This is a genomic window from Rubellimicrobium roseum, assembly GCF_006152145.1.
Lineage (GTDB): Bacteria > Pseudomonadota > Alphaproteobacteria > Rhodobacterales > Rhodobacteraceae > Rubellimicrobium > Rubellimicrobium roseum.
Genome location: NZ_VDFV01000023.1, coordinates 1 through 51124 on the forward strand (window position 1 = coordinate 1; position 51124 = coordinate 51124).

At 71.2% G+C, this 51124-nt stretch carries 53 protein-coding genes and 2 pseudogenes; 30 read left to right on the forward strand and 25 right to left on the reverse strand.

The genetic code is table 11. The features are described from left to right. Positions 1–266: 266 nt before the first annotated feature. Positions 267–554, reverse strand: coding sequence for a hypothetical protein (locus FHG71_RS14225; protein WP_139082361.1), 288 nt, complete (start codon positions 552–554; stop codon positions 267–269). Between the two features lie 395 nt (positions 555–949). Between FHG71_RS14225 and FHG71_RS14230 the strand changes: the two genes are divergently transcribed. Then, positions 950–1822, forward strand: a complete 873-nt coding sequence (locus FHG71_RS14230; RefSeq protein ID WP_139082362.1) for a hypothetical protein — start codon at positions 950–952, stop codon at positions 1820–1822. Between the two features lie 1583 nt (positions 1823–3405). On the opposite strand, the pseudogene FHG71_RS24870 reads toward FHG71_RS14230, so the two are convergent. Next, positions 3406–4026: pseudogene (locus tag FHG71_RS24870) on the reverse strand (MobA/MobL family protein); the annotation flags it as partial. A gap of 219 nt (positions 4027–4245) precedes the next feature. Between FHG71_RS24870 and FHG71_RS14240 the strand changes: the two are divergent. Continuing rightward, positions 4246–4686, forward strand: a complete 441-nt coding sequence (locus tag FHG71_RS14240; RefSeq protein ID WP_139082364.1) for a hypothetical protein — start codon at positions 4246–4248, stop codon at positions 4684–4686. A 578-nt stretch (positions 4687–5264) separates the two neighbouring features. Further along, a complete protein-coding gene (locus FHG71_RS14245) occupies positions 5265–6008 on the forward strand; it encodes a carboxylesterase family protein (protein WP_176559430.1) in 744 nt (247 codons plus the stop codon). Here the strand turns inward: FHG71_RS14245 and FHG71_RS14250 are convergent. From FHG71_RS14250 to FHG71_RS14265, 4 genes and pseudogenes are all read right to left on the reverse strand, one after another. Continuing rightward, positions 5968–6381 (reverse strand): annotated as a pseudogene (locus tag FHG71_RS14250) (ATP-binding domain-containing protein); the annotation flags it as partial. The gene FHG71_RS14245 and the pseudogene FHG71_RS14250 sit on opposite strands and share 41 nt — an antisense overlap. Before the next feature lie 673 nt (positions 6382–7054). Further along, positions 7055–8188: a mechanosensitive ion channel family protein gene (locus tag FHG71_RS14255; protein ID WP_139082366.1), complete on the reverse strand. Its 1134-nt coding sequence runs from the start codon at positions 8186–8188 to the stop codon at positions 7055–7057. A gap of 451 nt (positions 8189–8639) precedes the next feature. After that, positions 8640–9014 carry a bactofilin family protein gene (locus tag FHG71_RS14260; RefSeq protein ID WP_176559431.1) on the reverse strand — a complete coding sequence of 125 codons (375 nt, stop codon included), beginning with the start codon at positions 9012–9014 and terminating at the stop codon, positions 8640–8642. Between the two features lie 100 nt (positions 9015–9114). Further along, on the reverse strand, positions 9115–9924 hold the full coding sequence (locus FHG71_RS14265) for a division plane positioning ATPase MipZ (protein ID WP_139082368.1): 810 nt from the start codon (positions 9922–9924) through the stop codon (positions 9115–9117). Positions 9925–10242: 318 nt separating this feature from the next. Between FHG71_RS14265 and FHG71_RS14270 the strand changes: the two genes are divergently transcribed. Further along, positions 10243–11574: a DEAD/DEAH box helicase gene (locus FHG71_RS14270; protein ID WP_139082369.1), complete on the forward strand. Its 1332-nt coding sequence runs from the start codon at positions 10243–10245 to the stop codon at positions 11572–11574. Positions 11575–11671: 97 nt separating this feature from the next. Here FHG71_RS14270 and FHG71_RS14275 read toward each other — a convergent pair whose 3' ends face one another. The 12 genes from FHG71_RS14275 to FHG71_RS14330 form a co-directional block, all read right to left on the reverse strand. Then, complete coding sequence (locus FHG71_RS14275) at positions 11672–13810, reverse strand: putative bifunctional diguanylate cyclase/phosphodiesterase (RefSeq protein ID WP_176559432.1); 2139 nt, start codon at positions 13808–13810, stop codon at positions 11672–11674. A gap of 180 nt (positions 13811–13990) precedes the next feature. Continuing rightward, positions 13991–14212, reverse strand: a complete 222-nt coding sequence (gene rpmE, locus FHG71_RS14280; RefSeq protein WP_139082371.1) for a 50S ribosomal protein L31 — start codon at positions 14210–14212, stop codon at positions 13991–13993. Next, positions 14209–14589, reverse strand: coding sequence for a 50S ribosomal protein L19 (gene rplS, locus FHG71_RS14285; RefSeq protein ID WP_139082372.1), 381 nt, complete (start codon positions 14587–14589; stop codon positions 14209–14211). Before rplS ends, rpmE begins: the two co-directional genes overlap by 4 nt. A 52-nt stretch (positions 14590–14641) precedes the next feature. Beyond that, a complete protein-coding gene (trmD, locus tag FHG71_RS14290; RefSeq protein ID WP_139082373.1) occupies positions 14642–15472 on the reverse strand; it encodes a tRNA (guanosine(37)-N1)-methyltransferase TrmD in 831 nt (276 codons plus the stop codon). 275 nt (positions 15473–15747) lie between these two features. Further along, the gene (locus FHG71_RS14295) at positions 15748–16362 is read right to left on the reverse strand and encodes a hypothetical protein (RefSeq protein ID WP_139082374.1); all 615 of its coding nucleotides are present in this window, start codon (positions 16360–16362) and stop codon (positions 15748–15750) included. 67 nt (positions 16363–16429) lie between these two features. Continuing rightward, entirely contained in the window at positions 16430–16933 is a 504-nt protein-coding gene (gene rimM / locus FHG71_RS14300) for a ribosome maturation factor RimM (RefSeq protein ID WP_139082375.1), read from the reverse strand. Positions 16934–16942: 9 nt separating this feature from the next. Beyond that, positions 16943–17290 (reverse strand): 30S ribosomal protein S16, encoded by a 348-nt coding sequence (gene rpsP / locus FHG71_RS14305; RefSeq protein WP_139082376.1) that lies wholly within the window; start codon positions 17288–17290, stop codon positions 16943–16945. Between the two features lie 22 nt (positions 17291–17312). Next, positions 17313–17615, reverse strand: a complete 303-nt coding sequence (locus tag FHG71_RS14310) for a chorismate mutase (RefSeq protein ID WP_425467362.1) — start codon at positions 17613–17615, stop codon at positions 17313–17315. Then, complete coding sequence (locus tag FHG71_RS14315; protein WP_139082377.1) at positions 17612–18202, reverse strand: GNAT family N-acetyltransferase; 591 nt, start codon at positions 18200–18202, stop codon at positions 17612–17614. The genes FHG71_RS14310 and FHG71_RS14315 overlap by 4 nt, the downstream gene beginning before the upstream one ends. Next, a complete protein-coding gene (locus FHG71_RS14320) occupies positions 18199–18723 on the reverse strand; it encodes a GNAT family N-acetyltransferase (RefSeq protein WP_139082378.1) in 525 nt (174 codons plus the stop codon). The genes FHG71_RS14315 and FHG71_RS14320 overlap by 4 nt, the downstream gene beginning before the upstream one ends. Then, positions 18720–20228 (reverse strand): signal recognition particle protein, encoded by a 1509-nt coding sequence (gene ffh / locus FHG71_RS14325; RefSeq protein WP_139082379.1) that lies wholly within the window; start codon positions 20226–20228, stop codon positions 18720–18722. Before ffh ends, FHG71_RS14320 begins: the two co-directional genes overlap by 4 nt. 217 nt (positions 20229–20445) lie before the next feature. Beyond that, the gene (locus tag FHG71_RS14330; protein ID WP_139082380.1) at positions 20446–21558 is read right to left on the reverse strand and encodes an L-dopachrome tautomerase-related protein; all 1113 of its coding nucleotides are present in this window, start codon (positions 21556–21558) and stop codon (positions 20446–20448) included. Positions 21559–21669: 111 nt separating this feature from the next. Between FHG71_RS14330 and FHG71_RS14335 the strand changes: the two genes are divergently transcribed. Next, positions 21670–22551, forward strand: a complete 882-nt coding sequence (locus tag FHG71_RS14335; RefSeq protein ID WP_139082381.1) for a LysR family transcriptional regulator — start codon at positions 21670–21672, stop codon at positions 22549–22551. Between the two features lie 81 nt (positions 22552–22632). Next, the gene (locus tag FHG71_RS14340; RefSeq protein WP_139082382.1) at positions 22633–23481 is read left to right on the forward strand and encodes a DMT family transporter; all 849 of its coding nucleotides are present in this window, start codon (positions 22633–22635) and stop codon (positions 23479–23481) included. On the opposite strand, the gene FHG71_RS14345 is transcribed toward FHG71_RS14340, so the two are convergent. Next, positions 23478–23819: an ArsR/SmtB family transcription factor gene (locus FHG71_RS14345; RefSeq protein ID WP_139082383.1), complete on the reverse strand. Its 342-nt coding sequence runs from the start codon at positions 23817–23819 to the stop codon at positions 23478–23480. The genes FHG71_RS14340 and FHG71_RS14345 overlap by 4 nt on opposite strands. Before the next feature lie 205 nt (positions 23820–24024). Here FHG71_RS14345 and FHG71_RS14350 point away from each other — a divergent pair, with 205 nt between their 5' ends. From FHG71_RS14350 to FHG71_RS14370, 5 genes are all read left to right on the forward strand, one after another. Continuing rightward, on the forward strand, positions 24025–24378 hold the full coding sequence (locus tag FHG71_RS14350; RefSeq protein ID WP_139082384.1) for an AtpZ/AtpI family protein: 354 nt from the start codon (positions 24025–24027) through the stop codon (positions 24376–24378). Beyond that, the gene (locus FHG71_RS14355; protein WP_139082385.1) at positions 24359–25123 is read left to right on the forward strand and encodes a F0F1 ATP synthase subunit A; all 765 of its coding nucleotides are present in this window, start codon (positions 24359–24361) and stop codon (positions 25121–25123) included. The genes FHG71_RS14350 and FHG71_RS14355 overlap by 20 nt, the downstream gene beginning before the upstream one ends. 38 nt (positions 25124–25161) lie before the next feature. Next, positions 25162–25395, forward strand: a complete 234-nt coding sequence (locus FHG71_RS14360) for a F0F1 ATP synthase subunit C (protein ID WP_139082386.1) — start codon at positions 25162–25164, stop codon at positions 25393–25395. A 74-nt stretch (positions 25396–25469) separates the two neighbouring features. Next, positions 25470–26048, forward strand: coding sequence for a F0F1 ATP synthase subunit B' (locus FHG71_RS14365; protein WP_139082387.1), 579 nt, complete (start codon positions 25470–25472; stop codon positions 26046–26048). Between the two features lie 2 nt (positions 26049–26050). Continuing rightward, the gene (locus FHG71_RS14370; RefSeq protein ID WP_139082388.1) at positions 26051–26611 is read left to right on the forward strand and encodes a F0F1 ATP synthase subunit B; all 561 of its coding nucleotides are present in this window, start codon (positions 26051–26053) and stop codon (positions 26609–26611) included. A 74-nt stretch (positions 26612–26685) separates the two neighbouring features. On the opposite strand, the gene FHG71_RS14375 is transcribed toward FHG71_RS14370, so the two are convergent. Beyond that, positions 26686–27339: a YiaD family glycine zipper/OmpA-like lipoprotein gene (locus tag FHG71_RS14375; RefSeq protein ID WP_139082389.1), complete on the reverse strand. Its 654-nt coding sequence runs from the start codon at positions 27337–27339 to the stop codon at positions 26686–26688. A 108-nt stretch (positions 27340–27447) separates the two neighbouring features. Next, positions 27448–28296, reverse strand: coding sequence for a methylated-DNA--[protein]-cysteine S-methyltransferase (locus tag FHG71_RS14380; RefSeq protein ID WP_139082390.1), 849 nt, complete (start codon positions 28294–28296; stop codon positions 27448–27450). A gap of 99 nt (positions 28297–28395) precedes the next feature. On the opposite strand from FHG71_RS14380, the gene nth reads away from it, so the two are divergent. The 10 genes from nth (at position 28396) to FHG71_RS14430 (ending at position 38672) form a co-directional block, all read left to right on the forward strand. Then, positions 28396–29043: an endonuclease III gene (nth, locus tag FHG71_RS14385; RefSeq protein ID WP_139082391.1), complete on the forward strand. Its 648-nt coding sequence runs from the start codon at positions 28396–28398 to the stop codon at positions 29041–29043. Next, positions 29040–30026: an adenosine kinase gene (locus FHG71_RS14390; RefSeq protein WP_139082392.1), complete on the forward strand. Its 987-nt coding sequence runs from the start codon at positions 29040–29042 to the stop codon at positions 30024–30026. The genes nth and FHG71_RS14390 overlap by 4 nt, the downstream gene beginning before the upstream one ends. A gap of 78 nt (positions 30027–30104) precedes the next feature. After that, positions 30105–31109 (forward strand): SIS domain-containing protein, encoded by a 1005-nt coding sequence (locus tag FHG71_RS14395; RefSeq protein ID WP_246045461.1) that lies wholly within the window; start codon positions 30105–30107, stop codon positions 31107–31109. Next, positions 31106–32197 (forward strand): SIS domain-containing protein, encoded by a 1092-nt coding sequence (locus tag FHG71_RS14400; RefSeq protein WP_139082393.1) that lies wholly within the window; start codon positions 31106–31108, stop codon positions 32195–32197. The genes FHG71_RS14395 and FHG71_RS14400 overlap by 4 nt, the downstream gene beginning before the upstream one ends. Further along, positions 32194–33438: a class II D-tagatose-bisphosphate aldolase non-catalytic subunit gene (locus FHG71_RS14405; protein ID WP_139082394.1), complete on the forward strand. Its 1245-nt coding sequence runs from the start codon at positions 32194–32196 to the stop codon at positions 33436–33438. Before FHG71_RS14400 ends, FHG71_RS14405 begins: the two co-directional genes overlap by 4 nt. Then, complete coding sequence (locus FHG71_RS14410; RefSeq protein WP_139082395.1) at positions 33435–34544, forward strand: N-acetylglucosamine-6-phosphate deacetylase; 1110 nt, start codon at positions 33435–33437, stop codon at positions 34542–34544. Before FHG71_RS14405 ends, FHG71_RS14410 begins: the two co-directional genes overlap by 4 nt. A 187-nt stretch (positions 34545–34731) precedes the next feature. Beyond that, a complete protein-coding gene (locus tag FHG71_RS14415) occupies positions 34732–35727 on the forward strand; it encodes a sensor histidine kinase (protein ID WP_139082396.1) in 996 nt (331 codons plus the stop codon). A gap of 93 nt (positions 35728–35820) precedes the next feature. Beyond that, entirely contained in the window at positions 35821–37041 is a 1221-nt protein-coding gene (locus FHG71_RS14420) for an NAD-dependent epimerase/dehydratase family protein (RefSeq protein WP_139082397.1), read from the forward strand. After that, positions 37038–37838, forward strand: coding sequence for a glycosyltransferase (locus tag FHG71_RS14425; protein WP_176559433.1), 801 nt, complete (start codon positions 37038–37040; stop codon positions 37836–37838). Before FHG71_RS14420 ends, FHG71_RS14425 begins: the two co-directional genes overlap by 4 nt. A 12-nt stretch (positions 37839–37850) precedes the next feature. Next, positions 37851–38672: an NAD-dependent epimerase/dehydratase family protein gene (locus tag FHG71_RS14430; RefSeq protein WP_139082399.1), complete on the forward strand. Its 822-nt coding sequence runs from the start codon at positions 37851–37853 to the stop codon at positions 38670–38672. A gap of 276 nt (positions 38673–38948) precedes the next feature. Here the strand turns inward: FHG71_RS14430 and FHG71_RS14435 are convergent, their stop codons facing one another. Genes FHG71_RS14435 through FHG71_RS14450 form a run of 4 tightly spaced genes read right to left on the reverse strand, consistent with a single transcriptional unit; the run spans position 38949 to position 43045 of the window. Further along, positions 38949–39953: a YcjF family protein gene (locus FHG71_RS14435; protein WP_139082400.1), complete on the reverse strand. Its 1005-nt coding sequence runs from the start codon at positions 39951–39953 to the stop codon at positions 38949–38951. A 22-nt stretch (positions 39954–39975) separates the two neighbouring features. Continuing rightward, positions 39976–41388, reverse strand: coding sequence for a YcjX family GTP-binding protein (locus tag FHG71_RS14440; RefSeq protein WP_139082401.1), 1413 nt, complete (start codon positions 41386–41388; stop codon positions 39976–39978). Positions 41389–41447: 59 nt separating this feature from the next. Then, positions 41448–42371, reverse strand: coding sequence for a tyrosine recombinase XerC (locus tag FHG71_RS14445; protein ID WP_425467363.1), 924 nt, complete (start codon positions 42369–42371; stop codon positions 41448–41450). After that, positions 42359–43045, reverse strand: a complete 687-nt coding sequence (locus FHG71_RS14450; RefSeq protein WP_139082403.1) for a DUF484 family protein — start codon at positions 43043–43045, stop codon at positions 42359–42361. The genes FHG71_RS14445 and FHG71_RS14450 overlap by 13 nt, the downstream gene beginning before the upstream one ends. 326 nt (positions 43046–43371) lie before the next feature. Here FHG71_RS14450 and FHG71_RS14455 point away from each other — a divergent pair, with 326 nt between their 5' ends. The 9 genes from FHG71_RS14455 (at position 43372) to ybgC (ending at position 50931) form a co-directional block, all read left to right on the forward strand. Next, on the forward strand, positions 43372–45576 hold the full coding sequence (locus tag FHG71_RS14455) for a primosomal protein N' (protein ID WP_139082414.1): 2205 nt from the start codon (positions 43372–43374) through the stop codon (positions 45574–45576). Positions 45577–45583: 7 nt separating this feature from the next. Beyond that, positions 45584–45772, forward strand: a complete 189-nt coding sequence (locus FHG71_RS14460; protein WP_139082404.1) for a hypothetical protein — start codon at positions 45584–45586, stop codon at positions 45770–45772. Positions 45773–45837: 65 nt separating this feature from the next. After that, positions 45838–46491 (forward strand): peptide-methionine (S)-S-oxide reductase MsrA, encoded by a 654-nt coding sequence (msrA, locus tag FHG71_RS14465; protein ID WP_139082405.1) that lies wholly within the window; start codon positions 45838–45840, stop codon positions 46489–46491. Positions 46492–46560: 69 nt separating this feature from the next. Continuing rightward, a complete protein-coding gene (locus FHG71_RS14470; protein ID WP_139082406.1) occupies positions 46561–47436 on the forward strand; it encodes a 50S ribosomal protein L11 methyltransferase in 876 nt (291 codons plus the stop codon). 117 nt (positions 47437–47553) lie between these two features. Continuing rightward, complete coding sequence (locus FHG71_RS14475; protein WP_139082407.1) at positions 47554–47871, forward strand: hypothetical protein; 318 nt, start codon at positions 47554–47556, stop codon at positions 47869–47871. A 111-nt stretch (positions 47872–47982) separates the two neighbouring features. Next, a complete protein-coding gene (gene ruvC, locus FHG71_RS14480) occupies positions 47983–48558 on the forward strand; it encodes a crossover junction endodeoxyribonuclease RuvC (RefSeq protein ID WP_139082408.1) in 576 nt (191 codons plus the stop codon). After that, positions 48555–49265 carry a Holliday junction branch migration protein RuvA gene (gene ruvA, locus FHG71_RS14485; protein ID WP_139082409.1) on the forward strand — a complete coding sequence of 237 codons (711 nt, stop codon included), beginning with the start codon at positions 48555–48557 and terminating at the stop codon, positions 49263–49265. Before ruvC ends, ruvA begins: the two co-directional genes overlap by 4 nt. A 45-nt stretch (positions 49266–49310) precedes the next feature. Continuing rightward, positions 49311–50336 (forward strand): Holliday junction branch migration DNA helicase RuvB, encoded by a 1026-nt coding sequence (ruvB, locus tag FHG71_RS14490; RefSeq protein ID WP_139082410.1) that lies wholly within the window; start codon positions 49311–49313, stop codon positions 50334–50336. A 205-nt stretch (positions 50337–50541) separates the two neighbouring features. After that, positions 50542–50931 (forward strand): tol-pal system-associated acyl-CoA thioesterase, encoded by a 390-nt coding sequence (gene ybgC, locus FHG71_RS14495; protein WP_139082411.1) that lies wholly within the window; start codon positions 50542–50544, stop codon positions 50929–50931. The last annotated feature ends 193 nt before the right edge of the window (positions 50932–51124 follow it).

Below are 51124 nucleotides of genomic sequence, written 5' to 3' on the forward strand. Positions count from 1 at the left end.
GCGCCAAAGGGGTCCCGTTTGGACGCCGATCACCCCGGAAGCGGGGTCCTTATTCCATGCTGATCAACAGCCTCGCGCGAGGGGTGACGACAGCACGGCGGTTTGCCTTGCCCGGAGCCTGGACTTGCCCAGTGCCTGCGCCGCCGGTGTGGTCTGGCTGTCAACGGACGCCGGCGAGGATCTAGCGGGTCGCGACCGGGGATCTTGACCAAGACGAGCCCGCTGCCGTGGGTGTCCGCGGCGGCGGGCCCTTGCCGTAGCATCCTCTACTCTTCCAAGTGATCGATGAGGTCGAGCAGGTCCGCGTACGTGCAACGTCCCTTGGAGGTTGCCGGGATCAGGCGGGACGCGACCCAATCGGTCGAGCCGTCATTGTTCTCGCGCCAGATCTTGACGTTCGCCATATAGCGCTGCCGAGGTCCGTAGACCGTGTGGCGGTCAAATGCGGCCTCGATGTAGTAGCCTGCGACCTGCGGGTTGCGGCGGGAGGCGTCGAACGTCGCCGGGCCAAGACGGGGCAAGGCAACTCCGGCCTTGCGCTCCAAATCGTACATGGGTTCCTCTCTGGGTTTATCCTGAGGAGCACCACGCTCCTCGCCTTGTAGATTGTGCCGTTCGAGACGGACCGGAAATGATCCGTCGGAAATGGCTGGGAGCCATGCCATGGCTCCTGTCGCGGACCTACGACACCGGGACTGATCAGCCCTGGGCGACGTCTGGTATCCCGATTAGATGAGCTTCCGTCTGGTCAACCGGTTCAACCGGAGAGGCCCAACCTGACCTTCGCGAGGGCAGAGACGGCGCATGTATCTATCCTTGCCGAGCATGAACGTATGCTCGGTTGCCATGCCACGGGGATCACGGAGGCGTGAGAGTTTTCTTCGCCCGGAGGTTTCCGAGCCGGCGCGAACGATCCGACCTTCTGTGGGTCCCAACTTGGAGGATCCTCATGCTGATCGCTCAGCACCCTGTTCCCATCAGCCTCAACTGGCATGCCCGGTCAGCCGGCGACCGGTTCCGACTGGAGGCGGGCGCGCTGTCCCTCGACGCCCTCTTGGACCACGGCCGTGTGGCCGATGGCGCGCTGCTCACGGCCGCCCACGGCCGCTTCCTGTTCGACGGCGCCGGCGCGTTCGTCGGGCTCGACGCCGCTCTCGGACCTCTGCCGGACACCTCGGCCGCGTCCGGTCTCGACGCACCCTTCGCCATCGAGCTGAAGGTCTCGAAGAGCCGCGACAAGGACGCGCGCCACTGGAGTCTGCAGGCCTGGATGACGTGGTCGCGGCTGCAGATCCGCGATGGCGCGGACCGCGAGGTCCGCCAGCTCGCCGACCTCGAGGATGCGGAGCTCGGCGACCTTCTCAGCAGGACCAAGCACGGCCACGAGTACTACGAGTACCACAACCTGGATGTCTGGCTCGTCCACGAAGCGGCTCTCGACGAGCAGAAGCGGCGCGTCGAAGAAACGGCCCATTCCTACGCGCGGGCCAAGGCCAACGCGCGGCGCAAGAAGGAGGGCCTGTTCCTGGGGGAGCTGCGCCTCGCACAGGCGTGGCGGGAGATCGCGGAGCACCTGCGGCGCCTCCCGTACGGCTGCGACGTGCTGGACCTGACGGAGGACGAGACGACGATCGCGGCCTTCCGGGAATGGTCGCGCCAGCAGGTGGACAGCGTCGTCGATATCCTGGCCGCCCAGAACAGGCATCGCCTGGCCTGTGGCATGGCTCCGCACGGCGTCGAGCTGCGCGGGGATCAGGGGCCCATTGGGGGCTGGCTCCGCGAGGGCGACAAGGCGGCTTCGGCGCGTAGTGCTGCGGTCTGAGGTGGCCTCGAGAGCCGATGTCATCCGCCCGCCCGGCTCCGCACTAAGTCGGGGGGTGGCCGGCGCACCACGCGGATCGGGTGGTCCTTAGCGTCGGGTCCCGTCGCTTCCTTCGGCGCGATCCAGATCTCGGGGTCGACTCCCTGGTCCCACTCGCCCCCGGGCTAGGGGAGAGGCGCCCCGGCTTGCAGCGCCGCGATGATCTCCTCCATGGGATCGGGCGTGCGGATCCCGACCCGCGACATGCCTAGAGACGGCGCCGGAGCTCCGGTCGGCGGGTGCTCCGTGGACGCCGCTCTCGAGGGCTTGGGCGCGGGGCGGCTGAGGGTGGATGGCATCGCGGGGCGCGGACCCACGTCCGGAGCCCTCGACGCCGAGGCCGCCTCCCGCGCGCGCGGCGCCGCGGCGGGCCGCGAGGTGGGCGAGGGGGCCGGAGGGCCCGAGCGGATCGCGGTGGTGCCGGTTCCCCCGCCAGGAGCGGTGATCGACTGGGCGGGAGGCGTGGCGGGTGAGCGAGGCGGGGTCGGTGAGGCGGCGGCCGGGGCGGTGCCGCCGGGTCCGCCCGCCAGCACAATCGTGGGCGCCGATCCGGGACGGGGAGACCCGGACGGCAGGGATCTTGAGGCTTCCGGCGGTCGATCGGCCGGCGGGGTGGTTGCTGGAACCGGGGATCCCACACTCCGGGAGGTCACTAAGGATATCGGCAAGGCAAGTGCCGTCCGCCCGGGCGCGGTCGCGATCCTCGTCCCGTGCAGGGTACGGTCCGGCGAGGGTGTCCACCCAGGGAGCACCGCCGCGGTCGGCGTTGGGCCGGTCCGAGGCGCCCGAACGGACAGAGGTGAGTTGGCCAATGGGTCAGCCTGGTGCCAGGTGGCGTTAGGCGCTCCGGGCGAGTCGGATAGAATGATCCCGGACGAGGAGGTCGGGCCCTCGGACCCGGACGCTGAGGGCGGGGTCGTCGCGGCCGTGACGGTGATCCCAGACTCCACCAGCCTGGAGGCGACGTAATCGGAAGGTCCGGCAGCTACGATTGTCTCGGATGACGTCGCAGGCTGGGCGCTCGTCCCGGAGCCGGGGCTCGAGCCGGGTGCGGCGGCGACATACGGCCGTTCTCTCGTCGGCGTGCGGGGTCCCACATCCGAGGGCGTCGCAGGGCTGTCCTGCGCCCGATCCGGCCGGGTCGTTTCGGTCGCGGCGGAGGTCTCGCCCTGATCGTTCTCCTCCCGCGCTCCGGACTTGGTCGTGGCCTCAGCCTCCGCCCTCGCCGCGGCCCGCCGGCGCGCCGCCTCGCGCAGTTTGGCAATGCGGGCCGAGGCGCCCTTCGCGCGGAGCTCGGCGCGCCGCCAGGCGCGGATCTCGGGCCAGAGCTCCCGGACCTCGTCGTTGTGCTCGCGCGGGGCCTTCCGCCGCCGTGCGATTGGCGCCTGGAGCTCGCCGTGCTCCCGCTCGTCCTGACGGGCCTGGGCGGCGCGGGAAGGATGGACCTTCGGCTGGGCGATGAGCCCCTCCGGCGCGTCGCCCGCGGCGGCCTGACGCGCGTATGAGCGCAGGTCGACCCGGTCCTCTTCCGCTGCTCCGTGGCGGGCCAGCTCCCTGTTGACCCGCTTCTGCCACTCGACGCGACACGCCTCGATTTCCAAAGGGCCGTTCATGACGCAGTCGAGAAGGCGCGTCTTCGCTCCAAGCATCCGGCTCACCGGATCCCATTCCCGCGTGGTACCCAGGATATGGACGTGGTGGTTGCGCGGGTCGCCACGATCCTTGCGCTTGCTGCGCTTCGGGGCGGGCTCTGGGAAGCACTCGGCTGCGATCTCGGCCTCGAATCCGCCGGCCCATGGGTGGTGGATAGCTGCGGTCGAGACGATCCCGTAACGGTCCCGCAGCCACAAGCAGAACCCTCAAACGAGCCGCACCTGGACATGCAGGAGCAGTTCGCAAGGCAGGGCGATCAGCCACTCGCGCGCTACCCTAGAGTTGGTCCTGGTCTCGGCCGCCTCGGCGGCCTGCCAGAGCTCCTCGACCGAGCCGTCGAAGCCGATAGTCTCGACGCTCAGCACGTCGCGCTTCTTCCGGTAGTCGTGCCAGCGCCCGGTCCGCTCGTCGAAGAGGCGCGCGGCGGTCCGGTAGGCCGCCGCCGCGATAGCGGAATGCCCGCGCCCGCGGCTCATGTTGCGGATCTCGAAGTGGCACGCCTTGTGGCTCATGGACGGGGAGGTGGGGCCTGGCCCCACCTCTCGCGACAGACCGGCCCGCGGCAGGCGCGCGGCAAACAGAGTTTGCGTAACCGCGCCCCTTCGGCTCCGCCTCGGGTGGGGGTGGCCCGGCCCAAGGGCTCCGCGAACCCTCTTGGACCTGACCGGGAGCGGGATCGTCGCTCAGGCCCCACGTACTCCTCACATAAGGATCACCGGGGAGATAGGCACATGCCCAGAAGCAAGGCGCAGCAGCTGGCGGCCGCGAAGGCCCGCTACGACCGGCTCAGAGCCGAGGCGGAGCGGATCCGCAAGGGCGACGACACGCACCGGAAAGTGGTCTACGGCTCGGCCCTGCTCCTGGCCCTAGATGAGATGTCACCCGACCTGAAGGCGGAGGTCCTCGAGCACGTCCACCGCCACATCACGCGACCCGCCACGCGCGCCCGGTTCGGCATCCCGCCGCTGACGAATGGCGAGGTCGCGGATCCGACATCCGAGGGCCCGGCCGGGGCTCTCCAGCCCGAACCGCGACAGGTCCAGGCGGAGAGGCGCTCTGACTCTCCCGGCACGGCCAGAGCGGAGCCCCCGAGGCCGACCGAGCCCGCAACGGTTGTGACCGGGCGACACTCTAGGACCGACGCGGGTCAAGCCGACTTGCCGTTCGAGTAAAGGTGCCCACGCATCGTCCTCTCCGGAACCGTCTGGCTCTCCCCGGGGCCGATGGCCCTGACGGACCGGTCGCGCATCATCAAGTCCCGCAAGTCGACGGGCGAGGAAGGGCAGGTCTCGGACATCCACCTGAGCTGCACGCGGCACTAACGAAGCGCATCGTCAGCCAGCCGATCCGGCTAACGGAAGGTAATGCAGAATTCATGGTCAGATCGCTTTGGGGCCGGCGCGGATGCATCCATCTACTCTGCACGACGGGCGGGCAGGAGCCCACCCGGCGGGGTTCTCCTCAGGAGGTGAAGCCGAGACCGTCCCCCGCAGGGGATCGGGACAGCCCAGCTCGGACGAGCATGGATGGCCTGGGCCGGAAGACCCGCCGAAAGAGACTGTTCCCCGAAGGGGGTTGGGATTGCCGATCCTGCAAGGGCAGGCATGACCTGGGCCAGACGACCGGCCCAAAGAAACCGTCCCCCTCAGGGGGTTGGGACAGCCCGGCTCGCAAGAGCACGGATGGCCCGAGCCGACCCGGTCGGCTCAAAGAGACCGTTCCCCAGAGGGGAACTCGCGGGCGGGGCCGGATGCGGTCTCGCCCGCATGTACTCGACATGGCCTATGGCGGCACCGTCCCGCTCCCCGCCCACGACACGACCTTCCTGCCCGATGTCCCACGCGGCTCGATTGCGGCGGGGACCTTCGCGCCGGTGCCGGTGCTGATGGGCGCGACCCGCGACGAGGGGCGCTTCTTCAGCGAGAGCCTGGACCAGGCCGGGTACGAGGGCTGGGTCCGTTCCATCTTCGGTGAGCGGGCCGACAAGGTCCTGGAGCTCTACCCCTGGCCGTCTGAGGCCGACGAGTTCGCGGGCGACTATCTCTCCGCCGCGATCCTGACCGACTCCGGGCAGATCTACGGGATCGGCGGCTTCCCCAACCTCCAGCTCACCCGCGACCTCGCTGCCCATGTTCCGACCTACGCCTACGAGTTCGCGCACCGCGAGGGCCCGGGACCCATGGCCGGCTACGGCACTTACGTCTGGGGTGCTGCGCACACGGCGGAGCTTCCCTACCTCTTCCCGAGCTTCGACATGGGCACGCCCATTGCGCCCAGCTTCGACGAGGGCGAGCAGGCGCTCGCGGCCGAGATGAAGGTCCGCTGGGGGGCCTTCGTGAAGGGCGGAACGCTGGACGCGGCGGGGCTGGCGCCCTGGCCCGCGTTCAACGAAGGCGGGCAGGTCGCGTCGCTGCGGGCGGGCGGTGCCTCGGTCGCGGTGCCGGTCGCGGACGTCAAGAGCGAGCACAACTGCGCCTTCTGGGACGGGCTCTGAACCTCACTCCTCCGCCTTGCAGTTCCAGCGCCGAGGCCGGGGCCTTGAGGTCCTCGATGCCGAGGGGCTCCTGCGGGCGGGCGAGGCGGTTGGCGACGACCCAGCGGAGCTCGGTCTGGGCGCGGGTGATGGCCACGTAGGCGAGGCGCTTCCACAGATGCGTCCCGGCCTCCACGCGGCCCATGCGGGCGGCGACGAAGATGTCGGGGGCGAAGACCTGCACGGTGTCCCACTGGGACCCCTGCGCCTTGTGGATCGTGACGGCCGCGCCGTGGAGGAAGGTCGCGCCCATCTAGGCGGCGAAGGGGATGAAAGGCTCTTCCTCGCCCTCCTTCTCGATCTTGACGATGAAGCCGGCGGAGACCTGCGGCTCCAAACGTTCAAGAAGGACGGACCTGCCAGGGTGGGCTGGTCTCATGTCTTGTAGCCTAATTCCGGGGTCTGGCAGGACCAGCGTTGGACCGTCCAGCCCGGATGCTCGTTCTGTCTTCCCAAGCCCGAAACGCCTGATCAGTCGAAGGCTTCCCAATCGATCGATTTGTTTGGCGGATTGAGGGGGGGGGCAACAGCGTGAGCCCACCCTTTGCGGCTGCTCTCCTTTCGGTCCTTGCAGGACGAATTGGAGTAGTTGACCGCTCTCAGCCAATGGTCTGATCCGGTCCCGCGAGCTGTTCGGCTAGACAGCGGAGGGCTGTGTGAAACTTGCTCCTGTCTTGCAATCAGAACGTATGCTATTGATGCGAATGAGGCTCCATGTGAGACGTCTTGCATCTCAAGGCATTGATTTTATTGGACAAGTCGCCTCCTCCCCAGCGCGCCAGAGTTTCCTGACAGACAAAGCGGCTGACGAAGGAAGGGCACATAAGGGCGCCCTAATACGCTTGATGTGACGCGGGTCGATGGCGTCGAGCTCGGGACCGCTGCTCCACCCTGACCGTTTGTGCGGCGCCATGCCTCCGGGCCGAAGGGTGCGTCCTTCATCTCGCGTCCCTCTCCGGCCTCGCTCGGGCGCTGCGGCCTATCCCGGTGGGCGCGACGGGGAGCCCTCACAGGCGGCCCACGCCCTCGCGCATGCGGCGCAGCGGACCGGCCTGGGGCTTTGAGCGGCCCTCGTCCGTCCCGATCTCGGCGCGGGTGCGGGGCAGGGCGTCCGGGATCTCGCGCTGAAGCCAGTCGATGAGCTTCTCGCGCATCTCGCAGCGCAGGTCGAAGGTGCGCGCCGCGTTGCGGGCCGACACGAGGATGCGCAGCTCCATCTCGCCTTGCCGGAAGTCGGTGACCGCGACGTTGATCACCTGCCCGTCCCATAGCGATGACGCCCGCGCGATCTCCTCGGCCTTGCCGCGGATCGTGGCCACCGGGGCCGTGTAGTCGAGATAGATCAGCACCGTCCCGATGAGCGAGGCGGACTCGCGGGTCCAGTTCTGGAACGGATTGTCGATGAAATAGGCCAGCGGCACGATCAAGCGGCGCCAGTCCCACAGGCGAACCACCACATAGGTCGACGTGATCTCCTCGACCTGGCCCCACTCGCCCTCCACCAGCAGGGCGTCGTCGATCCGGATGGGCTGGGTGATGGCGAGCTGGATGCCGGCGATGAGGTTCTTGAGCACTGGCTGCAGGGCTAGGCCCACCACCAGGCCCGCGGCCCCGGCCGAGGCCAGGAGGCTGATGCCGTATTGCCGGATGCTCTCGAAGGTCATGAGGACGGCGGCGAGCCCGACCGTGTAGATCAGGATGTCGGCCACGCGCAGCAGGATCCGGGACTGCGTCACGTGCTTGCGGGCGAGCAGGTTGTCCTCGGCATCGAGCTTGAACCGGCGCAAGTAGATCGTGCGCCAGATGTGCAGCACGATGCGGGCGAACCAGGTGACGATGACGATGAGACAGATCACCAGGATGTGGAGGACGAGCTCCTCGGCCCGGGCCGGCACGGGAGCCACGATGACGGCGAAGACGAGGCAGCCGGCCAGCACCGCGAGCCGGCTCGGCCGGCGGGTGCGCGCCACCGTGGAGCGCCAGAACAGGTCCTTGCCCGCCACGACGCGCGTCAGGAAGCGGAACAGGACCCGGTGCGCCAGAAGGCCGAAGAGATAGGCCGCGGCGAAGACGAACAGGGTCATGCCCCAGTCCGGCAACCAGGTCAGGTGATGTCGTGCGCTCTCGATCAGGTCGTTCATCAGGCTCGTCTGTCTCGAGTAAGGATGACGGCAGGATGCGTCCCCGCGGCACAGGTCGCTCCCGCACGGATCGGGCAGGCCTTGACCGGCCGGGTGCCGGCTTGCGGGGCAGGGGGATCGGACACGCCGCCGACCGTCTTGGGCCCCGAGGATAGGAGCAAGGCCCGGTATGTCGAGGCGCCAGGGCCAGAAAGGGCGACCAACGCCGAGGCTTCAGCGCATCAGGGTGCTCGCCGGCCCGGCCTCGACCGGGCTCGGGAGGGCTTCAGGCCCGGCTCGTCCGGGCGGCCTGTCGAAGTCTGATGAGGGAATGGCGAACCCGGCGGGCCCGGGACCGTCGGCACGGACGCGCCCTTGGGCCGTCGCTTGCGGAGCCGGGGCACGCGGCTTGGCCGAAAGCGCGGCCATGCTCCGGGCCGGGTCTTGGCGATCGCGGCTCCTGCGACGCCGGTCAGCCGCCCGTCTTGGCCCGTTCGCAGGAGGCGGTGATCTCGGAGCCGCTCTCGACGCTGAGCGAATCGTAACGGATCGTCCCCGACAGGCGGGCCGTCGCGTGCACCCGCACCGCGCCGCCGGAGATGTGGCCGCTGAAGGTGCCCTTCACCCCCACGGCCGCCGCCTGCACCTCGCCGTTGACCATGCCGCGCTCCTCGATGACCACCGAGTCGGCGATCACCCGTCCCTCCACCTGCCCCTGGATCTCCAGAAGGCCCGGGGCGCTGATGTCGCCCACGATTCGCGTGCCCGCGACGAGATGGGATCGGCCCCCGTGGGACCCGTAGGGCGCGCTCGGCGGAAGGGCGGCCGGGCCGCTGGTGATGGCCATGATTTCTGTCTCCCCTGGGGCCCGGCGGCCCGTCCGGCACATCAAGCCCCAGAGGGGCGCGCAAGACAAGTGTCCTGGGCCCCAAGGCCCCGATCCTGCGTCAGAATCGCACCTCCACGCCGGGCAGGCCCAGGGCGCGGACCAGCTCGCGCAACTCCTGCCGGGCGGCGATGTTCGACATCGACAGGCTCGACACGCCCAGGTCCTTGAGATCGAGCAGCGTGAGCCCCCGCGGAAACAGCTCGCGGAACACCACCCGCTCGGAGAAGCCCGGTCCCACGCGGAACCCGATCCGCTTGGCCAGCCGTCCGACGGCGGCCTCCATCCGCTGCTTGTTCAGCATGGCCTGGCTGCCCAGTCGGTTGCGCAGCACCACCCAGTCGATCGGCGCGAGCCCTGCCTGCGCGCGAAGCTGCCGCGCGCTCCAGACCATCTCGGCGTAGACCGAGGGGCCGAGGATGCGCTCCCCGTCCGTGTCGATCCGCGCGAGCAGGTCGAAATCCACGAAGCTGTCGTTGAGCGGCGTCACCAGCGTGTCGGCCAGAGAATGCGCCACCTGCGCGAGCCGCGTGTGCGAGCCGGGGCAGTCGATGACGATGAACTCGGACTCGGCCTCCAGCGCCGCCACCGCCCGCGACAGCCGCAGGTCCTGCGGATTCTCGCCCGAGGGCACCTCCGCCTCGTCGATCTCGGGCAGGGGCAGGTCGCGGGGGGTCGGCAGGTCGAGCCCTTCCTTGGCCAAAAAGCGCTGCCGGTTCTCGATGTAGCGCCCCAAAGAGCGCTGCCGCAGGTCGAGGTCGATGCAGCCCACCCGATGTCCCATCCGCGCCAGGGCCGAGGCCACGTGCATGGCGACGGTGGACTTGCCCGCGCCGCCCTTCTCGTTGCCCACGACGATGATGTGCGCCACCTGGGCCCCCGTTTCCGCAACCGCTGGCGGTATAACGGGCCGATGAGGCGAGCGAAAGGCGAGGGTCCTTGACTTCGGGGCGGGCGCGGCCCACATCCTCCTTACCGTCGGCCCTGCCGCGTGAGCAGGGTGCCCGTCCATGGGTGCAAGGCCGGCGGGACCTCAGGTTCCCACCTTCACGCAGGGGAAGCCGCGCCGCGACGGTCCAGGGGCAATGCCGCCCGGGGTCAGCTCGCCGGTTGCCACCCCTCGCCGCCCGTGCCTCGTCAGGCCGGGACCGGGGACATTCGGGCCCTCGCGGCCCCCCAAAGGACGCACATGCAATTCGACTCGCTGGGCCTGTCGCCTCGCCTGATCAACGCCCTGAACGAACAGGGCATCACCGACCCCACCCCGATCCAGACCCAGGCCATCCCGCACGCCATGGCGGGCCGGGACGTGATGGGCCTCGCCCAGACCGGCTCGGGCAAGACGGCGGCCTTCGGCCTGCCCATGCTCGACGCCCTCATGAAGAACGGCCGCAAGGCCGAGCCCAAGACGCCCCGCGCCCTCATCCTCGCGCCGACGCGGGAACTCGCCCGCCAGATCCACGACACGTTGGCGACCTTCGCGCAGGGTTCGGCCCTCAAGCTTGCCCTCATCACCGGCGGCGTGGGCTTCACGCCGCAGATCGAGCGCATGAGCCGCGGCGTCGCCATTCTCGTGGCCACCCCCGGCCGCCTCGTGGACCTGCTCGACCGCCGCGCCGTGGACCTGTCCAAGACCGAGTTCCTGGTCCTCGACGAGGCCGACCAGATGCTCGACCTGGGCTTCATCCACAGCCTGCGCCGCATCGCCGGGCTCCTGCCCAAGCAGCGGCAGACGATGCTCTTCTCGGCCACCATGCCCAAGCTCATGGAGGAGATCGCCGGGGCCTTCCTGACCGATCCCGTGCGCGTGCAGGTGAACCCGCCGGGGCAGGCCGTGGCCAAGATCGAGCAGAAGCTCCACTTCGTCGCCAAGGCGGCCAAGACGGATCTCCTGATCGAGCTTCTCGACGCCCACCGCGACGAGCTTGCCATCGTCTTCGGCCGCACCAAGCACGGCTCCGAGAAGCTGGCGCGCCAGCTCGAGAACGCGGGCTACGCCGTGGCCGCCATCCACGGCAACAAGAGCCAGGGCCAGCGCGACCGCGCCATCGCCGCCTTCCGCGAAGGCGCGGTGCGCGTGCTCGTGGCGACCGACGTCGCCGCGCGGGGCATCGACATCCCGGGCATCCGGCACGTCTACAACTACGACCTGCCCAACGTGCCCGAGAACTACGTCCACCGCATCGGCCGCACCGCGCGCGCCGGGGCGGACGGCACCGCCATTGCCTTCTGCGCGCCCGACGAGATGGGCGAGCTCAAGGACATCGAGAAGGCCATGAAGGCCAAGATCCCCGTCGCCTCGGGCGCGCCCTGGGAAGTCGTGCCTGACGCGGCCGCCAGGTCCGGCGCGCGGCCCGGCTCCAAGCCCCGGCAGGGGCAGGGCCGTCCGAACGGTCAGGGTCAGGGGCGCCCCGGCGGCCAGCCTTCGCGCCGTCCGGCGCAGGCCAACGCCGCGGCCAAGCCCGGCGCCGGCAGCGCCAAGCCGCGCCGCCCCGGTCCCCGCAAGCCGCGGGCGGCCTGAGGCCCGCTCCTCCGCAAGGGCGCGCACAAGCCCGCCCTTGCGCCGACGGTTCCTTCGGTCGATGACCGTCGGGAGATTGACCTGGGCTCAGGCCGGCTCAGGCCGGCTCCGCCTCGTGCCGTTGATCCAGCCAGCGCTCGGCCAGCCGGCCGAGGTTCATCGGACGGTCGATGTGGTAGCCCTGCACGAGGTCGCAGCCGAGATCGCGCACCAGCGCCAGCTCCTCGTCGGTCTCGATGCCCTCGCAGACCACCTGCAGCTCCAGCGCATGCGCGAGGTCGAGCATGGCCTTGACGAGCGCGCGCCGCTCAGGGCACCGCTCCAGCCCCGTGACGAAGGAGCGGTCGATCTTCAGGGTGTCAAAACTCATCTCGCGCAGGTAGCCGATCGAGGAGTAGCCCGTCCCGAAGTCGTCGAGCGCGAGGCGGAAGCCTGCGGCCCTGAGCTCGCCCATCCGCTCGGCGGCCAAGCGTGGATCGTCCACCAGCAGGCGCTCCGTCAGTTCCAGTTCGATGCGTGCGGGAGAGATCCGGCGCCGGCGCAGCTCGGCGATCAGGTCCGAAGCGAAGCTGGGCGCGAGAAGCTGGAGCGGCGAGACGTTGAAGCTGACGGCAAGCTCCGGCCTTTCCTCCAGGTCGTCGCACAACTGCCCCAGGAGCGCCTGCCCCAACTCCACCACAAGGCCCGAGCGCTCGGCCACGGCGATGAAGCGGTCGGGCGGGATCGGCCCCAGCTCGGGCGAGGTCCAGCGCGCCAGGGCTTCCGCCCGTTCGAGCCGCCGCGCGCCCGCCGCGCTGATCGGCTGGTAGAGGAGCGAGAGCTGCCCCGGCCGGCGCAGGGCGGCGCGCAGAGCCTTCTCGATGGCGCGGGCGTCGCGGTCCGCGGCCTCGATCATGGCGCCGAAGGCCACGGGTCGGCCGCCGCGCCGGCGCTTGGCCTCGTACATGGCGAGATCGGCCTGCCGGACGAGATCGGAGCCCGCGACCCCGGCCCGCGACTGCACCGCATAGCCCAGCGAGCCTCGCAGCCGCAGGTGATGGCCCCCGATCTCCACGGGGGTCTGCAACTCCCGGGCGACGGCGGTGGCCAGCGCCTGGATTCCGGCCTCGGCCTCGGGACCCGACAGGACGAAGACGAACTCGTCGCCTCCGATCCGCGCCAGAAGGCAGTTGTCTCCGCCCAGGGAGCGCAGCCGCTGGCCCAGCCGCCCGACCACCGCATCGCCCATCGCATGGCCCAGGCTGTCGTTGATGCGCTTGAAGTCGTCCAGATCGAGATAAAGGATCGCGCGCTCCCCCTCGCGGGCGTGGCCGGCCAGCGCCTCGTTGAAGGCGGCGCGGTTGGGCAGGCCGGTCAGCGCATCGGTCCGCGCGGCCACGGCCGACCGCCGCTCCGCCTCCACGAGGTCGCGCGCGCTCCGCCGGACGAGCATCATTCCCGTCGCCACGAGCCCTGCCGTCCCGACCATCACGGCCAAGAGGAGCGGCAGAAGCCGTCGCAGGATCTCCGAGCCGGGCCGGGGGTCGTCCCAGGCGAGAAAGGCCACGGGCCGGTCCCCCCCGCCGTCCAGCGGCACCGATAGGCCCGAGGACGGCGCTTGTCGCACCAGCCGCAGGCCGGAGACGACGAGGCTGCGCCCCAACTCCTCCAGGATCTGCCCTGACAGCCGATAGCCCATGGCGAGGCGTGCCACGCGGTCGCTCTCGACGGGCCGCCCGCCACGCTGGGTGAGATGCTCCACCCGCGCGGCCGCCAGCGCATAAAGGTTGCCCCCGTGCCAGGTGAAGAAGGCCGTCCCCTCGTAGCGGTCGAGCGGCACCCCGGCCAGACGGCTTTCGGCCAAGCCCAGGAGGCCCGGGTCGAGCACCCCCGAGCGCCCGGCGCGCCGGTCGCCGACGGTCCAGCCGATGTCCTCGGGCAGCAGGCCCCCCCAGATCACCGCCAGTTGGATGGCTTCGCCGTTGATGGCGGTGGTGCCGATGCTGTCGCGCATCCAGAAGTGATTGCCGCGGTTCACGTTCACCGCGGCGTCGTCCCACTTGGCGTAGTCGAGCGTCAGCATCCGCGTCTTGGCGAGCAGCGTCTCGCTCGCGTTCTGGACCCGGGCGATCGAGTTGTCGCGCGCCTGGTCGTCCAGGGTGCGGGTCAGCCACAGCACCGAGACCGCGAGCGTGACCACGAAGACGAGAATGGTCCCGACCATCACGGCGGCAATGCGGGCCGGCAGCCGATGCATCCCAGGTCCTCCTCGCGTCCATCGCTCCGAGCGCGTTCTACCGCAGGAAGATGACTCGACCCTTAACAGCACCGATGAGGAGAGCCCATTGCGCCGAGGATAGGGCAAAACCATGCTGGGCAACGAAAAACGCCGTGCCCTTGGGGGACACGGCGCCGGATTGTTTCGCTCGGGAGGGGCTCAGAAGCCCAGGCCGGCGTACTTGTTCTTGAACTTGGAGACGCGGCCCCCGGTGTCGAGGATGCGCGTGCCGCCGCCCGTCCAGGCGGGGTGCGACAGCGGGTCGATCTCGAGGTTCATCGTGTCGCCTTCCTTGCCCCAGGTGGTCTTCATCTGGACCACGGTGCCATCGGTCATGCGCACGTCGATCTGGTGGTATTGGGGATGGATGCCGGACTTCATTTGCCTTCGTCCTTCGCCTTGTAGTTGGTGACCTCGGCGATGCGGGCGGACTTGCCGCGGCGATCGCGCAGGTAATAGAGCTTGGCGCGACGGACCTTGCCGCGGCGGACCACGGTGATCGAGTCGATGTTCGTCGAATAGAGGGGGAACACCCGCTCCACGCCTTCGCCGAACGAGATCTTGCGGACGGTGAACGACCCGGCGATGCCCGAGCCGTGCTTGCGGCTGATGCAGACGCCTTCGTACATCTGCACGCGCGAGCGCGTTCCTTCGGTCACCTTGTAGCCCACGCGGACGGTGTCGCCGGGCTTGAAGTCGGGAATGGACTTCCCGAGGGAGGCGATCTGCTCGGCCTCCAGTTGCGCGATCAGGTCCATGGGACCCTCCTATGGTTGCCCGAGGTGGATTCCCCGGAGGTCTCTCGCGGCCTCAGAGCTCTCGGTCTTCCTCCGGGCGCCCCAGCTTCGCTAGGTGGGCCCGCCAGAGATCAGGTCGCCGTTCCTTGGTCAGCCTCTCGGCCTCGGCCTGCCGCCAGGTGGTGATCCTCGCGTGATGCCCGGACAGAAGAACCTCCGGTATCGCGCGACCCTCCCAGACGGCCGGCTTCGTGTACTGGGGATATTCCAGCAGGCCGGAGGAAAAGGATTCCTCCTCGGCCGAATGGTGATTCCCGAGCACGCGGGGCATAAGCCTTACCGTCGCGTCGATCAAGGCCTGAGCGGCGATCTCGCCCCCTGTCAGCACGAAATCCCCGAGGCTGACCTCGGTCAGGCCGTAATGCTCGATCAGCCGCTCGTCCACGCCCTCGAACCGGCCGCAGAACAGGACCACCCCGTCGCGCGACGCGAGGTCCCGCGCCATCGCCTGGTCGAAGCGCCGCCCGCGCGGGCTGAGCAGCAGACGCGGCACGTCGCCCCGCGCCCGCGCGATGGCCTCGTCCAGCGCCTTCGCCCCCACGTCGGCCCGCAGCACCATGCCCGCGCCGCCCCCGGCGGGCGTGTCGTCCACATTGCGGTGCCGGCCCTCCCCGAACTCGCGCAAGGGGATCGTCCGCAGCGCCCAGAGCCCCTCCTTCAGCGCCTTGCCCGTCAGCGACAGGCCCAGCACGCCCGGAAAGGCCTCGGGCATCAGCGTGACGACCTGCGCCGTCCAGACGTTCGCCAAGTCCTCGTCGGCCATGAGGTCGCGGGGCGTAAGCGAAGGGCGGATGCTCTTGCGCCCGAGGGCGCGCGCGGGGCGCGGGGGGGGAAGGTCGCTCATGCGCGCGCTTCTAGGCGCAAGCGCGAGCCGTGGCCAGCCGTCCGGCGCCGGTCAGGCCGACGCGAGAACCAGAAGCAAGAAAGCGATGACGACGATCGCCAGCCCCCCTCGCCTCCGTCAGCGCTCTACTCGGAATGCTGTTCCTGCCCAGCAGTCCCACCATGGCCCGAGAGAAAGATGCATCCAGCCATGCATGATTCTTCGTCCATGGCCGCCCGCAGGTGCCGGGTCATGGGCGAACGCCGCCGGCCACGCCCCGGTTCACCGCCCAGGGGTCAGGGCCCGATCCCGTTCATGGGTCCGGGCTTGCGCTGGTCGTTGCCGTCGAAGGGGTCGTCGTTGTCGTCGTGGCTTTCGAACATGTCGTTGCCGCCGACCTTTGCCGCCGGGTCGAGGTCCGCCGGGGAAGCGGCGGCCGGGCGGGGCCCCGGCCCGTCTTCGGGCGCCACCACGGGCTCGGACTGCGCGCCCGCCTCGGTGTCCCGGTCGGCGGCACGGGCCGGCCCGGAGCCGCCGTCGCGCCCCGGCCCGAAATCGCGGCGGATCGTGTCCACCGCCTCCTCGACAAGCCGGCTCACCGCGCCGGCGACGCCGCGCACGGCCTCCCCGGCGGCCCCGGCCACCAGGGCGCCGATGTCGGCCGCGGACTCGGCCGGCTTCGCCGGGCCCTTGTCCTGATCCTTCGCCTCTTCGGCGCCGAAACCGTAGCGGGTTGCGCCTTGGCTCAGGGTCTTCTTCGCCAGCGCCGTCCCGACCGCGAGCAGCGCGGCCGACACCGCTTCCCCCGTCCTGGGGTTGGCCAAGGCCTTGTTGACGGTCTTGCGGAAACGCTTGGGAATCTTCACGTTGCCGATCTTCTTCGGCACGATCTTCTTGGCCTTCTGGCCCATGGCGCCCATCCTTCGGTCGTTGCCGGAACGAACGCGGCCACCGGCCGCGCCGTTCCTGCGCGAAAGGCTACAGGCTTCCCTCGGGCGGGTCAGCCACGATCCGCCCGGCCGCGATGTCCACGAGCGGCACCGCCGCATGGGTGAAGGGCAGGAGGATCGTCTTCCCCCCGGAGCCCGCCACCTCCAGGATGTCGCCCGCCCCGTGGTTCAGCACGGCGCGCACGGTGCCGAGCCGCGTGCCGCCCGCGTCCTGCACGGGCAAGCCGATCAGGTCGGCGTGGTAGAATTCGTCGTCCGGCAGCGCCGGCAGCCGCGCCCGCTCCACCAAGAGCGGCACGCCCTTGAGAGCGTCGGCCTCCTCCTTGGAGGCGATGCCCTCGACGCGGGCGATCAGCGCGCCCTGGGTCTGGCCCAGGATCTCGACGGCGGGAAAGATCCGCCCGTCGGGGCCCCGGAGGGGCGCGTAGCCGGCGATGTCGGCGGGCTCCGCGCAGAAGCTCTTGAGGCGCACCTCGCCGCGGACCCCGAAGGCCCCGGCGAGGCTGCCCACGACGATGAGATCGTCGCTCATGAGCGTGTGTTATTCAGCGGCAGCGGCGCGCGCGGCCTTCTTCTCGGCCCGGTCCTTCGAGGCCTTGCCCGGCTCGCCCTTCTTGAGGTTGGCGCGTTCGGTCTTGGCGACGAGGCCCGCGGCTTCGAGGAAGCGCGCCACGCGGTCGGTCGGCTGGGCGCCCTGGCTCAGCCAGTGCTGGATGCGCTCGACGTTGAGCTTGATGCGGTCCTCGCTGTCCTTGGGCAGGAGGGGGGCGTAGGTGCCCAGCTTCTCGATGAAGCGGCCGTCGCGGGGCATGCGCGCGTCGGAGGCGACGATCGAGTAGTAGGGGCGCTTCTTGGACCCGCCACGGGCGAGCCGGATCTTCATGGCCATCTTATGTCTCCTTCGGAATGGCTTAGGCTTGTTGGCGTTCGTGGTGCTTGATGACTTCCTGGATGATGAAGGCCAGGAACTTCTGCGCGAACTCGGGGTCGAGATCGGCCTTCTCGGACAGTTCGACGAGGCGGGCGATCTGAGTCGCCTCCCGCGCCGGGTCCGAAGGGGGGAGCCCGTGGGCGGCCTTGAGCCGGCCCACGGCCTGCGTGTGCTTGAACCGCTCGGCGAGCGTGAAGACCAGGATCGCGTCGAGCCGGTCGATCGATTCCCGGTGCTCCTGGAGGAGCTGGGCGGCGCGGAGCGTGTCGTCCATCTGGTTCATCCTGCGATCTCCGGGCGGGGGTGGCGGTAGACCAGGGCGCCCTCGGAGACCGTGCCGGCCAGGACGGCCTCGGCCTCGGTGTCACGACGGGCGCCGATGCGCTCGGCCAGGGCCACGGAGCGGGCGTTCTGCGGGTCGATATAGCTGACGAGCGACGGCAGCCCGAGAGCCCAGGCCTGCTGGCGGGCGGCGCGGGTGGCCTCCTGGGCGATGCCCTGGCCCTCGGCCCCGGCGCGCAGGAAGTAGCCCAGCTCCGGTTCCTGGTCGCTCGGCTCCATGTTGAGGCAGACGAAGCCCAGAACCTCGCCGGTGGCGCGCGACTCGATGGTCCAGGGCCCGTGCCCGCGCAGGAGCCACGAGCCCACGGTTGCCGCGAACTCGGTAAAGGCGTCGTCCCGCCCGTAAGGCCCGTCCATGTGGACCGCGCGCGGGCTGCACAGGATCTCGGCCCAGGCCGGGAAGTCCGCGAGCGTCGGCGCCCGCAGCCGCAACCGCTCGGTCTCCAGCGCCGGGACCAGCGCCGACAGCCGCGCGGCCAGATCGGCAGCCGGGCCGGGCCGGGCCGGAAGCTCGTGCGGCGCGGTCATGCCAACGCCTCCGGCCGGGGATGGCGGTAGACCAGCACCGTCTTGCCGGGCGCGTCCGGGGCGGCCGCCCGGGGATCGAGCCGCGCGCCCAGCCGCTCGGCCAGAGCCACCGACCGGGCATTGCCTTGCGCGATGTAGCTCACCACCGTGTCCCACTTCAGCTCGGACCAGATGTGGCGCAGCGCGCCCTCGGCCGCCTCGCGGGCGATCCCCTGGCCCTCGGCGGCACCGTCCAGCACCATCCAGCCCAGCTCACGCTCGGGCCAGTCGGGCGGGTTCCAGGGCCCCACGAGCGCCACGGCCCGGTCCTCGCCGGTGCGAGTCACGGCGAACATCCCGAAGCCAAAGATGTCCCAATGCCCCAGCTCCGCCGCGAAGGACCGGAAGGCCTTGCCGAGGTTGCGATGGCTCCCGAACTCCGCCGCGCGCTCCGACATCATGAAGTCGCGGAACGCGTCCCAGTCCCGGGGGACGGGGCGGCGGAGCGTCAGGCGCCCGGTCTGGAGCACGGGGCCGGTCACTTCTTCCTCATCAGCCCCGACAGGCCCTGCGGCAGGCCGCCGGCGCCGCCCAGGCCGAGGCCCTTGGGAAGCTGCATCCCCGGGGGCATCTGGGGCATCTTGCCCTGCGCCATGGCCTCCTTCGCCGCGGCCATATCCTCCTCGGAGGGACCGCCCTTGCCGAACATCTTCTGGACAGCCTGCTTGAGCATGCCGCCTTTCCCCATGGCGCCCAGCTTCTTCATCATGTCCGCCATCTGGCGGTGCTGCTTGAGAAGCCGGTTCAGCTCGGACACTTCCAGCCCCGCGCCCGCCGCGATGCGCTTCTTGCGGCTGGCCTGGAGAAGGTCGGGGTTCGCCCGCTCCTTCTTGGTCATCGAGTTGATGAGCGCGATCTGCCGCCGGATCATCCGGTCGTCCAGCCCGGCCTCGGCGGCCTGCTTCTGCATCTTGTTCATGCCGGGCATCATGCCCATGACCGCCTCGACGCCGCCCATCTTCTGCATCTGCTCGAGCTGCATCCGCAGGTCGTTCATGTTGAAGAGCCCCTTCTGGAACCGCTTCATCATGCGCTCGGCCTGCTCGGCCTCAAAGGTCTGCTGCGCCCGCTCCACGAGCGCGACGATGTCGCCCATGCCCAGGATGCGGCCGGCGATCCGCTCGGGGTCGAAGGTCTCCAGCGCGTCGAGCTTCTCGCCCAAGCCGACGAAGCGGATGGGCTTGCCGGTGACGGAGCGCATCGACAGGGCCGCGCCGCCGCGTCCGTCGCCGTCCATCCGGGTCAGGACCACGCCCGACACGCCGATCTTGTCGTCGAACTCCTTGGCGACCTCGACCGCGACCTGCCCCGTCAGGCCGTCCACGACCAGCAGCGTCTCGCGGGGCTTGACCACGTCGCGCACGTCGGCGGCCTGCTGGATCAGCACCTCGTCGATGTGGAGCCGGCCCGCGGTGTCCAGCATGTAGACGTCATAGCCGCCCAGGGACGCCTGCGTCTTGGCGCGCCGCGCGATGGCGACGGGGTCCTCGCCCGGGACGATGGGCAGGGTGTCCACGCCGATCTGCTGGCCGAGGATGGCCAACTGCTCCATCGCCGCCGGGCGGTTGGTGTCGAGCGAGGCCATCAGGACCTTCTTGCCCTCGCGCTCCTTGAGGCGGCGGGCGAGCTTGGCCGTGGTCGTGGTCTTGCCGCCGCCCTGCAGGCCGACCATCAGGATGGGCGCGGGCGGGTTGTCGATCTTGAGCGGGCCGGGGTCCGTCTCGCCACCCAGCACGCGTACCAGTTCGTCATGGACGATCTTGACGACCTGCTGGCCGGGGGTGACGGACTTGGTGACCTGCTGGCCGGTGGCCTTGCGCTCGATGGCACGGGTGAACTCGCGCGCGACCGGAAGGCTAACGTCGGCCTCGAGAAGCGCGGTGCGCACCTCGCGCATCGCGGTCTGCACGTCGGCCTCGGTCAGCGCGCCCTGGCGCGTGAGCCGGTCGAAGACGCCGCCCAGGCGATCGGCGAGATTCTCGAACATGTCCGTCCTCTCCTCGTGTCCCGACCCCGCAGATAGGCAGGACCGCCGCGCAACCCAATGACCTTTCGCGCCCGCGGGCGCATCTGCGCTGACGGACGGCGATCCCCCATGGCGGGGGACCGGACGACGCAAAGGTGTCCGGTGATCGGTGGCCGATACGCCCTCGGGCGCCCCGCGTCAAGGAAAAGCCGCCCCAACACGCGGGCGGCCCCTGGTCCTACCGCTCCGGCCGGAAGGCGAAGAGCGCCGTCTTCACCGATGGCGAGGCCCCCGGCTTGAACCAGTACGTGTCCTGGATATGACTCGCGGTGACGTAGATCCGCCCGTCCGGCCCCTCCGAGAAGGTGTCCGGCCAGCGCAGCCGCGAATCCGTCAGCACCGTCTCCACCCGGTCACCGACAAGCCGCGTGATCCCGTTGTCGCCCGGCGAGGTGATGTAGAGCGTGCCCGCCCGGCTCATCCAGAGACCGTCCGCCACATGGGTCGTCGCGACCGTCCGCAGGCCCGCCTCGCGCTCGGCCTCGGCCACGCCGGGCCGCAGGAGGTCGGTGCCGATGCTGTAGAGCGTCCGCCCGGTCAGCGCCTGCCAGTAGAGCGTGCCGCCGTCCAGCGACAGCGCGATCCCGTCGGCGGCGAACATCGGCTGCCGCCCGTCGGGCCGGGTCAGCGGCTTGCCGTCCACCTCGACGGTCACGTCACCCTCGGGCTGCGTGGACGAATGCCCGTCCAGCGCCCGGAATCCTTCGCCGCTCTCCAGGTCGATGACGATGATCGCGCCGCGCGCGCCGCTGTCGGTGACGTAGCCCCAGCGTCCGTCCGGCGAGAACCGGATGTCGTTGAGATAGGTCCCCTGCAGCGCCACGTCGCCCGCGACCGGGATGACCTTCGTCACCGTGTCGGTCGAAAGGTCGATCCGCACCAGCTTGGGCGCCCCCTCCAGGATGCGCTCGTTCCCCGGCGCGCCGGGGTCCAGCACCCAAAGGTTTCCGCGCCCGTCCGGCACGATCGACTGCACGCAGACGAAGTGCTCGCCCACCGGCATCTCGGTGGCCTTGGCGTTGCGCCAGGCGTTCCACTTCTCGTCCGGATAGGGGCGCAGCCGCCCGCCCTCCAGCACCTCGGCCACCGAGACCGGCGCGTCCTCCGTCCAGCGCGGGAAGTTCACGAAGACCCGCCCGTCCTCCGTCGCGGCCACGCCCGTCACCTGGTGGTCGAACCGCGCCACCTCCTCCAGCGCCGCGTTCTGCCCCATCCGGCGCGCCGCATAGGCCGCGGCCACCGCCGCGCCCGCTCCGGCCACCCCGGCCATCACCGTGCTCTTCTTCACCATCTCGACCTCCGTCGCGTGTCGCCCCCGCAACGCGCGACCGGCCCGCTTGTTCACGCCGACCGGCCCATGGGGGGAGTTGCCCCCGGCCGCGTCCCTTGCCATGAACGTCGCATGACGAGCTGGGACGAGATCCGCACCGCCTTCCAGGTCGCCCGCCTGGGCACCGTCTCGGCCGCCGCCGAGGCGCTGGGCGTCCACCACGCCACCGTGATCCGCCACGTCGACGCGCTGGAAAGCCGCCTGGGCGCCAAGCTCTTCCAGCGCCACGCCCGCGGCTACACGCCGACCGAGGCCGGCCGCGACCTCCTGCGCGTCGCGGGCGAGGCCGAGGACCGCTTCGCCCAGCTCGTGGGCCGCATCCGCGACCAGTCGGGCGGCGTCGCGGGCGAGGTGGTCGTGACCTCGCTCGCCTGGCTCTCGCCCTGGCTCGCGCCCGTGCTGGCCGAGTTCCAGGCCGCCCATCCGACCGTCCTGGTGCGCTACCTGACCGAGACGCGGCTCTTCCGCCTCGAATACGGCGAGGCGCACGTCGCCGTCCGCGCGGGCGTCGAGCCGCCCTCCCAGCCCGACAACGTCGTGCAGCAGCTCCTGCGCGTCCGCTTCGCGCTCATGGCCTCGCCCGCCTATCTCGCCCGCCATGGCCACCCCCGCACGCCCGAGGAGCTGGCGCGCCACCACTTCGTGGGCCTCGACGACTTCGACGGTCGCGCCCCCTTCAACCGCTGGCTCCTCGCGCTCGCCCCGCGCGAGCGCGTGACCTTCCGCGTGGCGCAGGACGGCTCGCAACTGGACGCGGTGACGGCGGGGGCGGGGATCGGCTTCGTCTCGCTCCTCGACCGCCGGCAGCACCCCGGCCTCGTCGAGATCCTGCCGGCGCGCGAGGAATGGACGACGCCGCTCTGGCTCGTGACGCACGTCGACCTGCACCGGACGCCCAAGGTGCAGGCCATCCTCGCCCTCCTGAAGGAGCGTGCCCGGACCTGGGACGCCTGAGCGCCCGTGTCCGGCGACCTGCCCTCCCCGGTGGCGCCACGGCGCCCGCGCCTTGGTCCGCAGGGGCAGGGGCACCTCGCCATGCTCCTGTTCTCGGCGCTGGTCGCGGGCTCCTTCTCGCTGGGCGCGCGCATGGCGCATCTCGTGGACCCCATCGCCTTCACCGCGCTGCGCTTCTGGCTGGCAGGGGTGGTGATCGGGGCAGGGCTCTGGGCGACCGGCGGGCTGCGGCAGCCGCGCGCCCTCTGGAGGCAGGGCCTCCTGGGCCTGCTCTACGCGCTCTACTTCGTGCTGATGTTCGAGGGGCTCAAGACCGCGCCTCCCGTCAGCGCCTCGGCCGTCTTCACGCTGACACCCCTGATGGCGGCGGGCTTCGGCTGGTGGCTCCTGCGCCAGCGCCTGTCGCCCCGCATCGCGGCCGGGATCGCGCTGGGGGGCGCGGGGGCGCTTTGGGTCATCTTCCGCGCCGACCTTGCGGCGCTCCTCGCGCTCGACCTCGGGCGCGGCGAGGCGATCTACTTCGTCGGCTGCGTCGCCCACGCGCTCTACACGCCGCTCGTGCGCCGCCTCAACCGGGGCGAGGGCGCGGCCGAGTTCTCCTTGGGCGTGGTCCTGTCCGCCGGGGTCCTGCTGAGCGTTCTGGGCGCCCCGCGCATCGCCGCCACCGACTGGGCGGCGCTGCCCCCGCTCGTGTGGATCACGCTCCTCTACGTCGCGGTCTTCGCCTCGGCGGCGACCATGGTGCTGCTCCAGTTCGCGGCCATGCGGCTTCCGTCGTCCAAGGTCATGGCCTACACCTACCTCGTCCCCGCCTGGGTGCTCCTGTGGGAGGAGGCGCTGGGCGCCGGCGCGCCCTCGGCGCTGGTCCTGGTGGGCGTCGCCCTGACGGGCGCCGCGCTCCTCCTCCTCCTGCGGCCCGAACGCGCCTAAGGGGCGTCCTCCTCCGGCGCGGCCAGCTCCCGCTCCAGGAACCGTTCGAAGGCGTCGAGGTCCATCGCCTCCATCATCCCGAAGCCCTGCATCCAGGCGCTCGCCTCGCGCAGCGCGTCGGGCATGAGCTTGCACCAGGTGATGCGCCCGCGCTTCTCCTGCGTGATGAGCCCCGCCTCGGCCAGCACCTGCAGGTGCTTGCTGACGGCCGCGAGCGAGACGGGAAAGGCGCTCGCCACGTCCGTCACCGCCATGTCGTCCTCCAGCAGCATCCGCAGGATCGCCCGTCGCGTGGGGTCGGCAAGCGCCGCGAAGACGGTGTCGAGCGAGGGGGCCATGCCCCGCTTGTCGGGGCCGCGCGGGGGCAGGTCAACCCGCCCCGGCCATGCTCAACCATCCGGTTGAACGTGGATGGGCGCGCACGACGCCTCAGACCTTTTGGGCGTGCTAGAAAAATCAGTTACTTACGTCCAAGGAACTCGGCTTGACTCCGGCGCCCGCCCAGCCTAGCACCCCCCCGACCTTCCGAAGGGGCCAGGCCGCATGTCCGAACCCGACGACCGATCCGAACAGGCGCGCCTCGACGCGCTGGAGGAGCGGCTCGCCAGGGCGCGCGGCACGCCGGCCAAGTCCCACACGGAGTCACACTACTCGCAGGCGAACCTCGCCTGGCGGATGGTGATCGAGCTCGTCGCCGGTCTCATGATCGGCGCCGGCATCGGGTACGGGATCGACACCCTCGCGGGGACGATGCCGATCTTCCTGGTGCTGTTCCTGTTTCTGGGCCTCGCGGCCGGCGTCAAGACGATGCTCCGCTCGGCCCGCGAAGTGCAACTGAAGCGCGAGGCCGAGGCGGCCCGCCAGACGGAGGGCCAGGATGGAAGAAACGGCGCATGAAGCGGTAGGCCTGACCTTCCACCCGCTCGACCAGTTCCAGCTTTCGCCGCTCTTCGGGGCGGGCGGCGCGGACTACAACCCGTGGTTCTTCTCCCTGACCAACGCGACGCTCTGGATGGCGATATCGGTTCTCGGGATCTTCCTCCTGTTCGTCACGGCCACCCGCTCGCGCTCGATCATCCCGACGCGCGGCCAGTCGGTGGCCGAGCTGATCTACGGCTTCATCCGCAAGATGGTGGACGACGTCGCCGGCCATGACGCGGGCCGTTTCTTCCCGCTCATTCTGACGCTGTTCCTCTTCATCCTGTTCACGAACTTCTTCGGCCTCCTGCCGATGTCGTTCACCGCCACCTCGCACATCGCCGTCACGGCCGTGCTGGGCTTCGGCGTCTTCATCTTCGTGACCGTCCTGGGCTTCGTCCTGAACGGCAAGAAGTTCCTGGGCCTGTTCTGGATGACGGACGCGCCCCTGTTCCTGCGCCCGATCATCGCGGTGATCGAGCTCATCTCCTACTTCGTGCGGCCTGTCAGCCACTCGATCCGTCTCGCCGGCAACGTCATGGCGGGACACACCGTGATCAAGGTCTTCGCGGGCTTCGCCCAGGTGGCCGCGATCAGCCCCTTCGCGATCCTCGGCGTCGCCGCCATCTACGGGATCGAGATCCTCGTGGCCGCCATCCAGGCCTACGTCTTCACCATCCTCACCTGCGTGTACCTCAAGGACGCGCTGCATCCGGGCCACTAAGGCCGCGGACCAACCCTTCCCACTCAAGGAGAACGATCATGGAAGGCAATATCGGCGAACTCGGCTCGGCCATCGGTGCCGGCCTCGCGGCCATCGGCTCGGGCCTCGCTGCGGTGGGCGTGGGCAACGTCGCCGCCAACTACCTCGCCGGCGCGCTGCGCAACCCCTCGGCGGCCGCCTCGCAGACCGCGACGCTCTTCATCGGCCTGGCCTTCGCGGAAGCCCTCGGCATCTTCGCCTTCCTCGTGGCGCTCCTGCTTCTGTTCGTCTGATCGACGGATCACGGACCTGAGCGGCGGCGGGGTTTCGGTCCCGCCGCCTTCGTTTGCGCCACAGGGAGCCTCCGATGGAGCATGAAGAGACCACCCACGCCGCGGATGCAGCCCACGGCGCCGTCACCGAGGAGCTGACCCACGGCACCGCGGTTCCGTCCGAGGGGCCGATTCCCCTCCTGCAACCGGCCTATTTCGACAACCTGATCTTCTGGGCCGTGATCGCACTCATCGCGATCTACTTCATCCTGACCCGGATGGCCCTGCCGCGGATCGGCTCCACCCTCGCCACCCGCGAAGGCACGATCAGCAGCGACCTCGCCGCCGCCGAGGCCTTCCGCACCCAGGCCCGCGAGGCGCAGGCCGCCTATGACCGCGCCGTGGCCGAGGCCCGCGCCGAGGCGAACCGCATCGCGCAACAGACCCGCGACCAGATCCAGTCCGAGCTCGACGCCGCGCTCGCCCAGGCCGACGCCCAGATCGACGCCCGCGCCGCCGAAGGCGCCCGCGCCGTGGCCGGGATCCAGGCCCAGGCCCAGGCCAGCGTCGCCGAGGTCGCCCGCGACACCGCCCGCGAGATCCTGCGCGCCCTGGGCGCCCAGGTGGACGAGGCCGCGGTGGACCGCGCCGTGATCGCCCGCACCGGAGGCTGACCATGAAGAAGCTCGCGACCCTCGCGCTCACGCTCGCCGCCTCGCCGGCCTTCGCGGCCACCGAATACGGCTTCTTCTCGCTCCACAACACGAACTTCATCGTGCTGCTGGCCTTCCTGCTGGTGGTCGGCATCCTGGTCTGGTTCGGCGTGCCGAAGATGATCGGCGACCTCCTGGACCGCCGCGCCGAAGGCATCCGCAAGGACCTCGCCGAGGCCCGCGCCCTGCGCGAGGAGGCGCAGACGCTCGTGGCCTCCTTCGACCGCAAGCGGCAGGAGATGGCCGCCCAGGCCGACCGCATCGTCGCCGACGCCCGCGCCGAGGCCGAGCGCGCCGCCGCCCAGGCCAAGGCCGACGCGGCCCAGGCCGTCCAGCGCCGCATCCAGGGCGCCGAGGAGCAGATCGCTGCGGCTCAGGCCAAGGCGATCCGCGAGGTCAAGGACCGCGCCGTGACGGTGGCCATCGCCGCCGCGCAGGAGGTTCTGGCCCAGCAGATGACGCCCGCCGCCCGTGGCCAGCTCATCGACGACTCGATCGCCACCGTGGGCCAGCGCCTGCACTGAAGCGCTCCGCCGCGCGAACGGAAAAGGGCCGCCGGGATGACCGGCGGCCCTTCGCATTTGGAACGCGTCGCGCCTTACTGGTTGGGCGTGATGATGATCTCGACGCGGCGGTTCTGCGCGCGGCCCTCGGCGGTCTGGTTGGTGGCCACGGGGGCGTCCTCGCCACGGCCCAGCACGTTGATCCGCGCGGGCGACACGCCCGAGGCGACCAGCACGTTGGCCACGCTGCGCGCGCGCCGCTCGGACAGGTCCTGGTTGTAGGCCGCGTCCGCCGTGCTGTCCGCGTGGCCCACGACGTTGACGGTCGTGTTCGGGTAGTTGTTCAGCGAGGCCGCGACCGCCCGCAGGTCCGACTGCGACACCGGCGAGAGGGCGTCCGAGTCGGTCGCGAACAGGATGTCGTTGGGCAGCGTCACCACGAGCTGGCTGCCGGTGTTCGTCACCGTGCCCGAGCCGAGCTGCGCACGCAGTTCCGCTTCCTGACGGTCCAGCGCCGCGCCGATGCCCGCGCCCACCGCGCCGACGGCGGCCGCGCCGATGACGGCGTTGCGGATGCGCTCGTCGCTGTCGTCGCCCGAAAGGGCGCCCACCGCCGCGCCGATGCCCGCGCCGATCAGCGCGCCCTGCTGGGTCTGCGTGCCCGACTGGTTCGGCAGCGGCTGCTGGCAGGCCGCAAGGCCGATGAGCGAGGCCGCCATGACCGAAAGGGTGAGTCGTTCGAATGCCATGTTGTCGTTCCTTCTTGGGCGGGCGCGCATGCGCCTCGGCCCGACCGGTATCGTCGGGACCTCACTGATAAGCGATAACGCGATCGTGTCAGCCCTGTTCCCGGCGGTCTAGGCGGCTCCCTGCCCAGGATGGGCACCTTCGGCCCGCGCCGATTCCCAGGCCAGCATCGCGCGCTTCACGGGCAGCCCCCAGCGATAGCCGCCCAAGCCCCCCGTGCCCCGCAGCGCCCGGTGGCAGGGAATGAGCCAGCCCACCGGGTTGCGACCCACGGCCGTCCCCACCGCCCGCACCGCCTTGGGGTGTCCGATGGCGCGGGCGATCTCGCCATAGGTCGTGACCTGTCCCTCGGGGATCGCCAGCAGCGCCTCCCAGACCTTGATCTGGAACGGCGCCCCGATCAGGTGCAGCCGCGCGCCCCGCCCGCCGAAGGCGTCCTCGACCCAGGGCCGCAGGGCCTCCGGGTCCTCCACGATCCGCGCCCGAGGCCAGCGCGCGACCAGGTCCGCCCGCACGGCCTCCACCCCCTGCTCGCCCGCGAAGCCCAGCCCGCAGAGGCCATGCTCCGTGCCCATCGCCACCGCCGGCCCGAAGGGCGTGTCGAAGACCCCCGTGCGAACCGTGACCCCGTCACCTTCGCGCGCGAACTCGCCCGGCGTCATCGCCTCCCAGCGCAGGAACAGGTCGTGGAGCCGCGACGGCCCCGACAGTCCCACGGCATCCGCGACCTCCAGCACCGCCCGCCGCTCGCGCAGCAGCACCTTGGCCTGCCCCAGCGCGAGATGCTGCTGGTAGCGCTTGGGCGAGATCCCCGCCCAGACCGAGAAGAGCCGCTGAAAATGCCCCGCGCTCATCCCCATCGCCGCCGCGAGGTCCTCGAGCGCCAGGGGCTCCTCGGCCCGGTCGATCAGGTCGATGGCGCGGCGCATGACGCCGTAGTGGTAGCTCGCCTCCAGCATGGCGCACCTCCCTTGCAAGCCTCCCGAAGCTAGGCGCCGCGCCGCGTCGGCGCGACCCGGAACTTGCGGGATGCGATGCCGCCGGGTAGTCCGGCCCCCATGTCCCGCCAGCTCTCCTACTCCGAACAGGTCGAGGTCTTCCGGCGTCTCCAGGCCGCGAACCCCCATCCCAAGGGGGAGCTGGAGCATCTCAACGCCTTCACGCTCCTCGTCGCGGTCGCGCTCTCGGCCCAGGCCACGGACGCCTCCGTGAACAGGGCCACGCGCGACCTCTTCCCCCTCGCCGACACGCCGCAGAAGATGCTGGCCTTGGGCGAGGAGGGCCTGATCCCCTACATCAGGACCATCGGCCTTTACCGCAACAAGGCCAAGAACGTGATCCGCCTGTCCGAGCTGCTCGTGCAGAACTTCGGGGGCGAGGTCCCGTCTTCCCGCGCCGCGCTCGAATCGCTGCCGGGCGTCGGCCGCAAGACGGCGAACGTGGTCCTCAACATGTGGTGGGGCTTTCCCAGCCAGCCCGTGGACACCCACGTCTTCCGCGTCGGCAACCGCACGGGCGTGGCGATGGGCGACGACGTGGTGGCGGTCGAGCGGTCTCTGGAAAACCACGTCCCCGTCGAGTTCCAGAAGCTCTCGCACCACTGGCTGATCCTTCACGGCCGCTACACCTGCGTCGCGCGCAAGCCGAAATGCCCGATCTGCCCGATCCGCGACCTTTGCACCTATCAGGAGAAGACTCCGGGATGACCGCTCGCTACCACGCCGTCGGCATCGGCAACGCCATCGTGGACGTCTTCTCCGAGACGGACGACAGCTTCCTCGACCACATGGGGATCGAGAAGGGCATCATGCAGCTCATCGAGCGCGACCGGGCCCAGCTCCTCTACGCCGCGATGCGCGGGCCGCGTCAGGTCCCCGGCGGGTCCGTCGCCAACACCATGGCGGGCCTGGGCAACCTCGGCCTGCGCACCGCCTTCATCGGTCGCGTCAACGACGACGCCCTGGGCCGCTTCTACGCCGAATCTCTTGCGGCCGAGGGCTCGGCCTTCCCCAACCCGCCGGTGGCGAACGGCGACCTGCCCACCTCGCGTTCGATGATCTTCGTTTCGCCCGACGGCGAGCGGAGCATGAACACCTATCTCGGCATCTCCTCCGAGCTGTCCCCCGCCGACGTGCCCGAGGCGGTGGCGACCGGCGCCGACCTCCTGTTCCTCGAAGGCTACCTTTACGACAAGCCCAGCGGGAAGGAGGCGTTCGAGACCGCCGCCCGGCTCACCCATCAGGGCGGCGGGCAGGCGGGCATCGCGCTCTCGGACCCCTTCTGCGTGGACCGCCACCGCGCCGACTTCCGCCGCCTCGTGCGCGACCTCGACTATGTCATCGGCAACCAGCACGAATGGGAATCGCTCTACCAGAGCGACCTCGACAACGCACTGCGCGAGGCGGCGCAGGACTGCGGCCTCGTGGTCTGCACCCGCTCGGGCGACGAAGTCATCCTGATCCGGGGCGAGGAGCGCAGCACCGTTCCCGTCCGCCGCGTCGTCCCCGTGGACGCGACTGGGGCGGGCGACCTCTTCGCGGCCGGCTTTCTTTACGGCCTCGCGACGGGGCAGGGGCTGGAGGTCGCGGGCCGCATGGGCTGCGTCGCCGCCGCCGAGGTGATCTCGCATTTCGGCGCGCGGCCCGAATCGGACCTCCGGCACCTCTTCCGTCAGGCCGGGCTCATCTGAGAGGGTGTTGCGTGAATCGGGGGTGGACCGTTCGGTGGTCCAACTACCTGTTAATGGTTCTCCGACCATGATGGTGCCATGACCCAGACCACCCCCATCCCCGGCTCCCGCATGGCCGACGAGATCGCCGAGGCGCCCGCGGCCTTCCTCCGCGCGGCCCTCCAGCCGGCTCCGGCCGTTCCGCCCTCGTGGCGCGCGGCCTACACCGTCGCGCGCGGCTCCTCGGACGCCGCCGCCGCGATCCTGGCCTACGAATTCATGCGGGAAACGGGCCGCCCCGTGACCTCGCTCCCGCCCTCCATCTTCTCGCTGGGCGAGGGCGTGGCCCTCGACGACGTCCTCCTGCTCCTCATCTCCCAGTCGGGGGCGAGCGAGGATCTCGTCCGCTCCGCCCGCGGCGCCCGCGCCCGCGGCGCCCATGTGGTCGCGCTGACCAACGTCGAGGGTTCCCCCGTGGAGCAGGAAGCCCAGGCCACCCTTCCCATCGGCGCAGGGCCGGAACTCGCCGTGCCCGCCACCAAGACCGTCGTCGGCGCGGTGGGGGCGGGGATGGCGCTGCTCGCCGGCCTCGTCCCGGACTACGCGCCCCGCGCCACTGAGTCGGCCCGGGCCGTCGCCCGGCTCGGCGGCCTGACACACCCGCGCTTCACCGCGCTCCGCAACGCCCTCGAATCGGCTGGCAGCGTTTACGTCATCGGCCGCGACACCGGCTTCGGGGCCGCGCAGGAGATCGCGCTCAAGCTCAAGGAATGCGCGGCCCTGCACGCCGAGGCCTATTCCGCCTCCGAAGTCCTCCACGGCCCGCTGCAACTGGCGACCGAGGGGCTGACCGTCCTCCTCCTCGACACCGACGCGCCGGGCACGTCCCGAAGCCTCGCCACCGCCGAGGCGCGCTTCTCCGACCTCGATGCCACGGTGCTGCGCGTCGCCCCCTCCGACGTGGGCGCCGGGGACCTGACCCCCGCCGCCGCCGCCGCGCTGCTCCTGTGCCTTCTCTATCCGGTGGTCCATGCCGTCGCGCTCGCGCGCGGCCACGACCCCGACGCCCCCGAGACGCTGTCCAAGGTCACGCGCACGACATGAGCCTCAACGACACCGCGACCTGGCGCGAGATCCAGCACCAGCCCGACCTGTGGGAGACCTGGGCCCGCAGCCCCGCCCTGCGCGAGGCCCGCGACTGGATCGACGTGCAGGCCGCCAAGGAGATCTGGCTCTGCGGCGCGGGCAGCAGCGGCTACATCGGCGACATCGTCGTGGCGGGGATCGACGGCGTGGTGCATCCCCGCCTGCGCGCCATCCCCACGACCGACCTCGTGAGCCGCCCGCTGGCCTACCTTCCGACCGAGGCGCTGGTGATCCACTTCGGCCGATCGGGCGACTCGGCGGAAAGCGTGGGGCTCCTCGACCTGCTCGACACCGTCTCGCCGGAAACCGCGCGGCTCCACGTCACCTGCAACCCGCAAGGCACGCTCGCCACCCGCCCGCCCAAGGTCCTGCCCGACCCCCGGATGCGCAAGGCGCCCTTCCATGTCGTGACGCTGCCCGAGGCCGCCCACGACACGGGCTTCGCCATGACCGGCAGCTTCACGGGGATGCTGCTCACCGCGCTCGCGCTCCTCGCGCCCGAAGGTCCGGGCCCCATCGCCCATCTGGCCGCCGACCTCCGCCGCTTCCTGCCGCTCTACGAGGACCATGCCCGCGCCGCCCGCACGCCCGAGCGGATGGTCTTCCTCGGCGCGGGCCCGCTGGCCCATGCCGCCCGCGAATCGGCGCTCAAGGTGCTGGAGTTGACGGCCGGTCGCATCCCCTGCCTCTGGGACTCCACCCTGGGCTTCCGCCACGGGCCCCGCAGCTTCGTGCAGGGCGCGACCGACATCGTCCTTTATACCTCACCCGAGCCCCACGCCGCGCGCTACGACGCCGATCTGGCCGAGGAGATGCGCGCCCAGTTCCCCGAATCCCGCGTGACCACGATCGGCCCCGGCGGCGACCTCGACGCGCCCATGCCCGACGGCGCCGAATGGGGCGCGGCGCTGGCCGTGCCCTACGCCCAGACCCTTGCCGCGATCCTGTCCGACCGGCTGGGCCTGACCGTGGACGACCCCTTCGCGGGGCAGGGGACGCTCACCCGCGTCGTCCGGGACGTTCGCCTCCACAAGGTGGGGCCGTGAGCCATATTCTCCTCGACGTCATCGCCCGAAGCCGCGCCGGCCACCCCGCCGCGATCCCCTCGGTCTGCTCGGCCCATCCCGAGGTGCTGGAGGCCTCGCTCCGCCTCGCGCGGCGCCTCGGCCGCCCCATCGTCATCGAGGCCACCTCGAACCAGGTGAACCAGGACGGCGGCTACACCGGCCAGCGCCCCGCCGACTTCGTGACGACCCTGCACGCGCTGGCCGACAGGGTGGGCCTCGACCGCGCGCAGGTCGTGCTGGGCGGCGACCACCTGGGACCCCAGGCCTGGCGCCACCTCCCCGCGCCCGAGGCGATGGCCAAGGCCGACGCGATGATCCGCGCCTACGCGCAGGCGGGCTTCACCAAGCTCCACCTCGACTGCTCCGAGGGCTGCGCGGGCGAGCCCGCCCAGCTGTCCGACGCCGAGACGGTCCCCCGCGCCGCCGACCTCGCCCGTGCCGCCGTCGAGACCGCCCCCGCCGACACGCTCCTCTTCGTCGTCGGCACCGAGGTTCCGCCCCCCGGCGGCGCCCGGGCGGGCGAGCACGGCATCGCCCCCACCACGCCCCAGGCCGCCCGCGCCACGCTCGACGCCCATGCCGACGCCTTCCGCGACCTGGGCCGCATCGGCGGGCTCGTCGTCCAGCCGGGCGTGGAGTTCGGCGCGCTCGACATCCACCACCTGCCCCTGGAGCGCGACCCCGGCCTGCGCGCCGCCGTGGCCCATCACGATGGCGTCGTGCTGGAGGCCCATTCCACCGACTACCAGCGCCCCGCCGCCTTTCCCCGCCTCGCGGAACTCGGCTTCGCCTTCCAGAAGGTCGGCCCCGCACTCACCTTCGCCTGGCGCGAGGCGGCCTACGCGCTCGACGCGCTGGCCCGGATCGCGGGCTGGAGCGACGGCGACCTCCCCGGCACGATGGAGGCGCTGATGCTGGCCAAGCCCCGCCACTGGCAGAAACACCTCGACCCGCAGGCCGCCGACCTCCGCCTCCAGCGCCACGCCGCCTACGCCGACCGCATCCGCTACTACTGGCCCCGGCCCGAAGCGCAGGCCGCGCTCGTCCGCCTGCGCGCCGCGCTCGACGGCCGCCACCTTCCCGAGCCCTTCCTGCTCCAGGGCTTCGCGCCGGCCGTCCTCGACCGGGCCGAGGCGCTGTCCGACCTCCCGCGCCTCGACGCGCTTCTCCAGGCCAGCGTGCAGGAGGCGCTCGCTCCCTACTTCTTCGGCTCCGCATGACTTGGCTTGCCCCCGACCGCCTCTTCGATGGCGAACGGCTCCACGAAGGGCTGGCTCTCCGGCTGTACGCGGGCCGCGTGGCCGACCTTGCCCCCGCCGATCCCCGGATGGGCGCCCGTGCGCTCCCCGGCACGGTGACGCCCGGCTTCGTCGACCTGCAGGTGAACGGCGGGGGAGGGGTCCTCCTCAACGCTCAGCCGACCGTCGAGGGGATGGAGGCCATCGCGAGCGCCCATCGCCACCTCGGCACCGTGGCGCTCCTGCCCACCGTCATCACCGACGCGCCCGAGGTGCTGGACCGCGCCGCCTCCGCCGCGCTGGCGGCCAGGGGCCGTCCGGGTCTCCTGGGCCTGCACATCGAAGGGCCGCACATCTCGGTCGCCCGGCGCGGCACCCACGCCGCCCGCTTCATCCGGCCGCTCGACGACCGCACGATCGAGGTCGTCCGCCGCCTGCGCGAGGGCGGCGTCCCCGTCCTCCTCACCCTCGCGCCCGAGGAGACGACCCCCGACCGGATCGCCGCCCTCGCCGCCACCGGGGCGGTCGTCTCGCTGGGCCATTCCGACGCCACGGCGGATCAGGCCCGCGCGGCGCTCGACGCGGGCGCGCGGACCTTCACCCACCTCTTCAACGCCATGTCGCCGCTCACGCACCGCGCTCCCGGCATGGTCGGCGCGGCGCTGAACTCCACCGCTCCCGTGGGGATCATCTGCGACGGCATCCACGTCGCCGACGAGGTGGTGGCGCTTGCGCTGCGCGCCCGGCCCGCGCCCGACCTGTTCTACGCCGTCTCGGACGCCATGCCGACCGTGGGCGGCCCGGACCGCTTCCGGCTCTACGACATGGACCTCCATGTCGAGGACGGCCGCCTCGTGAACCCCGAGGGCAATCTCGCCGGCGCCCATGTGACGATGGCCGAAAGCCTGGCCCGCCTCGTCACCCGCCTCCAGGTCGCACCCGAGGCGGCGCTGCGAATGTCCGTCACCGTCCCGGCCCGGTTGATCGGGCGTCCCGACCTCGCCACCCTGGTCGGGCGCGCCGCCGGGGACCTCCTGCATCTCGGGGCGGCCTGGGACCTGCGCGGCCCGCTCAACGGAATCACCTGATTTCGTCCATAACGAGGCGGGCCATCGGCAAGCCTTTGCCTAGTTCGGCCCTTGGGGCGACAAATCCGGGGATCGATATGGGACCTTTGTCGGAACTGTGGCATCCATCAACCAGGAGATGATCTAGGGCGGCGCGACGCGGGACGACGATCCGTCCCCCACTGGGTGCGCGCCGAAGGAAGGGGCGATGTTTCAGCGTTTGGGCCTGATCGACGACGCCTTCGACGCAATCGCCGCCCTCGTGGAGGATGGCTTCGCGATCTGCTCGCTCATCACCGACCCCGAGGGACGCCCGGTCGACTACCGCTTCCTGCGCGTCAACCGCCGCTTCGAGGAGATGACCGGTCTTCGCGACGTCGAGGGCCGCACCGCGCTGGAGCTGATCCCGAATCTCGAACGCCGGCTGGTGACGCTCTATGGCCATGTCGCGCAGGCGCGCGAGCCCGCCCGCTTCCGCACGGTCTCGGCCCTCAGCGGGCGCGACTACGAGGTCGTGGCCACCCCGATCGAGGCGCCGGACGGCTTCGCCATCCTGTTCCGCGACGTGACCGAACTGGCCCGCGCCGAAGCCGAGCGCGAGGCTGAACTCCAGCGCGCGCAGCACCTCCTGGCCGAACTGAACCACCGCGTGATGAACAGCTTCGCCGCGATCTCCTCCATCGTGGCGCTGGAGATGCGCGCCGCCCCGCCCGAGGCGCGCCCGCCCCTCGAACGTCTTCAAGGCCGCGTCCAGGCCCTCGGTGCCCTCTACCGCCGTCTGGACGGAGCCTCGCGCGCCGACCGGATCGACGTGGCCGACTACCTGGGCGGCAACGTGGCCAGCTTCCGCGACGCGCTGGGCGCTGCCGCGGGGGTGGAGATCACCGCCGACGTCGCGCCGCTGACGCTGCCCACCCGCCTCGCGGTGCCGCTCGGGCTCGTAGTCAACGAGCTCGTGACCAATGCGGTCAAGCACGCCTTCGCACCCGGCCAGCCCGGCCATGTCCATGTCTCGCTCGCAGCCGAGGGGGACCTCTGGCGCCTGACGGTGGCCGACGATGGCGGCGGGCTCGGAGGCACGCAGACGGGCGGAAGCGGCATCGGCCATGTCCTCGTCGCCGCCTTCGTGGCCGAGCTCGGCGGCGAGATGTCGGTCGAAAGCGGCCCGCGCGGCACCACGACCACCGTGGATTTCCGCGTCTGACCCGAAGGCGCGGGAAACCCCGGTGGACCTCCGGGCGTCCTTCCTTTAAGGAGATCGCGCCCGCGCGAGCCGGGCGGCAACCGGAGTTCTGTCATGAAGATCGCGATCCTGGGCGGCGACGGCTTCGTGGGATGGCCCACCTCCCTGCACCTGTCGAGCCTCGGTCACGAGATCCACATCGTCGACAACCTGTCGCGCCGCTGGATCGACACCGAGCTGGGCGTGCAGTCGCTGACGCCCATGGACTCGATCCAGGAGCGCTGCCGCATCTGGCGCGAGGTGACGGGCCGTCGCCTGTCCTTCCACTTCCTCGACATCGCCAAGGAATACGACCGTTTCAAGGCGTGGCTGGAGGAACACCGTCCCGACGCCGTGATCCACTTCGCCGAGCAGCGCGCCGCGCCCTATTCGATGAAGTCGGATCGGCACAAGGTCTACACGGTCAACAACAACGTCAACGCCACGCATAACGTCCTGGCCGCGCTCGTGGAAACGGGCATCGACGCGCATCTCGTGCACCTGGGCACCATGGGCGTCTACGGCTACTCGACCATCGGCGCCGCGATCCCCGAGGGCTACCTCCCCGTGGGCATCGAGACCCTGGGCGGCGAGACGGTGCAACAGGAAATCCTGTATCCGACGCGCCCCGGCTCGGTCTACCACATGACCAAGAGCCTCGATCAGATCCTCTTCCAGTTCTACGCCCAGAACGACGGGCTGCGGATCACCGACCTGCACCAGGGCATCGTCTGGGGCACCCACACCGAGCAGACGCGCCTCCACCCGCAGCTCGTGAACCGCTTCGACTACGACGGCGACTACGGCACGGTGCTCAACCGTTTCCTGATCCAGGCGGCCATCGGCTATCCGCTGACCGTCCACGGCACGGGCGGCCAGACCCGCGCCTTCATCCACATCCAGGACTCGGTCCGCTGCATCGAGCTGGCGCTCGGCGACGCCCCCAAGCAGGGCGAGCGCGTCCGCATCTTCAATCAGATGACGGAAACGCACCGCGTCCGCGACCTCGCCAACCTCGTCGCGCGCCTGACCGGGGCCGAGGTCGCCTTCCTCCCCAACCCCCGCAAGGAGGCCGAGGAGAACGACCTGATCGTCCAGAACGACCAGTTCCTGGCCCTGGGCCTCGACCCGATCCGGCTTCAGGACGGGCTCCTGGCCGAGGTGGTGGACGTGGCGAAGAAGTTCGCGCACCGGATCGACCGCTCGCGCGTGCCCGCCGTCTCCGCCTGGACCAAGGACATCGCCGCCCGCGTCGACCGCGACCCCGAGCGCAAGGCCCTGCGTCCCGCATCGTGACCGCACGCGCCTATGTCACCCTCGTCACCAACGCGGACTTCGCGCTGGGGGCGGGGGCTCTCCTGCGCTCGCTCCACCTCACCGGCACCACCGCCGACCGCGTGGTGATGCACACCGGGGGCGTGCCGGCGGCATCGCTGGCCCCCCTTGCGGCGCGGGGCGCCCGCCTCGTGGAGGTGGACCTCCTCCCCACCTCCGCCTCCTTCAACGCCGCCCATGCCAAGGACCGCATCCACGGCCTGAACCCCTTCACCAAGGGCGAAAAGCCGCCGTTCCACACGCCGCTCGACAACTTCGCCAAGCTCCGGCTCTGGCAGCTTCCCTACGACCGCGTGGTGTTCCTCGACGCCGACACGCTGGTGCTGCGCAACATCGACCGGCTCTTCGACTACCCCGAGCTCTGCGCCGCCCCCAACGTCTACGAGGGCCTCGCCGACTTCCACCGAATGAACTCGGGCGTCCTCACCGCGCGACCCAGCCCGGCGACCTTCGACCGCCTGCTGGCGCAGCTCGACACGCCCGGCGCCTTCTGGAAGCGCACCGACCAGACCTTTCTCCAGACGGCCTTCCCCGACTGGCACGGGCTCCCGGTCATCTACAACATGCTCCAGTATGTCTGGTTCAACATGCCGGGCCTCTGGGACTGGGCCGACATCCACGTCCTCCACTACCAGTACGAGAAGCCGTGGCAGGACCACGCCAAGGCCGACCGCCTGCGCCCCCTGATCGACCTCTGGCGCGCCTACGCGGGCGAGGGACCGGTGCCGGACCTCTCGACCCTGCCGAACTCGGTCTGAGGCGCGGCGGTCATGAGGATCGCCCTGACCGGCGCCACGGGCCTCGTCGGCCAGTTCATCGCCGCCCGGATTCTGGCGCAGGGCCACGCCCTCGTCGCCCTCGGCCGCCAGCCCTCTCCGCACGGGGGCACCCACCGCCCCTGGCGCCTTCACGGGCCCGCGCCGCTCGACGGCTGCGACGCGCTGGTCCATGCCGCCTTCGTCCATGTCCCCGGCCGCTACCGGGGCGGCGAGGGCGACGACCCCGCAGGCTTCCTGCGCGCCAACCTCGACGGCACGCTGCGGCTCTGGGAGGAGGCGCGGGGCCTCCCCATCGTCTTCCTGTCCTCCCGCGCCGTCTATGACGGCCTCCCTTCGGGCACGATCCTCACCGAGGACCTGCCGCTCGCCCCCGACAGCCTCTACGGGCAGGTCAAGCTCGCCGCCGAGACGGCCCTCCACGCCCGGGGCGGCGCGTCCCTGCGCGCGACCGGCGTCTACGGCCCCCCCGCGCCGGGCCAGCGCCACAAATGGGCCGACCTCTTCGACGCCGTCGCGCGCGGCGAACCTGTCGCCCCAGCCTGCGGGACCGAGGTCCACGGCGACGACCTCGCCCGCGCCGTCCTGCTTCTCCTCGACGCCCCGCCGGGGCCCTGGAACTGCTCGGACCTTCTCCTCGACCGCCGCGACCTGCTGGACCGCTGGACGCGCCGGACCGGCGTCGCGGGTCCTTTGCCGCCCCGCTCCGACCGGCGACCGAACGTCATGGACTGCTCGCGCCTCCGCGCCCTGGGTTGGACCCCGGGCGGCGAGGCGGCCCTGGACCGGGCCCTCGACCTCATGGCCGCCCTCTAGGGGTGTTGCGCGAATCGGGCGACCACCGTTCGGTGCTGCAACGAACCGTTAACCTTTTGCCCGCATCCTGACCCTGCGCCGGCGATCCGGGGGCCTGGTGACAGCAGGCGCCCCGACCCTCGCCGGCGCTGGTCCGGGCCCGTGCGCACCCCCGGACGAGAGCTCTTTGCGGGACCGGGGTGCGCCGTCCCACTGGGAGGCCCGCGCCGCAATCCGGCGCCGCCGCAAAGACCCAGCCGCCGCGCGTCGAGGACGCGCCTTCCGCCGCGCGGAACCTCACTCGCGCCCGAACAGCCCCCGCAGCGCCCCGCCCAGCAGGCCCGTCACCGAAGGCGCCTCGCGCGCGAGGAAGGGCAGGGGGCGGCAGACCTCGATGGCGGCGACCCCCACCCGTGCGGTCAGCGCGCCGTTCACGACGCCCTCGCCGAAACGGCGCGACAGCCGCGACAGCACCGTGCCGCCCGCGACCCCGTGGATCAGGTCGTCGCCCACGGCGACCGCTCCGGTGGCCACCAGATGCGTCATCACCCCGCGCACCAGCCGCCAGGACTCGATGGTCCCCGACCGGCCCCCATAGACCTCGGCGATGCGGCGGATCATCCGCAGGTTCGCCCCCAGCACGGCGGCCACATCCGCGAGAGGCAGCGGCACCACCGCCGTCACCGCCGCCACCTGCCGCGCCGCCTGCGCGACCTCCCGCTCCGCCGCGGCGTCGAGCGGGGCCAGCAGCTCCGCCTCGGCCAGCCGCAGCAGGCCGTCCGCGTCGAAGATCTCCCCCTGCCGCTCCCTCAGCCGCGTCGCCGCCCGGCCAAGCCCGTCCCGCCCGGCGTAGAGCCGCAGCAGTCCCTCCGCCACCTCCCGCGCCTGCGACAGGCTCCCCGAGGCCAGCGCCGCCGCCGCGTCCCGCTGCACCGCATCGATCCGCGCCAGCCGCCGGATCGCCAGCGCCTCGCGCCCGGCGATGACCAGCGCCACGAGGCAGAGCCCGAACAGCAGGGCCGTGGCGATCCCGCCCAGCACGGGATGCCGCTCCAAAAGCGACGTCACCCAATCCCAGGCCGCGACCGACAGCGCGAACAGAAGGAAGCTCCCCAGCAGCGACCAGAACCACGCCGCAAGGCGCGACCTGGGCCGGGCCGCCATCCGCATGGCCCGCGCCATCGCCGGGGGCTGCGCCGGGACGCCCGGCTCGGGGACCGGAGGAGCCGCCTCGGGCGCGGGCGGAGGGGCGTCCTCGATCTCGATGACCACGGGGCCGCGCGGGCGGGGCGTATCGGTCACGGGGCGTCCTCCCTCCGGGCGGTCACAGCCGGTCCCCGATCAGGAACTCGGCCGCCTTGTCGAGCCGGATATGCGGCGGCCCCTCGCCGGGGCGCAGCGTCAGCGGCGCGGGCGCGAATTCCTCCAGGGCATAGTCCTGCAGTGGCCAGTCCTCGGCCCCCGCCCGCGCGGGTGCGAGGAGATGGCCCGGGTCCTCGGGCAGGTCGCCCGGATGCAGCGCCACCTGCCGGCCCGAGCCCGCCGCGCGCCCCCGCACCACGTCCACCATCTCGCCCCCCGAGCTGACGCGGTCCTCCACCGTCGTGCGCAGCGAAGCGATGGCCATGGCCTCGGTCTCCGCCCCGGCGAACTCGGCCCGGTCGCGTGCCTCGCGCAGCAGCGCCTCGGTCAGCGCCGCGAGCCGGGCGTGCTGGGTGTGGTGCAGGTGGTCGGCCTTGGTGGCGGCGAACAGGATGCGCTCCACCCGCTTCTGTCCCAGAAGCCGCGCGAGCCAGGCGTTCCGCCCCGGATTGAAGGCGCCAAGGATGTCGGCCATGGCCTCGCGCAGGTCCTCGAAGGCGCGGGGCCCGTTCGCCAGCGCCCCCAGCACGTCCACCAGCACCACCTGCCGGTCGATCCGGGCGAAGTGCTCGCGGAAGAAGGGCTTCACGACCAGCCGCTTGTAGGCCTCGAAGCGACGCTCGCTCTCGCGCCAGAGCGACCGGCGCGGCGGATCGGCCACGGCCGGCAGCGGCGCGAAGGTCAGCACCGGCGAGCCCTCCAGATCGCCCGGCAGCAGGAACCGTCCCGGCGTGCAGTCCGAATATCCCGCCTCCCGCGCGGTCTGGAGATGCCGGGCATAGGCCTCGGCCAGCCCCCTGAGCGTGATTTCGTCGAAGTCCTGGCCCGGGTCGATCCCGTCCAGCCGCTTCAGGAACGCCTCCGCCCCCGGCCGCTGCCGCGCCTTCGCCAGCGCCCGCTCGGACCAGCCCGCGAAGTCGCGGTCCAGAAGCCCCAGGTCGAGAAGCCACTCCCCCGGATAGTCCACGATGTCGAGATGCAGCACCCGCGGCCCCGAGAGGCCCCCCAGCAGGCCCGTCGGCGCCAGCCGCAAGGACAGGCGCAGCTCGGAGGTCCGGCGCGTCCCCTCGGGCCAGCGCGGCTCCGGCGCGGTCAGGGCGGCCAGATGGTCCTCGTAGGCGAAGCGCGCCACGGCGTCGTCTGGCTGGGGCTGGAGCCAGGCGGCGAGCACGCGCTCCTCGGCCGCCGCGCGGAGCTGCGGCATCCGGCCCCGGTCCATGAGGTTGGCGACCAGCGAGGTGATGAACACCGTCTTGCCCGCCCGGCTGAGCCCGGTGACGCCCAGGCGGATCACCGGATCCTGGAAGGGGGCGGCCACCGCCTCGGCCATGTTGCGCGTCGCCTGCCAGACGCTCTCGGTGACCGAGCCGATCATGTCGTCCCCTTTGCCTTCCCGGCCAAGATAGGAGCGGGCCGTGCCGAAGGGTAGGGCGCTCAGGCCCGGGGATGCGCCCGGTCGTAGACTTCGAGGAGCCGCCCGGCATCCACCGCCGTGTAACCCTGCGTCGTGGAAAGCGAAGCGTGGCCCAGCAGCTCCTGGATCGCCCGCAGGTCGCCTCCGGCGGCCAGCAGATGGGTGGCGAAGGAATGGCGCAGGGCATGCGGCGTCGCGGTGGCCGGCAGGCCCAGCCCGGCGCGGGCGCGCTCCACGGCCCGCTGGACGAGGCGGGGCGAGAGAGGGCCGCCCCGCACGCCCAGGAAAAGCGGCCCGTCCTTGGCGATGGCATGGGGACACAGACGGACATAATCGGCGACCGCTTCGCGTGCGACGGGCAGGACGGGCACGAGCCTCTCCTTGCCGCCCTTGCCCCGAATGCGAAGCACCGGCGGTAGATCCGCCTCCCGGCCGGTCAGGCCCAGCGCCTCGGAGATTCGCAGGCCCAGCCCGTAAAGGAGCGTCACCACCGCAAGATCGCGGGCCGCGACCCAGGGCTCATTCGGCTCGGCCTCGATGGCGGCCAGGACGTCGCGGGCGCTCTCGGGCGCAAGGGGGCGGGGCAGACGCGGCTTGACACGCGGGCCGCGGGCCGAAAGCGCGGCCGTGACGTCGAACCCTTCGCGATCGCCCAGCCATCCGCAGAAGCCCCGCACCGCCGACAGGCGGCGGGAAAGGGAACGGGCCGAAAGGCCGCGGCCCCGCTCGTGCGCCATGAAAGCGCGGAGGTCCGAGATGGAGAGGCGGGCCAGCGAGGCCATGCCTTCCGCAGCGCCGTTATGGACGGCCAGGAAGGCCAGGAAGGCAACGACGTCGGCCCGGTACGCCTCGATGGTTTTGGCGGTCAAACCCCGCCGCGCCCGACCTTGCGACAGCCAGATGTCCAGCGCTTCGGAGAGTTGTGGCGCGATCATCCGAGCCAGCGCCGCAAGGCGCGCTCGACCACGGCCGCGAAGAAGGCCAGGAGGTCCGTCCCATGCTGCGGCTGGAACTGGCGCGGGTCCTCGGAGCCGAGGACCAGAAGGCCCACGTCCTCGCCGAGGTCGAGCCGGAGGCAGGCCTCCGATTCGATGCGGTCGCCATGGAGGGTGTCCAGATCCACCGGCCGAAGGATTACCGGGCGGGCTGGCAGGGGGCTGCCGGCACGCAGATAGGCGTCGACGAAGCCGCGCGGCTCGGTCACCAGCACGCTTTCGAGCCGCTCGATGCCATCCTCGTCGTCCGTGTGGTCCGTCTCGATCACCAGGCGGATCGAATCAACCCGCAGGATCGACATGACCTCGCCTCCGAGGTCGCGCAGGAAGGTCTCGAACCGCTCGGGCTCCAGAAGGCGCAGCACGGCGCGATGAATCTGGGCGGTGCCCGCCACGTTGTCGTAGGCGGCGGCGATGACGCTGCGGTGGGTGTCCTCCAGCCGGTCGAGCCGCTTCTCCAGCCGGTCCATGGCGATGCCGCGCAGGTCCACGACGTTGGGCCCCATGGCGCGCTCATTGGCCGCGACGAGGACGCGCATGATGTCCTTGTCGTCCAGAAGAACCGCCGGGTCGGCCATGATGGTCTCGCGGACCTTGGGGTCCATGAGGGGGGTGCTGCTCATGCCTCTGTCTCGTTCGTTGGTCTTTTCCGGCACCCTATCAGCGACGATGGGTCGGGCCAGCGGGATCGAAGGCCTGTTTTCACCAGATCGGCGAATCGTGGCGCACATGCCAAGGTGAACGGGCGGGGGGAAAACCTTGTCCCTGTGGCGGAAATGGAACATATCAGGAACCACGCCCAGGAGGACGGATCATGTCCAAAACCCGCACCAGTCCGCGCCTTGCGCCCGCCGCCTTGCCAGAGGCGCCCGAGGCCGAGGGCGATCCCTTCGGGCTCGACCTGCTGGACGCAGCCAAGACCGAGGCTCCGGCGCCGCCGTCCTGGCGCATGGCCGAGCAGGCGTACGAGGATCGCTTCGCGCCGGGCGAGCGGGTCGGCGTCCTGCCGCTCGGGGCGCTCGACCGGCTCCTCGATTACAAGGCTCCCAAGGACGGATGCGCGCCGGGGGCCTTTGTCGAGGTGCCGCTCGGGCCCCGGCAGATCGTCGGCATCGTCTGGGGACCAGGCACGGGGGAGGTGCCCGAGGCCCGGCTGCGTCCCGTCTCGCGCATCCTCGATGCGCCGCCCTTGCGCGCTCCGATGCGCGAGTTCCTCGGGCGGGCCGCCGACTACACGTTGACGCCCCTCCCGGCGATGGTGCGGCTTGCCACCCGGGCGCCGGGGCTGACCGAAGGCCAGGCGATGCGGCATGTCTACCGGCTGGGCCCGCGCGAGGCCGGGCGCATGACCGACGCGCGCGCGCGCGCGCTCGCGGTCCTGCGCGACCATCCCGAAATGAGCTTCACGCTCGGGGAACTGGCCAACATGGCCGGCGTGGGGACGGCGGTCATCAAGGGGCTCGTGACCCAGGGCGCGGTGGTCGAGACTGAAGCGCCGCGCGACCAGCCCTATCCGGTGCTGGACCTCGACGCGCACGGCGTGTCGCTGACGCCGGACCAGATGCTGGCCGCGGCCGCGCTGCGCATCGGGGCCGAGGCGCGCAGCTACAACACGACGCTCCTCAAGGGCGTCACTGGGTCGGGCAAGACCGAGGTCTATCTGGAGGCGGTGGCCGAGACGTTGCGGCAGGGGCGGCAGGCCCTGGTGCTTCTCCCGGAGATCGCGCTCACCGGGGCTTTCCTCGCCCGTGTCGAGAAGCGGTTCGGCGCGCCGGCGGCCGAGTGGCATTCCGGCATGACCCAGACCGAACGCCGCCGGCTCTGGCGCATGGCCGCGACCGGAGGGGCGTCCCTGGTGGTGGGCGCGCGGTCGGCGCTGTTCCTGCCGTTCCGCGACCTGGGCCTCGTCGTCGTCGACGAGGAGCACGACACCTCTTACAAGCAGGAGGACGGCGTCCTCTACAACGCCCGCGACATGGCCGTGCTTCGGGCTTCGATCGAGAAGTCGCAGGTGATCCTCGCCTCGGCCACGCCCTGCCTGGAAAGCTGGCACAACGCCGAGATCGGGAAGTACGCCCGCCTGACCTTGCCCGCGCGCGTGGGCCTCGCGGTGCTGCCCACGATCAAGGCCGTGGACATGCGGCTCGAGGACATCGCGCGGGGGAACTGGGTCTCGCCCACGCTCGCCAACGCGGTGGCCGCGCGGCTGGAGCGGCAGGAGCAGTCACTTCTGTTCCTCAACCGGCGGGGCTACGCGCCGGTGACGCTCTGCCGGTCCTGCGGGCATCAGCTCGGCTGCCCGCACTGCGACGCGCGGCTGGTGGAGCACCGCTTCATGCGCCGCCTGATGTGCCACCAGTGCGGCGAGACGCAACCCATGCCTATCGCCTGCCCGGATTGCGGGGCCGAGGGCAAGCTCGCGCCCGTGGGGCCGGGGGTGGAGCGGCTGGGCGAGGAGGTCGCGGCGCTGTTCCCGACGGCGCGGACGGCGGTGCTGTCCTCGGACCTTTACGGATCGGCCAAGTCGCTCAAGGACGCCATCGAGCAGATCGCCGACGGGGCGGCGGACATCGTCATCGGGACGCAGCTCGTGGCCAAGGGGCACAACTTCCCGAACCTCACGCTCGCCGGGGTGATCGACGCGGACCTGGGACTCTATGGCAGCGACCTGCGGGCGGCCGAGCGGACCTTTGCCTTGATGCGGCAGGTCTCGGGCCGGGCGGGGCGGGCCGAGGCGCCGGGCGAGGCGATGCTCCAGACCTACCAGCCGCACCATCCGGTGATCCAGGCGATCCTCAGGGATGACGACGAGGGTTTCTGGCGCGCCGAGGCCGAGGCGCGGCGGATGGCCGGGATGCCGCCCTTCTCGCGACTGGCCGGGATCATCCTCTCCTCGGAAGACGCGCAGGAGGTCATGGACAAGGCCGTCGAGATGTCCCGCCACATCGAGCCGCTGCGGCGCATCGGAGCCGAGGTCTGGGGCCCGGCGCCCGCGCCCATCGCGCGGGTGCGGGGTCGGCACCGGGTGCGGCTGCTGGTCAAGGCCGACCGGGCGGCCCCGCTGCAGGACGCGCTCGCGCGGTGGGCGGCGCAGTTCCGGTTCCCGTCGGACCTGCGGCTCACCATCGACATCGACCCGCAGAGCTTCATGTGAGGGCTCCATGACCGATCCAGGCCTGTTCGTCGTCCTCGTCCTCGGAGGTCTGCTGGCGACGTGGCTCGTCTGGCGCTGGACACGCCGCATCCTGCGCCTGCTGCTCCTGCTCGCGCTTGTGGGCGGAGCGATCTGGCTCTGGACGGGCGGACGCCTGCCGGAGGCGCTCGCGGCGCTGGGCGTGCCGCTGGAGTGATCGGCGGACCCTGCCAAGCGGGGCGTGGCGCACCTATATCCGTCCCGACAGACAGGAGCCGCCGCATGTTCAATCTCTTTTCCTCCGACAAGACCCGCATGATCTCGCCCGACGAAGCCCTGCCAGGCCGCGACCGGCCGATCCCGACCGCCGACCGCCATGCCGTGCTGGGCGTGCCGCTGAGCCTCGACCTGCCCGAGGGCATGGAGGAGGCCGTCTTCGGCATGGGCTGCTTCTGGGGAGTGGAGCGGATGTTCTGGAAGCTTCCCGGCGTCCACTCGACCATGGTGGGCTATGCGGCGGGCTATTCGCCCAACCCGACCTATGAGGAGGTCTGCACCGGCCGCACCGGGCACAACGAGGTCGTCCGCGTGGTCTACGATCCCAAGGTGATCTCCTACGAGGACTTGCTGCGGACCTTCTGGGAAGGCCATGATCCGACCCAGGGCATGCGGCAGGGCAACGACCGGGGCACCCAATACCGTTCGGGCATCTACACCTTCAGCGAGGCCCAGCGCTTGGCGGCCGAGCGGACCAAGGCCGCCTATCAGGAGCGCCTGTCGGCGGCGGGTTACGGCGCGATCACGACCGAGATCCAGGAGGCGGGGCCCTTCTACATGGCCGAGGACTACCATCAGCAGTACCTTCACAAGAACCCGCGCGGCTATTGCGGGGTGGGCGGCACGGGCGTGACCTGCCCGGTGGGCGTCGCCGTCTGAGCCGGTGCGCGCCCCTGGTTGACCGCCGGGGCGCGGCACCCTAGGCCATCCGCCAAGGAGGGCCGGACCATGATGTATTCCGCCATCACGATCTGCGAGGGGCTCGCCTCGGCGCAGGCCCTGGCCGAGGCCGTCGAGGAGATCGACCCCGCGCCCTTCGCCGTCGGGCATTTCGAGATCGAGGACGGGTCGAACCGCTTCGAGGTCGGCGCGCATTTCGAGGAGGTGCCCGACGACGTGGTGCTCGACCTTCTCGCCGCCGTGCACGGGGCGCGGCCCTGGACCATCTCGGAGGTGCCCGAGGTCGACTGGGTCGCCAAGGTGCGCCGTGACCTGCCGCCCGTCGAGGCGGGGCGTTTCTTCCTTTATGGCTCCCATGATGCGGACAAGGTGCCGGAAGGCCGCGTGCCGCTGCTGATCGAGGCCGCCATGGCCTTCGGCACCGGGCACCACGGCACGACGCTGGGCTGCCTGCGCGCCATCGACCGGCTGGAGGCGCAGGGCTTCCGGCCGCGCGGCGTCGCCGATGTGGGGGCGGGGACGGCCGTGCTGGCCATGGCCGCGGCCAAGGTCTGGCCCGGGGCCGCGCCGGTCGTCGCGGGCGACATCGACCCGGTGGCGGTCGAGACGGCGGCGGCGAACCTGACCGCCAATGGACTGGGAGAGCGCGTGGCCTGCGTGGAGGCGGCGGGGATCGACGCCCCCGCGTTCCGCGAGGGCGCGCCCTTCGACCTGATCCTCGCCAACATCCTCAAGGGGCCGCTGATCGCGCTCGCCCCCGACCTCGCGGGCGCGCTGGCGCCGGGCGGGCGGGTGGTCCTGTCGGGACTTCTGGTCGAGCAGGCCCCCGACGTGCTGGCCGCCTACGAGCGACAGGGCCTGCGCGAGGCCGACCGCGAGCAGATCGGCGACTGGGCGATCCTGGTGCTGGCCCGGGCCGATTGAGGCGGAACCAAGGGGGCGGGCTCGGCCTGCCCTGATTTCGCCGCAATCAGCGGCCAGTCTGGGCCGACCGGGGCGGAGGCCGTCCCGGCCGGTGTTCCCCTGTTCTGAGTCCGCCTCATGCCCGATCCTTCGTTCTCGACCCGCGTCGCCAAGATCCAGCACGCGCGCCGCCCTGGACCCTTCGGGTTGCGGCGCCGGACCGCGGGCTCCCCGCAGCCCCGCTGGCGCATTCTCGGCCGGATGCTGGCGGCCCTGGTTCTCGCGGCGATCGCCTTCAAGACGCTGCTCTTCGTCGGGCTGGGCGAAGCCACCTACGAGGGACGGCGCGCAAAGCTGGCCAACGGCACCGAGCTGGAGCGGGCGGCCGCCTGGCTGATGCAGCCCGATCCGATCGGGCTGGGCGTGGCCCGGGTGGTGGAGGGGCTCAAGGGCTGACCCCGGGCGTGTCCGCCGGGCCGCGCGCGCCGGGACCCGTGGCCCCTCGCACTGGCTGGCGTTCGCTGTTTGTGCTAGCTGCGCCATGAAGGCCAGGCAAAGGATGGTGCGATGCGCGTGATGGGGATCGATCCGGGCCTCCAGAACATGGGCTGGGGCGTCATCGAGGTCGAGGGCGTCCGCATCCGCCACGTGGCCAACGGCGTCGTGCATTCGGGGCAGGGGGATCTCGCCAGCCGCCTCCTGCGGCTTTACGACCAGATGCGAGCCGTGGTCTCGGCCCAGATGCCCGAGGCGGCCGCCGTGGAGCAGACCTTCGTCAACAAGGACGCCACGGGGACGCTCAAGCTCGGGCAGGCGCGGGCCATCGCGCTGCTCGTCCCGGCGCAGTACGGGCTGTCCATCGGGGAATACGCGCCCAACGCCGTCAAGAAGGCGGTCGTGGGCGTGGGCCACGCGGCCAAGGCGCAGATCGACCACATGGTGCGGCTGCACCTGCCGGGGGTCTCGATCGCCGGGCCGGACGCGGCCGACGCGCTCGCGGTGGCGATCTGCCATGCGCACCATCTCCAGTCCGCGACTCATCTGACCGCCGCCATCGCCAAGGCCGAGGACCGGGCGCTCGACCAGCGGGCCAACGCCGCGCGCGCGGCGGTCGCGCGCGCGATCCGCGAGGCGCGGCGGTGATCGGGCGCGTCGCCGGGCGGCTGGTCTACCGCGCACAGGACCATGTGCTGATCGACGTGCGGGGCGTGGGCTACCTCGTCCATGTCTCGGAGCGGGTGCTGGCCGGGCTGCCGAGGAACGGCGAGGCCGTGGCGCTGTTCACCGAACTGCAGGTGCGCGAGGACGGTTGGACGCTGTTCGGCTTTCCGACGCTGGTCGAGAAGGAGTGGTACCGGCTCCTCGTGACCGTGCAGGGGGTGGGGGCCAAGGTGGCGCTGGCGCTGTTGGGCGCGCTGGGGCCCGACGCGCTGGGCCGCGCTATCGCTCTGGGGGACTGGGCGACGCTGGCCCGCGCCAAGGGGGTCGGCCCCCGGACGGCGCAGCGGGTCGCGAACGAGCTGCGCGAGAAGGCCCCGGTCGTCATGGCCATGGCGGGGCTGATCGGGACGACCACCGCGACGACGCACGAGCTGGAGCCCGATGAGGCTCCGGTCGTGGAGGACGTTCCGACCGAGGACGCGCCCGCGCCGGCCAAGCGGGCGCGCGCCAAGCGCGGGCCCGATCCGTCGGCCGTCGCTCAGGCCGACGCGCTCTCGGCCTTGGGGAACCTGGGCTATGCGCCCGGCGAGGCGGTGCAGGCGGTCGCGCAGGCCGCCGACGCCAGCCCGCAGGCGGGCACGGCCGAGCTGATCCGCGCGGCGCTGCGGCTCCTCGCGCCCAAGGAGTAGGCCGGGACCCTTCGGGCTCTGGCGGAACGGAAGGCGAACTCTTAGATGAGGCCCATGAGCGATCCCCTTCTCCGCCCCGACCCGCAGCCCGAGGACATGAGCGACAAGGCGCTGCGCCCGCAGCTCCTGCACGAGTTCATCGGCCAGCACGAGGCGCGGCAGAACCTCAAGGTCTTCATCGAGTCGGCCAAGATGCGCGGCGAGGCGATGGACCACACGCTGTTCTACGGCCCGCCGGGGCTGGGGAAGACGACGCTCGCGCAGATCATGTCGCGCGAATTGGGCGTGGGCTTTCGCATGACCTCCGGTCCCGTGCTCGCCAAGGCGGGGGACCTCGCGGCGATCCTGACGAATCTCGAGGCCAAGGACGTCCTGTTCATCGACGAGATCCACCGCCTGAGCCCGGTGGTCGAAGAGGTGCTGTATCCGGCGCTGGAGGATTTCCAGCTCGACCTCGTGATCGGGGAAGGACCTGCGGCGCGGACCGTGCGGATCGAGTTGCAGCCCTTCACGCTGGTGGGCGCCACGACGCGGCTCGGGCTCCTGACCACGCCGCTGCGCGACCGCTTCGGCATCCCGACGCGGCTCGAGTTCTACACCGTGGACGAGCTCTACGAGATCGTCACCCGCAATGCCAAGCTGCTGGGTGCTCCCGCCGAGCCCGCGGGGGCGCGCGAGATCGCCCGCCGCGCGCGGGGCACGCCGCGGATCGCGGGGCGGCTCCTGCGGCGCGTGGTGGACTTCGCGGTGGTCGAGGGCGACGGACGAATCACCCGCGAACTCGCGGACCGGGCGCTGACGCGTCTGGGGGTGGACGACCTCGGGCTCGACAGCGGCGACCGGCGCTACCTGCGGCTCATCGCCGAAAGCTACCTGGGCGGGCCGGTGGGGGTGGAGACGCTCTGCGCGGCGCTCTCCGAGGCGCGCGACGCCATCGAGGAGGTCATCGAGCCCTATCTGCTCCAGCAGGGCCTGATCCAGCGCACGCCGCGCGGGCGGATGCTCACCCAGGCCGCCTTCCGTCATCTGGGGCTGGAGGTGCCCAAGGGGCAGGGCGATCTGTTCGGCTGAGGGCATGGGGACGTCCTGTGTCATGGGACCACCCTCGCGCGCCGGGGTTAACGATTCCTGACAGCACCGAACGGTCCTCCCTCGATTCGCGCAACACCCCCGGAGGGCCTGCGCCGGCTCCATCAACTTGGCCCAAATACGCCTTCGACCCCGGCCACCGGCGCCGCGCCTTGACGGGCGGACGCCGGCCGGAAAGGGTCGCGCCATGACCCACGTCTTTCCCGTCCGCGTCTATTACGAGGACACCGACCTCGCCGGGATCGTCTATTACGCCAACTACCTGCGCTTCATCGAGCGGGCGCGCACGGAATGGGCGCGCGCGGCGGGCATCGACCAGGGGCGGCTGCGCGAGGAGCAGGGACTGGTCTTCGCCGTCCGCCGCGTCGAAGCCGACTACCTGAGCCCCGCCCGATTCGACGACCTGCTGGAGGTGCGAACGGAGGTCGAGGAGGCCTCGGGCGCGCGAATGGTCCTGGCGCAGGAGGTGCGGCGGGGCGAGGAGCGCGTCTTCGCGGCGCGGGTGACGCTGGTGGCGCTGGGCGCGGACGGCCGGCCCCGGCGCATTCCTTCACGGCTTCGCGAGGCGGGCGGGTAGAGACGCCGCAGCCGGGTCACAATCGCGCCCGTTCGCTCGGAGGAGGTAGCGCTGGGCCCGCGCCTGAGTTATCCCCACGCGCAAGCGCGCCCCTGAGTGGCGGCAAGGCGGCAGAGACAGGCTCATGGAACCAGCGACCGACTACTCGATGTGGGGGCTGTTCGCCCACGCGACCCTTGTGGTGAAGCTCATC

Coding starts and splice junctions, on each gene's coding strand:
- FHG71_RS14410 (WP_139082395.1), top strand. CDS start 33,435: ATGACTTGGCTTGCCCCCGACCGCCTCTTCGATGGCGAACGGCTCCAC.
- FHG71_RS14315 (WP_139082377.1), bottom strand. CDS start 18,202: ATGACCGCGCCGCACGAGCTTCCGGCCCGGCCCGGCCCGGCTGCCGAT.
- nth (WP_139082391.1), top strand. CDS start 28,396: ATGTCCCGCCAGCTCTCCTACTCCGAACAGGTCGAGGTCTTCCGGCGT.
- FHG71_RS14330 (WP_139082380.1), bottom strand. CDS start 21,558: ATGGTGAAGAAGAGCACGGTGATGGCCGGGGTGGCCGGAGCGGGCGCG.
- FHG71_RS14245 (WP_176559430.1), top strand. CDS start 5,265: ATGCGGTCTCGCCCGCATGTACTCGACATGGCCTATGGCGGCACCGTC.
- FHG71_RS14475 (WP_139082407.1), top strand. CDS start 47,554: ATGCCCGATCCTTCGTTCTCGACCCGCGTCGCCAAGATCCAGCACGCG.
- FHG71_RS14225 (WP_139082361.1), bottom strand. CDS start 554: ATGTACGATTTGGAGCGCAAGGCCGGAGTTGCCTTGCCCCGTCTTGGC.
- rpmE (WP_139082371.1), bottom strand. CDS start 14,212: ATGAAGTCCGGCATCCATCCCCAATACCACCAGATCGACGTGCGCATG.
- FHG71_RS14230 (WP_139082362.1), top strand. CDS start 950: ATGCTGATCGCTCAGCACCCTGTTCCCATCAGCCTCAACTGGCATGCC.
- FHG71_RS14350 (WP_139082384.1), top strand. CDS start 24,025: ATGTCCGAACCCGACGACCGATCCGAACAGGCGCGCCTCGACGCGCTG.
- FHG71_RS14310 (WP_425467362.1), bottom strand. CDS start 17,615: ATGAACCAGATGGACGACACGCTCCGCGCCGCCCAGCTCCTCCAGGAG.
- msrA (WP_139082405.1), top strand. CDS start 45,838: ATGTTCAATCTCTTTTCCTCCGACAAGACCCGCATGATCTCGCCCGAC.
- FHG71_RS14360 (WP_139082386.1), top strand. CDS start 25,162: ATGGAAGGCAATATCGGCGAACTCGGCTCGGCCATCGGTGCCGGCCTC.
- FHG71_RS14400 (WP_139082393.1), top strand. CDS start 31,106: ATGAGCCTCAACGACACCGCGACCTGGCGCGAGATCCAGCACCAGCCC.
- FHG71_RS14455 (WP_139082414.1), top strand. CDS start 43,372: ATGGCCGAGCAGGCGTACGAGGATCGCTTCGCGCCGGGCGAGCGGGTC.
- FHG71_RS14355 (WP_139082385.1), top strand. CDS start 24,359: ATGGAAGAAACGGCGCATGAAGCGGTAGGCCTGACCTTCCACCCGCTC.
- ffh (WP_139082379.1), bottom strand. CDS start 20,228: ATGTTCGAGAATCTCGCCGATCGCCTGGGCGGCGTCTTCGACCGGCTC.
- FHG71_RS14450 (WP_139082403.1), bottom strand. CDS start 43,045: ATGAGCAGCACCCCCCTCATGGACCCCAAGGTCCGCGAGACCATCATG.
- rplS (WP_139082372.1), bottom strand. CDS start 14,589: ATGGACCTGATCGCGCAACTGGAGGCCGAGCAGATCGCCTCCCTCGGG.
- FHG71_RS14365 (WP_139082387.1), top strand. CDS start 25,470: ATGGAGCATGAAGAGACCACCCACGCCGCGGATGCAGCCCACGGCGCC.
- FHG71_RS14470 (WP_139082406.1), top strand. CDS start 46,561: ATGATGTATTCCGCCATCACGATCTGCGAGGGGCTCGCCTCGGCGCAG.
- ybgC (WP_139082411.1), top strand. CDS start 50,542: ATGACCCACGTCTTTCCCGTCCGCGTCTATTACGAGGACACCGACCTC.
- FHG71_RS14430 (WP_139082399.1), top strand. CDS start 37,851: ATGAGGATCGCCCTGACCGGCGCCACGGGCCTCGTCGGCCAGTTCATC.
- FHG71_RS14395 (WP_246045461.1), top strand. CDS start 30,105: ATGACCCAGACCACCCCCATCCCCGGCTCCCGCATGGCCGACGAGATC.
- FHG71_RS14370 (WP_139082388.1), top strand. CDS start 26,051: ATGAAGAAGCTCGCGACCCTCGCGCTCACGCTCGCCGCCTCGCCGGCC.
- rimM (WP_139082375.1), bottom strand. CDS start 16,933: ATGAGCGACGATCTCATCGTCGTGGGCAGCCTCGCCGGGGCCTTCGGG.
- trmD (WP_139082373.1), bottom strand. CDS start 15,472: ATGAGCGACCTTCCCCCCCCGCGCCCCGCGCGCGCCCTCGGGCGCAAG.
- FHG71_RS14270 (WP_139082369.1), top strand. CDS start 10,243: ATGCAATTCGACTCGCTGGGCCTGTCGCCTCGCCTGATCAACGCCCTG.
- FHG71_RS14390 (WP_139082392.1), top strand. CDS start 29,040: ATGACCGCTCGCTACCACGCCGTCGGCATCGGCAACGCCATCGTGGAC.
- ruvB (WP_139082410.1), top strand. CDS start 49,311: ATGAGGCCCATGAGCGATCCCCTTCTCCGCCCCGACCCGCAGCCCGAG.
- FHG71_RS14440 (WP_139082401.1), bottom strand. CDS start 41,388: ATGATCGGCTCGGTCACCGAGAGCGTCTGGCAGGCGACGCGCAACATG.
- FHG71_RS14255 (WP_139082366.1), bottom strand. CDS start 8,188: ATGAACGACCTGATCGAGAGCGCACGACATCACCTGACCTGGTTGCCG.
- FHG71_RS14420 (WP_139082397.1), top strand. CDS start 35,821: ATGAAGATCGCGATCCTGGGCGGCGACGGCTTCGTGGGATGGCCCACC.
- FHG71_RS14375 (WP_139082389.1), bottom strand. CDS start 27,339: ATGGCATTCGAACGACTCACCCTTTCGGTCATGGCGGCCTCGCTCATC.
- FHG71_RS14240 (WP_139082364.1), top strand. CDS start 4,246: ATGCCCAGAAGCAAGGCGCAGCAGCTGGCGGCCGCGAAGGCCCGCTAC.
- FHG71_RS14275 (WP_176559432.1), bottom strand. CDS start 13,810: ATGCATCGGCTGCCGGCCCGCATTGCCGCCGTGATGGTCGGGACCATT.
- FHG71_RS14345 (WP_139082383.1), bottom strand. CDS start 23,819: ATGGCCCCCTCGCTCGACACCGTCTTCGCGGCGCTTGCCGACCCCACG.
- FHG71_RS14260 (WP_176559431.1), bottom strand. CDS start 9,014: ATGGCCATCACCAGCGGCCCGGCCGCCCTTCCGCCGAGCGCGCCCTAC.
- FHG71_RS14460 (WP_139082404.1), top strand. CDS start 45,584: ATGACCGATCCAGGCCTGTTCGTCGTCCTCGTCCTCGGAGGTCTGCTG.
- FHG71_RS14380 (WP_139082390.1), bottom strand. CDS start 28,296: ATGCTGGAGGCGAGCTACCACTACGGCGTCATGCGCCGCGCCATCGAC.
- FHG71_RS14295 (WP_139082374.1), bottom strand. CDS start 16,362: ATGGGCCAGAAGGCCAAGAAGATCGTGCCGAAGAAGATCGGCAACGTG.
- FHG71_RS14415 (WP_139082396.1), top strand. CDS start 34,732: ATGTTTCAGCGTTTGGGCCTGATCGACGACGCCTTCGACGCAATCGCC.
- FHG71_RS14340 (WP_139082382.1), top strand. CDS start 22,633: ATGCTCCTGTTCTCGGCGCTGGTCGCGGGCTCCTTCTCGCTGGGCGCG.
- ruvC (WP_139082408.1), top strand. CDS start 47,983: ATGCGCGTGATGGGGATCGATCCGGGCCTCCAGAACATGGGCTGGGGC.
- FHG71_RS14335 (WP_139082381.1), top strand. CDS start 21,670: ATGACGAGCTGGGACGAGATCCGCACCGCCTTCCAGGTCGCCCGCCTG.
- rpsP (WP_139082376.1), bottom strand. CDS start 17,290: ATGGCCATGAAGATCCGGCTCGCCCGTGGCGGGTCCAAGAAGCGCCCC.